The sequence below is a fragment of the Parundibacterium terreum genome, from assembly GCF_014636315.1.
GTDB lineage: Bacteria > Pseudomonadota > Gammaproteobacteria > Burkholderiales > Burkholderiaceae_D > Undibacterium > Undibacterium terreum.
This window is the reverse complement of record NZ_BMED01000004.1, coordinates 461,374-519,044: the sequence shown is the minus strand read 5'-3', so window position 1 is coordinate 519,044 and position 57,671 is coordinate 461,374. Positions and strand designations below refer to the sequence as shown.

48 protein-coding genes, 2 tRNA genes and 1 pseudogene (2 of these 51 only partly in view) are annotated in these 57,671 nt (G+C 56.1%); 28 read left to right on the top strand and 23 right to left on the bottom strand.

The annotated features are described in order from the left end of the window. A protein-coding gene (trpC, locus tag IEW12_RS20770) for an indole-3-glycerol phosphate synthase TrpC (protein ID WP_188568000.1) crosses the window boundary here: on the top strand, positions 1 to 570 show its 3' portion. 231 nt of this gene lie to the left of the window's left edge; the window shows 570 of its 801 coding nt (coding positions 232-801); the start codon falls outside the window, past its left edge; it ends in the stop codon at positions 568 to 570. 92 nt (positions 571 to 662) lie between these two features. Here the strand turns inward: trpC and IEW12_RS20765 are convergent, their stop codons facing one another. Both IEW12_RS20765 and IEW12_RS20760 read right to left on the bottom strand, forming a co-directional pair. Then, positions 663 to 2,510 (bottom strand): M61 family metallopeptidase, encoded by a 1,848-nt coding sequence (locus IEW12_RS20765; RefSeq protein ID WP_188568058.1) that lies wholly within the window; start codon positions 2,508 to 2,510, stop codon positions 663 to 665. Positions 2,511 to 2,644: 134 nt separating this feature from the next. Then, on the bottom strand, positions 2,645 to 3,100 hold the full coding sequence (locus IEW12_RS20760; RefSeq protein ID WP_188567999.1) for a DUF3429 domain-containing protein: 456 nt from the start codon (positions 3,098 to 3,100) through the stop codon (positions 2,645 to 2,647). Between the two features lie 423 nt (positions 3,101 to 3,523). Between IEW12_RS20760 and IEW12_RS20755 the strand changes: the two genes are divergently transcribed. Continuing rightward, positions 3,524 to 7,474: a sensor histidine kinase gene (locus tag IEW12_RS20755; RefSeq protein WP_188567998.1), complete on the top strand. Its 3,951-nt coding sequence runs from the start codon at positions 3,524 to 3,526 to the stop codon at positions 7,472 to 7,474. A 25-nt stretch (positions 7,475 to 7,499) separates the two neighbouring features. Here the strand turns inward: IEW12_RS20755 and IEW12_RS20750 are convergent, their stop codons facing one another. The 3 genes from IEW12_RS20750 to IEW12_RS20740 all read right to left on the bottom strand — a co-directional run bounded on the left by IEW12_RS20750 (position 7,500) and on the right by IEW12_RS20740 (position 10,171). After that, positions 7,500 to 8,075: a nucleotidyltransferase family protein gene (locus IEW12_RS20750; RefSeq protein WP_188567997.1), complete on the bottom strand. Its 576-nt coding sequence runs from the start codon at positions 8,073 to 8,075 to the stop codon at positions 7,500 to 7,502. 42 nt (positions 8,076 to 8,117) lie between these two features. Then, entirely contained in the window at positions 8,118 to 8,837 is a 720-nt protein-coding gene (locus IEW12_RS20745) for a DsbC family protein (protein ID WP_188567996.1), read from the bottom strand. A 137-nt stretch (positions 8,838 to 8,974) separates the two neighbouring features. Further along, the gene (locus IEW12_RS20740; protein WP_188567995.1) at positions 8,975 to 10,171 is read right to left on the bottom strand and encodes a UbiH/UbiF family hydroxylase; all 1,197 of its coding nucleotides are present in this window, start codon (positions 10,169 to 10,171) and stop codon (positions 8,975 to 8,977) included. Positions 10,172 to 10,417: 246 nt separating this feature from the next. On the opposite strand from IEW12_RS20740, the gene IEW12_RS20735 reads away from it, so the two are divergent. After that, positions 10,418 to 10,493, top strand: a tRNA-Phe gene (locus tag IEW12_RS20735). A gap of 210 nt (positions 10,494 to 10,703) precedes the next feature. Here IEW12_RS20735 and IEW12_RS20730 read toward each other — a convergent pair. The 4 genes and pseudogenes from IEW12_RS20730 to IEW12_RS20715 form a co-directional block, all read right to left on the bottom strand. Next, the gene (locus IEW12_RS20730) at positions 10,704 to 12,767 is read right to left on the bottom strand and encodes an AAA family ATPase (protein ID WP_188567994.1); all 2,064 of its coding nucleotides are present in this window, start codon (positions 12,765 to 12,767) and stop codon (positions 10,704 to 10,706) included. 566 nt (positions 12,768 to 13,333) lie between these two features. Next, positions 13,334 to 14,317: pseudogene (locus tag IEW12_RS20725) on the bottom strand (methyl-accepting chemotaxis protein); the annotation flags it as partial. Next, positions 14,293 to 14,985: an SDR family NAD(P)-dependent oxidoreductase gene (locus IEW12_RS20720; protein WP_188567992.1), complete on the bottom strand. Its 693-nt coding sequence runs from the start codon at positions 14,983 to 14,985 to the stop codon at positions 14,293 to 14,295. The pseudogene IEW12_RS20725 and the gene IEW12_RS20720, both read right to left, overlap by 25 nt. Positions 14,986 to 15,106: 121 nt before the next feature. Beyond that, positions 15,107 to 15,529, bottom strand: coding sequence for a hypothetical protein (locus IEW12_RS20715; RefSeq protein ID WP_188567991.1), 423 nt, complete (start codon positions 15,527 to 15,529; stop codon positions 15,107 to 15,109). Positions 15,530 to 15,602: 73 nt separating this feature from the next. Between IEW12_RS20715 and IEW12_RS20710 the strand changes: the two genes are divergently transcribed. After that, positions 15,603 to 17,933 carry a DUF4214 domain-containing protein gene (locus IEW12_RS20710; protein ID WP_188567990.1) on the top strand — a complete coding sequence of 777 codons (2,331 nt, stop codon included), beginning with the start codon at positions 15,603 to 15,605 and terminating at the stop codon, positions 17,931 to 17,933. Positions 17,934 to 18,026: 93 nt separating this feature from the next. Here the strand turns inward: IEW12_RS20710 and IEW12_RS20705 are convergent, their stop codons facing one another. From IEW12_RS20705 to IEW12_RS20690, 4 genes are all read right to left on the bottom strand, one after another. Beyond that, positions 18,027 to 19,091 (bottom strand): MBL fold metallo-hydrolase, encoded by a 1,065-nt coding sequence (locus tag IEW12_RS20705; RefSeq protein WP_188568057.1) that lies wholly within the window; start codon positions 19,089 to 19,091, stop codon positions 18,027 to 18,029. 171 nt (positions 19,092 to 19,262) lie between these two features. Continuing rightward, a complete protein-coding gene (locus tag IEW12_RS20700; protein WP_188567989.1) occupies positions 19,263 to 19,421 on the bottom strand; it encodes a hypothetical protein in 159 nt (52 codons plus the stop codon). Positions 19,422 to 19,550: 129 nt separating this feature from the next. Next, positions 19,551 to 20,102, bottom strand: coding sequence for a 4-hydroxylaminobenzoate lyase (locus IEW12_RS20695; protein ID WP_188567988.1), 552 nt, complete (start codon positions 20,100 to 20,102; stop codon positions 19,551 to 19,553). 550 nt (positions 20,103 to 20,652) lie between these two features. Continuing rightward, positions 20,653 to 22,053: a GntP family permease gene (locus tag IEW12_RS20690; RefSeq protein ID WP_188567987.1), complete on the bottom strand. Its 1,401-nt coding sequence runs from the start codon at positions 22,051 to 22,053 to the stop codon at positions 20,653 to 20,655. A gap of 528 nt (positions 22,054 to 22,581) precedes the next feature. On the opposite strand from IEW12_RS20690, the gene IEW12_RS20685 reads away from it, so the two are divergent. Both IEW12_RS20685 and IEW12_RS20680 read left to right on the top strand, forming a co-directional pair. Further along, positions 22,582 to 23,205 carry a GIN domain-containing protein gene (locus tag IEW12_RS20685; protein WP_188567986.1) on the top strand — a complete coding sequence of 208 codons (624 nt, stop codon included), beginning with the start codon at positions 22,582 to 22,584 and terminating at the stop codon, positions 23,203 to 23,205. A 169-nt stretch (positions 23,206 to 23,374) separates the two neighbouring features. Next, on the top strand, positions 23,375 to 24,193 hold the full coding sequence (locus tag IEW12_RS20680) for an aldo/keto reductase (protein WP_188567985.1): 819 nt from the start codon (positions 23,375 to 23,377) through the stop codon (positions 24,191 to 24,193). A gap of 31 nt (positions 24,194 to 24,224) precedes the next feature. Here the strand turns inward: IEW12_RS20680 and IEW12_RS20675 are convergent, their stop codons facing one another. The 3 genes from IEW12_RS20675 to IEW12_RS20665 all read right to left on the bottom strand — a co-directional run bounded on the left by IEW12_RS20675 (position 24,225) and on the right by IEW12_RS20665 (position 27,229). Beyond that, positions 24,225 to 25,775: a CYTH and CHAD domain-containing protein gene (locus IEW12_RS20675; RefSeq protein WP_188567984.1), complete on the bottom strand. Its 1,551-nt coding sequence runs from the start codon at positions 25,773 to 25,775 to the stop codon at positions 24,225 to 24,227. 350 nt (positions 25,776 to 26,125) lie between these two features. Continuing rightward, a complete protein-coding gene (locus tag IEW12_RS20670; protein WP_188567983.1) occupies positions 26,126 to 26,305 on the bottom strand; it encodes a hypothetical protein in 180 nt (59 codons plus the stop codon). A gap of 309 nt (positions 26,306 to 26,614) precedes the next feature. Next, positions 26,615 to 27,229, bottom strand: coding sequence for a glutathione S-transferase family protein (locus tag IEW12_RS20665; protein ID WP_188567982.1), 615 nt, complete (start codon positions 27,227 to 27,229; stop codon positions 26,615 to 26,617). Between the two features lie 475 nt (positions 27,230 to 27,704). Here IEW12_RS20665 and minC point away from each other — a divergent pair, with 475 nt between their 5' ends. The 10 genes from minC to prmC all read left to right on the top strand — a co-directional run bounded on the left by minC (position 27,705) and on the right by prmC (position 39,089). After that, positions 27,705 to 28,463, top strand: coding sequence for a septum site-determining protein MinC (gene minC, locus IEW12_RS20660; protein ID WP_188567981.1), 759 nt, complete (start codon positions 27,705 to 27,707; stop codon positions 28,461 to 28,463). A gap of 54 nt (positions 28,464 to 28,517) precedes the next feature. Next, a complete protein-coding gene (minD, locus tag IEW12_RS20655) occupies positions 28,518 to 29,333 on the top strand; it encodes a septum site-determining protein MinD (RefSeq protein WP_188567980.1) in 816 nt (271 codons plus the stop codon). A 1-nt stretch (position 29,334) separates the two neighbouring features. Then, positions 29,335 to 29,598, top strand: a complete 264-nt coding sequence (gene minE / locus IEW12_RS20650; protein ID WP_188567979.1) for a cell division topological specificity factor MinE — start codon at positions 29,335 to 29,337, stop codon at positions 29,596 to 29,598. A gap of 342 nt (positions 29,599 to 29,940) precedes the next feature. Beyond that, positions 29,941 to 30,633 (top strand): response regulator transcription factor, encoded by a 693-nt coding sequence (locus IEW12_RS20645; RefSeq protein ID WP_188567978.1) that lies wholly within the window; start codon positions 29,941 to 29,943, stop codon positions 30,631 to 30,633. A gap of 116 nt (positions 30,634 to 30,749) precedes the next feature. Next, positions 30,750 to 32,450 carry a FecR family protein gene (locus IEW12_RS20640; protein WP_188567977.1) on the top strand — a complete coding sequence of 567 codons (1,701 nt, stop codon included), beginning with the start codon at positions 30,750 to 30,752 and terminating at the stop codon, positions 32,448 to 32,450. Between the two features lie 86 nt (positions 32,451 to 32,536). Then, positions 32,537 to 34,978, top strand: coding sequence for a CHASE2 domain-containing protein (locus IEW12_RS20635; protein ID WP_188567976.1), 2,442 nt, complete (start codon positions 32,537 to 32,539; stop codon positions 34,976 to 34,978). A gap of 92 nt (positions 34,979 to 35,070) precedes the next feature. Then, entirely contained in the window at positions 35,071 to 36,345 is a 1,275-nt protein-coding gene (hemA, locus tag IEW12_RS20630) for a glutamyl-tRNA reductase (protein ID WP_188567975.1), read from the top strand. Positions 36,346 to 36,451: 106 nt separating this feature from the next. Next, complete coding sequence (gene prfA, locus IEW12_RS20625; protein ID WP_188567974.1) at positions 36,452 to 37,531, top strand: peptide chain release factor 1; 1,080 nt, start codon at positions 36,452 to 36,454, stop codon at positions 37,529 to 37,531. A gap of 212 nt (positions 37,532 to 37,743) precedes the next feature. After that, on the top strand, positions 37,744 to 38,253 hold the full coding sequence (locus IEW12_RS20620; protein WP_188567973.1) for a disulfide bond formation protein B: 510 nt from the start codon (positions 37,744 to 37,746) through the stop codon (positions 38,251 to 38,253). 5 nt (positions 38,254 to 38,258) lie between these two features. Continuing rightward, positions 38,259 to 39,089 (top strand): peptide chain release factor N(5)-glutamine methyltransferase, encoded by an 831-nt coding sequence (gene prmC, locus IEW12_RS20615; protein WP_188567972.1) that lies wholly within the window; start codon positions 38,259 to 38,261, stop codon positions 39,087 to 39,089. A 20-nt stretch (positions 39,090 to 39,109) separates the two neighbouring features. Here the strand turns inward: prmC and IEW12_RS20610 are convergent, their stop codons facing one another. Both IEW12_RS20610 and IEW12_RS20605 read right to left on the bottom strand, forming a co-directional pair. Then, positions 39,110 to 40,576 (bottom strand): ATP-binding protein, encoded by a 1,467-nt coding sequence (locus IEW12_RS20610; RefSeq protein ID WP_188567971.1) that lies wholly within the window; start codon positions 40,574 to 40,576, stop codon positions 39,110 to 39,112. A 136-nt stretch (positions 40,577 to 40,712) separates the two neighbouring features. Beyond that, entirely contained in the window at positions 40,713 to 41,402 is a 690-nt protein-coding gene (locus tag IEW12_RS20605; protein WP_188567970.1) for a response regulator transcription factor, read from the bottom strand. Between the two features lie 308 nt (positions 41,403 to 41,710). On the opposite strand from IEW12_RS20605, the gene IEW12_RS20600 reads away from it, so the two are divergent. From IEW12_RS20600 to IEW12_RS20545, 12 genes are all read left to right on the top strand, one after another. Further along, complete coding sequence (locus IEW12_RS20600; RefSeq protein WP_229751251.1) at positions 41,711 to 42,310, top strand: Spy/CpxP family protein refolding chaperone; 600 nt, start codon at positions 41,711 to 41,713, stop codon at positions 42,308 to 42,310. A 266-nt stretch (positions 42,311 to 42,576) separates the two neighbouring features. Beyond that, positions 42,577 to 43,293, top strand: coding sequence for a hypothetical protein (locus IEW12_RS20595; RefSeq protein WP_188567969.1), 717 nt, complete (start codon positions 42,577 to 42,579; stop codon positions 43,291 to 43,293). Between the two features lie 93 nt (positions 43,294 to 43,386). Next, entirely contained in the window at positions 43,387 to 44,439 is a 1,053-nt protein-coding gene (locus tag IEW12_RS20590; RefSeq protein ID WP_188567968.1) for a cadherin-like beta sandwich domain-containing protein, read from the top strand. Positions 44,440 to 44,552: 113 nt separating this feature from the next. Next, positions 44,553 to 44,699 carry a hypothetical protein gene (locus IEW12_RS20585; RefSeq protein ID WP_188567967.1) on the top strand — a complete coding sequence of 49 codons (147 nt, stop codon included), beginning with the start codon at positions 44,553 to 44,555 and terminating at the stop codon, positions 44,697 to 44,699. Between the two features lie 400 nt (positions 44,700 to 45,099). After that, entirely contained in the window at positions 45,100 to 45,516 is a 417-nt protein-coding gene (locus tag IEW12_RS20580; protein ID WP_188567966.1) for a GNAT family N-acetyltransferase, read from the top strand. Between the two features lie 259 nt (positions 45,517 to 45,775). Then, positions 45,776 to 48,124: a Tex family protein gene (locus tag IEW12_RS20575; protein ID WP_188567965.1), complete on the top strand. Its 2,349-nt coding sequence runs from the start codon at positions 45,776 to 45,778 to the stop codon at positions 48,122 to 48,124. Between the two features lie 246 nt (positions 48,125 to 48,370). Next, entirely contained in the window at positions 48,371 to 48,688 is a 318-nt protein-coding gene (grxD, locus tag IEW12_RS20570; protein WP_188567964.1) for a Grx4 family monothiol glutaredoxin, read from the top strand. A 10-nt stretch (positions 48,689 to 48,698) separates the two neighbouring features. Then, complete coding sequence (locus IEW12_RS20565; protein ID WP_188567963.1) at positions 48,699 to 49,295, top strand: UbiX family flavin prenyltransferase; 597 nt, start codon at positions 48,699 to 48,701, stop codon at positions 49,293 to 49,295. A gap of 228 nt (positions 49,296 to 49,523) precedes the next feature. Next, positions 49,524 to 51,152 (top strand): HD family phosphohydrolase, encoded by a 1,629-nt coding sequence (locus IEW12_RS20560; RefSeq protein WP_188567962.1) that lies wholly within the window; start codon positions 49,524 to 49,526, stop codon positions 51,150 to 51,152. A gap of 71 nt (positions 51,153 to 51,223) precedes the next feature. Next, complete coding sequence (locus tag IEW12_RS20555) at positions 51,224 to 53,056, top strand: adenylate/guanylate cyclase domain-containing protein (protein ID WP_188567961.1); 1,833 nt, start codon at positions 51,224 to 51,226, stop codon at positions 53,054 to 53,056. Further along, entirely contained in the window at positions 53,053 to 53,571 is a 519-nt protein-coding gene (locus IEW12_RS20550; protein ID WP_188567960.1) for an SH3 domain-containing protein, read from the top strand. The genes IEW12_RS20555 and IEW12_RS20550 overlap by 4 nt, the downstream gene beginning before the upstream one ends. Then, positions 53,568 to 54,452 (top strand): M48 family metallopeptidase, encoded by an 885-nt coding sequence (locus tag IEW12_RS20545; RefSeq protein ID WP_229751250.1) that lies wholly within the window; start codon positions 53,568 to 53,570, stop codon positions 54,450 to 54,452. The genes IEW12_RS20550 and IEW12_RS20545 overlap by 4 nt, the downstream gene beginning before the upstream one ends. An 87-nt stretch (positions 54,453 to 54,539) precedes the next feature. On the opposite strand, the gene IEW12_RS20540 is transcribed toward IEW12_RS20545, so the two are convergent. From IEW12_RS20540 to IEW12_RS20520, 5 genes are all read right to left on the bottom strand, one after another. Then, positions 54,540 to 54,615, bottom strand: a tRNA-Thr gene (locus IEW12_RS20540). Between the two features lie 56 nt (positions 54,616 to 54,671). Further along, positions 54,672 to 55,163 carry a ClpXP protease specificity-enhancing factor gene (locus IEW12_RS20535; RefSeq protein WP_188567959.1) on the bottom strand — a complete coding sequence of 164 codons (492 nt, stop codon included), beginning with the start codon at positions 55,161 to 55,163 and terminating at the stop codon, positions 54,672 to 54,674. Between the two features lie 137 nt (positions 55,164 to 55,300). Further along, positions 55,301 to 55,912 carry a glutathione S-transferase N-terminal domain-containing protein gene (locus tag IEW12_RS20530; RefSeq protein ID WP_188567958.1) on the bottom strand — a complete coding sequence of 204 codons (612 nt, stop codon included), beginning with the start codon at positions 55,910 to 55,912 and terminating at the stop codon, positions 55,301 to 55,303. A 168-nt stretch (positions 55,913 to 56,080) separates the two neighbouring features. Beyond that, on the bottom strand, positions 56,081 to 56,845 hold the full coding sequence (locus IEW12_RS20525; RefSeq protein WP_188567957.1) for a cytochrome c1: 765 nt from the start codon (positions 56,843 to 56,845) through the stop codon (positions 56,081 to 56,083). A gap of 21 nt (positions 56,846 to 56,866) precedes the next feature. Then, on the bottom strand, positions 56,867 to 57,671 hold the 3' portion of the coding sequence (locus IEW12_RS20520) for a cytochrome b (protein WP_188568054.1). It continues 608 nt past the right edge of the window; only the last 805 of its 1,413 coding nucleotides appear in the window; its start codon lies off the right edge, out of view — the gene reads right to left on this strand; it ends in the stop codon at positions 56,867 to 56,869.

Sequence of the window (57,671 nt, the reverse complement as noted above, 5' to 3'; positions counted from 1 at the left end):
TTCCGTCCTGCCGAGATCGCCGCCAGCTATGCAGCGCACGGCGCAGCATGCCTGTCGGTACTGACCGACGTGAACTTCTTCCAGGGCTCGCCGGAATATCTGCAGCAGGCACGCGCCGCCTGCACTATCCCCGCCTTGCGCAAAGACTTCATGATCGATCCCTACCAGGTCTACCAGGCCCGCGACTGGGGTGCGGACTGCATCTTGCTGATCGTTGCGGCGCTGGACCACGGCTTGATGGCAGAGCTGGAAGCCTGCGCACACGAACTGGGCATGGGCGTGCTGGTGGAAGTGCACGGCGGCGAAGAGCTGGATGCCGCGTTGAAACTGAAGACAGCCATGCTGGGCATCAATAACCGTAACCTGCGCACATTTGATGTGTCCCTGGACAATACCTTGGCGCTGCTACCGCGCATCTCCGCTGACAAGCTGGTCATCACTGAATCCGGCATCATGAACAGCGGCGATGTAAAACGCATGCGAGACGCCAATGTACATGGTTTCCTGGTTGGCGAGGCATTCATGCGGGCGGACAATCCGGGGCAGGAATTGCAAAGGCTGTTCGCCTAGGCTCCACCCCACACGCAGTGTAAAAAGTAAAAAGCCGCATCAGCCAGACTGGCGATGCGGCTTTTTCTATGACAGAGCTATATCTTGCGCTCTTAAGCTTTACGTCCCTTCATCAGGCTCGGGCGATATGCCTGCAGAGCATAAGCAGGCTTGCGCTTGCCGCCTGCTTTGACTTCATCGGCGACGGCAAACTGCAAGGCCGGTACGTCATCGGCCTGCAGGCGTGCATCCACGGTAAACAATTCATCGCGGCGGAATGCATGGATCTGCAAAGTCGTGCCCACCGTGTAGCGTGCCAGCGCACTGTTCAAGCCATCAGCCGCATCCGCCGGGCCTACGCGCAAGCCATTGATGGCAATCAGGATATCCCCTGCCGATAAACCGGCCCGGTGCGCCGCACGGCCTTCGTGCACATTGGCGAGTTTCACGTCATTGCCATCACGCACTACCCGTACACCCAGCCCCGGCTTGGCTGCGCTGCGTTTATCCGCCAGCGTCACGCCAAAGTCTGCATACAGAGCATCCAACGGCAAGTCTTCGGTACCACGCACGTAGCGGTCAAAGAAGCGTTTCAGTTTCAAGCCCGTGACCTGTTCGATCAGCGCTTCGATCTGGTTTTCAGGCAAACCCTGCTGTTTACCGGACAAGGCTTTTTGATAGAAGTCGCGGCCATAGGCTACCCACAAGGCACGCATAACATCGTCCAGCGATTTCTTGCCACCGGTTTCCGCGCGTATCGTCAGGTCCAGTCCCAATGCCACCAGCGAACCCTTGGTGTAATAGTTGACGATTGCATTCGGCGAATTTTCATCCTGGCGATAGTATTTGGTCCATGCGTCAAAGCTGGATTCCGCCACGCTCTGCTTGCTGCGACCGGAACCGCGCGTCACCGCGTTGACGGTTTTGGAAATCAATTTCAGATATGCGCTCTCGTCGATCACATTGGCGCGCACCAGCATCAGGTCATCGTAGTAGCTGGTAAAACCTTCAAACAGCCACAACAAGCTGGTGTAATTTTCTTTTTGCAGATCGTAATCTGCAAACGCAGCAGGCTTGATGCGCTTGACGTTCCAGGTATGGAAATATTCGTGGCTGCACAGGCCCAGGAAATTGCGGTAGGCATCGCTCATTTCCGCCTGGTGCTGGACCGGCAGATCGTTGCGCGAGCAGACCAATGCGGTAGATGCCCTGTGTTCCAGACCGCCATAGCCCTCACCGACCACCATCGTCATGAACACGTAACGGTCCATAGGCGCGCGCTTGCTGCGAGGCTCGAAGAAGGCGATCTGGGTTTCGCAGATTTTTTTCAAATCAGCCGTAATGCGTGGCAGGTCCAGGTTAGGCGCCTTGCCGGTAACGACGAAATCGTGCTGTACGCCAAACGCTTCAAAGCTTGCCAGCGCAAACGTGCCCATCTCCACCGGGTGATCAATCAGCGCATCATAGTTCTCGGCGATATAGCTGCCGAAGCCATAGCGCTTGGCCTTCAACTCCGGCAACGACGTGGCAACACGCCATGCCTTGCAGGACTCATCATCGGCCTTCTGGATATCCACGACGTGGGATACTGACTCTTGCCCCAGCACGCGCAGGAAAACGCTGGTGCCGTTGAAGAAGGCATGGCTTTGGTCCAGATGCGCTGCGCGCACCGACAAATCCCAGGCATAGACTTCATATTCCAGCGTCAAGGTGCCGGTGCAAGGCGCGGCCTGCCAGCTATCCTTGTCCAGCTTTTTCAGGGCGACCTTCTTGCCATCGCTGTGCGCACGTATGCTGATGATGTTGCGGGCAAACTCACGCACCATATAACTGCCAGGTATCCATGCCGGCAGAGAGAAACGCTGGCCTTCTGCATCCGGAGTGGCGACGTGTAGAGTCACCTGGAAAATATGCCCGGCCAGATCCTTGGGCACAATTGCATACTGTATCGGGTGAGCTATTGCTTTGCTGCGCTGGCTTGTGGCCGCTGTCTTTGTCTTGTTTTGCAAGATTTTCTTCATGCTGAACATTCTTTCTATCGAGACTGTTTTTATTCGTTTTCTTTGCCTACAAATTGCTTTATATCTTATTTTTCTTACTGCCGCAGATTAGCGGCAAGAAAGGTGATGGCCAGCGCAGTCACAACGACGCAGGTCAGGCGGAACCGCAGGTCAGCAAACCAGTCCGGCAAGTTATAGCCGGCATACAGGCGTTTATCCACGCGATACAGCACGACAAAACCGACGATCTGCACCAGGAAGCCCAGGCCGGCATCCACCGTCATTGCGCACCACGCGATCAGGCTGGGCAATACACCCCACAGCAAGGCCTGGCGTATTTCATCGGAAGCTTTGTTCGGTGACATCAACGCGATACCCCATTGCAGGCCGCCGCGAAACGCCAGGATGGCGATGCCGTAGGCCAACTGCGCCTTGATCAAATACGGTAGCCAGTCGGGATGAAACACCCAGCAAGCCAGACTGAGGATAACAAAAGGGATCAGACCTGAAAAACCTAATTGGTTTGCCAGGCGCTTGTTGAAAAAATCCATAGCTGAAATTGATAGTTAAAGTGGAATGTGTGTTGCATATATTGTTTATTTTTATTGCAACTCAGTGCATCCGGCTGCCGCTTACCTTTGAATCGGCTGAGAAGCCATAACCCCCGGCAATACAAGGCCTCTGCTACGAGCCAATAAATCTTTCACGGCTGCTATTTTATGAGGAAACCTGACTATTAGATATATTCCTGCTGATCAATATCAGAGAAATAAAAAAATTCATGATTGAAAAGTGTGAGCAATCTATAAATGTGCGCTTTTTTCCTTTGCGGAAACATAATAAAAGCGTAATCTGTCGCTTCGGAGACGGGTACTATAGGCAGCATTGGCACTATAACTAAATCAGTGCGATGGAGGCGAAAGGTACGCGAAGATATACGGTTTTTTCCTGCTGTTAGCCGTACTATAAAAAAAATGACATCGAATCCAACACAGCACAAATCCCGGCATACTTTTGCCTGCATGATCAAGGCGTTCTGCTGTGCAGTACTCCTGTTCCTTAGCCTGCCCTCCGCGTATGCACAGCAAACTCAGACTGCGCGCCTGCCGCTCGCGCTGATGCTCGTGTCTTACCATGCCGGACTGCCGTGGAGCGATGACCAGGTAGAGGGTGTCAAGCAGACACTGACCGGTGAAGCGCTGGACCTGCGCATAGAGTATATGGATACGCGGCATGTAGCCCCCAGTGCCGCGTACTACCGGCAACTGGAGCAACTGCTGTTGAGTAAATATGCGGAATCGCCTCCTGCGGTCCTGCTTGCCAGCGATGACAACGCACTCGATTTCGCGCTGCGGCTTCGCCAGGTGCACTATCCGAATATCCCCATCCTGTTTAGCGGCATCGGCAATGAGCGTAGCGAGAGCCTGAAAAAAACTCCGCGCGTGGCAGGCGTCTTCGACAATGTGGACATCAACAAGAACATCGATTTGCTGACCCACCTCAGGCCCAATACCAAAAGACTGGTATTCATCCATGACGATAGCCGCACCAGCCAGATACAACTGGAAGAAGTGCAAAAAATCGCACCACGCTGGCCGCAATTCAAGTTTGAGTATCTGGGCGGCATGTCGGCCCAAGCCATACAGCAAAGACTGGCGAGCCTTGGCGCTGAAGACATGATTTTCATGCTGTCGTTCAGCCGCGACAAGAACGACCGCGTCTTTAGTCACAGCCAGGCGACCGATCTGTGGGCATCGTCTGCGAACGCACCTTTGATAGCACAGCGCGATATCGATATGCGGCCCGGTGTGATGGGCGGCTTTCTGGTTACAGGGAAAAACCAGGGCCAGATACTGGGAGACCTCGCCCGAAAATGGCTGCACGGCACGCCGATAGAGCAACTGCCCATACTGGAAAATGTCACAGCGCCGACCTTTGACTATGCGATGCTGCAGCGCTGGAAGATAGACCACGCCAGCCTGCCGGCTGGCAGTATCGTCATCAACGAACCTGAGCCTCTGCTCAAAGTATCCAGCCCCTTCTTCAGCCTGGCTCTTTCGATACTGATCAGCCTGATCGTGATCATAGCCTTGCTGCTGTTTTTTTTGCAGGCAAAAAAACGCAGCCAGATCGCGCTGCAAACCAGCGAAAAAAATTACCGCGAGCTATTCAACTTCAGCAGCGAAGCCATCTTTATCCATGATGTGCGCAACGGCGCCATTATTGAGGTCAACGAGCGCTTTTCCGTGCTGTATGGTTTCCCACGCACATCTGCGCAAACACTGAGGATAGAAGACGTCAGCGCCGGTGTCCCTCCATATACGAGGGTAGAAGCCTGGGCCTGGCTGCAAAAAGCCAGGGATGAGGGTCCGCAGTTGTTTGAGTGGCACGCCAAACGGTACGATGGACAATTGTTCTGGGCCGAAGTGTCGCTGCACATGGAAGAACTGAATGGCGAGCAAAGAGTGGTTGCATCCGCGCGCGACATCACAGAGCGTAAGCGCGCGGTAGCGCGCGCCAATGCGCTGGAATACCACATCAAGCAGGTGTTCCAGAATCTGCCGGTCGCCTTGTTTGCGATTGACCACGAGCACAGGATCACCCAATGGAATACTTTGCTGAGCACCATTACCGGGATACCGGGAAATGAAGTGGTAGGCAGCACCCATACCTGGCGCGGTTTTTATACCCAGCCACGTCCATCGCTGGCTGATCTGGTATTGGACGGCACCGGCCGTGCAGAACTCGACAAGCTCTATGAAGGAAAAATTTCCGATAGCAGCATCCTGCCCGGCGCCATCGAAGTTGAAGAATTGTGTCACCTGCCAGGCAGCAATACCGATGTATGGCTGCACTGCACCGCGGCACCCTTGCGGGATGAGTCCGGCAAGGTCATCGGTGCGCTGGAAACCATGACCGACATAACTGAGAGAAAGCTGGCCGAGCTGGCCTTGCGCGAGAGCGAATTCCGCCTGCGTGCCTTCATCGATAATACGCCGTCCATCGTGTACATGAAAAACCTGGACGGCAACTATGTCCTGATCAATGACAGGTTCAAGAACGTGTTCGGCCTGTTCGATGGCAAGCTGATAGGCAGGACCGATTACGAAATCCTGTCGAAGGAAACCGCGGACGAGCTGCGCAAGAATGATATGGAGCTGCTGCGCACCAAGGCCCCTATCACGCTGGAAGAGAAAGTCGTGCGCAAGGGCATCACCTACGAATATCTGTCGGTCAAGTTCCCCATTTTCGACTCCCATGGAGAGGTCGCTTACGTCGCGGGTATTTCCACCGATATTACCGATAGAAAAAAAATCGAGGCCGCACTGAAAACCAGTGAGGCGACTTACCGCACGCTGATAGACCACGCTCCTGAAGCGATACTGGTACTGGATGTCGCCCACGATGCGCGCTTTATCGAAGTCAACAAGCATGCGGTACAGCTATTCGGCTATTCGCAGGAAGATCTGCTGGGCAAGACGCCGGTAGAGCTAAGCAAACCCGTACAGCCGGATGGTCGCAGCGCCGAGAGCGCAGCAGCCGACTATATCGCACAAGCGCTGGGCGGCACGGAAACGCGGTTTGAATGGACCTGCCGGCATGCCAGCGGGTACGACATTCCCTGCGAGATTCATTTGGTCCGGTTGCCGGATATAGGCGACAAAATACATTTGCGCAGCAGCATCACCGACATCACCGAGCGCAAGGCAGCACAGGCGGCCATACTACGCGAGCGCAACTTCCTGCAAGCCTTGCTGGAGTCCATTCCCATACCCGTTTTTTACAAAAACCGGGAAGGTGTCTATATGGGATGCAATGAGGCCTTCCTTGGGATCATGAAGATGGAAAGGCAGGACATCATAGGCCGGGAAGTCACCGACTGGCTGCCGCCACACCTAGCTAAAGTCTATCTGGAAAAAGACGACGAGCTGTATTCGGGTGAGGGCCGGCAGGTATTCGAAAAACTGATCAACGAACACCTGGGAGAACCGCGCCACGTAGTATTCCATCGTGCCGTATTCAAGGATCCCGATGGCAATATCGGCGGCGTAATAGGTGTGATGCTGGACGTGACGGAGCTGCAAAAAACCCGTATCGCGCTGGAAGAACTGAACCGCGTGCTGGAGAGCCGCGTCAGTGAACGCACGTCGGAATTGCAGCAGGCGATGAAACACCTGATACAGTCCGAAAAACTGGCGGCCCTGGGCAATCTGGTGGCAGGCATAGCGCATGAGCTGAACACGCCTATAGGCAATATCGTCACCGTCGCATCCACCTTGAAAGATGAAACCTCCAGCTTTCACAAAAGGCTTAGCAGCGGCACCATACGCCGCAGCGAAGCCCTGGCGTCTGCGGCGCTGATGCAGCAGGCCGGTGAAATGATAGAAAACAACGCGGTCCGCGGCGCCAAATTGATTTCCGACTTCAAGCAGGTAGCGGTTGACCAGTCCAGCGCCAGACGCCGCAGCTTCGACCTGCGGGATACGATAGAAGAAGTGATGACGACGCTGCATCCCATGCTGAAGCGGACTACGCACAAGATAGATATCGATATCCCGGAAAAAATTGAGCTGGACAGCTACCCCGGCCCGATAGAGCAAATCATTACCAACCTGATTGCCAATTCACTGATACACGGCCTGGACGACCGCAGCAGCGGCAATATCACGATCTCCGCCCGCTCTGAAAACCAGATCGTGATCCTGGACTATAGCGATGACGGCAGGGGCATGGATGAAGACACGTTGGCGCAGATATTCGACCCCTTTTACACGACCAAGCTGGGCCAGGGGGGCAGCGGCCTGGGCCTGTATATCGTCTATAACCTGGTCACCGGTGTGCTGGGCGGGAAGATCAATGCGATCAGCAGCCCCGGCAGCGGCGCCCGTTTCCATATGCGCCTGCCGCGGGTCGCAGCGTCCTAGGGTTTTATTCCGTCAGTGGAAGTCTCTACGCAAGATCGGTGGGCACATCGATATCCCTGTGTATGCCGGTATCTTCCACCGTCACCTCCATCACAGGATAATTTTTTAGCAGGCTGCGCGCCCCCTGGTCACCACGCAGCTGCAGCAACTGTGGCAAGTGATGACGGGAAAATCCTACCGGGTTGCCCCGCCTGCCCTGGTTTACCGGCACGACAATATCAGCGCCACCATGCAAAGCCTGCTTAATCGCCTGCAATGTCGCAACCTGCACGTAGGGCATATCAGCCAGGGCAATGATCCAGCCAGAGTTTGCCATGGATTGCTGCAGGCCGTGGACCAGCGATGATGCCATGCCCTGCTGCGCACCCTCGCAGATGTGCACACTGCAGCCGGCGGCTTGCAAGGCAGCCGCCAGATCATCTGCGCCGGGCCTGACCACCGCCAGCACATCAGGAAATACGGATAAGAGATTTTTTGCGCTGGCTACTGCGACTGCGTCGCCGGAAGGAAGTAGCTGCATCAGTTTATTTTGCTTGCCGCTGGCATCGAAGCGTGAGCCTATGCCGGCAGCGAGCAATATCCCGGTATAAGAAGCCGGCATGGTGCGGGATTCAGGCAGGTATCTGAATTATTGCAACGAAAATTATTTCAGCGAAGCCAGCTTGGCTTCAAAAGTCTTGACATCGACAGCGCCCGGCATGCGGGTGCCGTCAGTGAAGAAAATCGTTGGCGTGCCTGTCACGCCCAGCTTGCGCCCGAGAGCAAAAACCTTATCGTTGGGCGTGCTGCAGCTTGCAGCGGCAACCGGCGCTGCCTTGCCGTTCAGCATCCAGTCATCCCAGGCCTTGCTCTTGTCACTAGAGCACCAGACATTCTTGGATTTGACTGCAGAGTCTTCTGCCAGGATGTTGTACATGAAAGTATAGACGGTGATATTGTCCACGCCTTGCAAAGTCTGGCGGAAGCGTTTGCAGTAGCCGCAATTAGGATCCTCAAAGATGGCGACGACACGCTTGCCATTGCCCTTGACCATTTTCACTGCAGCGTCCAGCGGCAGGTCCGAGAATTTGATCTTGTTCAGATCGGCAACCCTGGCCTTGGTGTAGTCGGTAGATGTTTGTGCATCGATCACGCTGCCGACAAACAGGTATTGCGCCTTCTCGTCCGTGTACAAAATGTCGGTGCCTATGCGCACTTCAAACAGGCCGGCGTATGGTGTCTTGGTCACCGAATCTACTTTGACGCCCTCTCCCAGACGCGGCTCCACCAGGCGCTTAATCGCGGCTTCCTGCGCCGTTTCGGCAAATACTGCGGTAGACAGCAGCAACATCAATGCAGCAATACTATTCTTCAAATTAATCATGTCATTCCAATAAAATTTTTCAACTACCCGCCAGCATCCATTTGCTCTTAACTTACTTTTATTCAGCCAAGACCCAGGGCCACAGGTGCAAGACTATCAGAAATAGTCTTTCGCTTCATTTGCTCATCATTTGTCCGCTACTTACCCATGGCGTGGCTGATCAGCTTACGCTTTAAGACAGGCAAATGGTCCAGCAAGTTCAATCCTAATTGACGCGCCAGCCGCACCGGCTCCAGATTAGTGCCGAACATGCGGGCCAGGCCATCCGTTGTCACTTGCATCAGCAATACTTCTTCCTTGCGTGCACGCGCATAGCGGCTCAGCACACGCGCATCGCCGCAATCCCGATATTCTTCACGCTGCGCTACGGTGTCCAGCAGGCTGCGCACGTCGGCAAACCCCAGGTTCATGCCATGCCCGGCCAGCGGATGCACTACGTGTGCCGCGTCGCCTATCAAAGCCACACGCGGCGCAGTCATCGCATGCGGACGCATCAAGTTCAGCGGAAAAGCTCTAATTAACTCAGGCTGCAAAGGCGTGAGCGCCCCCAATTGCTGCGCGCAATATGCAGCCAGCCGTTCGGCCAGCGCAGTTGCGGACTGCTGCAGCAACTCTTGCGCCAGCATGTCCGGTGCAGACCACACCAGCGATACTCGTTGCCCCGGCAAAGGCAGCAGCGCAATGATGCCGTGCTCTTCATCAAACCATTGATAAGCCGTGCCCTGATGCGGTTTTTCGCAGGCAAAATTGCTAACGACGCCCTGCTGCCCATAAGGGCGATAGTCGAGGCCGATTTCGCACTGTCCGCGCACCCAGGATTGCGCGCCGTCCGCGCCGACGATCAACGCAGCACTCAGGCTGTCGCCGTTTTCCAGTCGCACGGTGGCTTGCGCCGCATCCGCTTTCAACTCAGTCGCGCGGCCTGTCACGATACTTACATTCTGCGCAAACCGCAGCGCATTATCCAGTGCCTGGTTCAGGTTGCGGTCTTCCACTATCCACGCCAGGCTATCCGTATGCGCGCCATACGCATCAAAGTTCAGCTTGCCGGCCATTCCGGACGCATCGCCATATACCTGCATGGACTCCACCGGCGCGACCCGCTCTGCATCCAGAGCACCCCATACCTTCAAGCCCGACAGCAAACGCTGCGCCACATGGTTCAGCGCATACACCCTCACATCCCAGTCATCGGAACGCGCAGCAGCCTGCATCGGGGCCGGACTCAGCAGGCTGACACTCAGGCCCGCCTGCGAAAATCCCAGCGCCGCAGCCTTGCCGACCGCGCCATTACCAACAATGCAAACATCGCTGTGACTAGTGTGCTTGGACATAGGGGCTCAATAAGTAGATGCAAAAAGAAAGGAAATTCATGCCGCCATTATACGGCAGCGATAAACCCCGCACAGGAGGACAAATCGCCCAAGATTTCTCCCCGCCCCCGAGGGAATGCAATGCCGGCCGGGAGACCAGGAATCCGACAAAAATTAGCCGCATGCCAAGCAATACAGGGCTAGTAGTAAATTATTTTAAGAAAATACTTGCATAATGCTCTTCGCATCGCTATACTTCTTCGTCTTGGCCTGGTAGCTCAGTCGGTAGAGCAGAGGATTGAAAATCCTTGTGTCGGTGGTTCGATTCCGCCCCGGGCCACCAAGAACGTCGTTCACGCAACGCCCACTCATGCAAGTGGGCGTTGTCGTTTCCGGGATTAGCAGTCCTTGTGTCCGGTCCATTTCCGGAACACCTTAGATCCACGCCGATCACTTTTTCGGCGCCATTCATGGTGGCCACCCTCTCTGGATCTGGCGCTGTCAGGAGGATGGAGTCCATCTCATTAGAACAAACCCGCCTGCCCAGACGCTATCAGGTCGCCGCGAATCTGCGAATTTCGAATATCGCCTCACTCAGGTTCATCTCACCAGCTTCCAGAAGCTTGCCAACAAGATGCTCGGTCAGCGGCTTGAACTTGTCCAGCACAGTCTTGGTCTCGCCGTACAGGCGCTCACTCTGCGCTTCCATGATACTGCGCGTTTCCTCGTCAACTTCGCGGCCGCCGCCTTGGTTGTCACGGACCAGCGCACCGAAGTTGAGGCGGGTCTTGCGGTACATCCCCATCTCACCCACAGCGTGGTGCAACAGTTCCGTTACGCGGGTGATGTCGTTGTGCGCCCCGTTGGTCGTGCCTTGCTCGCCAAAGAACAGTTCCTCGTTGGCCATACCGCCCAGCAACACGCGAACGTCGTGTTCGATGTCACCCTTGGTCTTGAGCAGGTTGGCGCCCTGCTTGTGAAAGACGAAGCCCAATGCGCTGTTGCGCGCGTTGGCCTTGAGCGATATCTTGACGGTTTTCATATCGGCCAGGATCTGCTCCCAGTTGCCATTGGCCAGCTTGCGTTCATGCTCGAAGTCCACCAGGAAGTGGCCCCATTCGTGCACGGCAATGATGCGGCGATCACGCGCGCGGTCCTCGGTGGTATTGATATTGACGTTGCCCACCAGTACGCGTTCGGCGGCCTGCATCAATGTATCGGCGCCGATCATCTCGCCCGCTTGCACGGCGCTGATGCCAGCCTGGTTGACGATGGTCTCCAGGTCGGCCGGACTGCGGCTCTCGGTCACTGCCACCAGGTGGCGCAGGTCTAGATCGGGCAGCACCTTTTCGGCGCGCCGGGCCAGATAGTGGCCGATGATAGCCAGCCGCTCTTGCCGGTTGGGCATACGAAAGTCCACCTTCATTTGAAAGCGACGCAGCATCGCCTCGTCCATCTGCATGGTTTCGCTGTTGAAGTTGCTGGCTACGATCCAAATGATCTCGGCTTCGTTCCGGCTGCGCACGCCATCCAGCACGGAGAGCAGCGTATTCGCCGTGTCATCGTCAAACTTTCGCCGGCCCCCGCGTTTCATGAAAAGATCCTGCGCCTCATCCAGAAAGACGATGCAACGCTTGCGGCGCTTGGCCATGGCCATGATTCGACTGAGAGTATTCGAGCCACCGGCCACGTAGCCCGTTTCCAGATTGGCTGCGGAGTGGAACAGTATGGGAAGCTTCAGTTCCTTGGCCAGGTAGCTGGCCAGCTTGGTCTTGCCGGTACCCGCAGGGCCGCTGAACATCACGTTGAAGGGCTTGCTGATGCCATACTCGGCATATGCCGCACGGCGCTGATACTGATCCTTGATCTGTGCCACTTCGGCCTTGATATCATCCATACCGACCAGGTCGTCGATTGATCCGGCCACCTGCGTCGGCTCGACGAACTTGAGCGACTTGAACTGGCCCTTGAACTGGAAGTATAGGAATGCCAGCAGGCCGATGGTAAACGCGGCTGACAGCACGCCGCTGATGCCGGCCTTCCAGCCGTCCTTTTCGGACTGCGGGCGGGCGCCGGCGAAGCGCTGGTCCAGGCGCTCAATCAATTCCTGGCCCCTGTCGCTGAGCTCAGCGCGCGGAATAAAGACAAGCTTGCCTCCCCACAGCGCGGTGACGGCCCTGTCGGCGAATATCTTGGTCTCCAAGTCGCTGGGGTAATACGCGTACTGCTTCCCTTGCGATTCGATCAGGATGATGCGCTCCGATACGTTCCACATCAGTGGCGTGTAGATCACCGTGATGCGTTCGACCGGGTTGGTTTCCAGGAAGTTCAACACCGAGTTGGTGCCGAACACCACAGGGAGCTTGTCGTTGAGCGTCCACACACCCTCGCCCACCTTTCCGGCGACGGTCATGGTCTTGACCTGCTCGGCCACGGCGGCCTGTTTTCGCATGAGCGTGAATGAATAGATGCCGGTGGCCGGGATCAGGATAATTATGGCCAGCACCGCCACCTTGACGAACCCTGACTGAATCACAAACCAGTCCTGCAGGCGGCTGGCGGCCTTCTTGATAGCGAGCCACAGACCCGTGGCGCCGGGTTTCGAAAAATCTGACATGGCAAACTTTCGTGGCTGGCTCTGCGCGATGCTCCGGAACCGAAACACATGATTGACGATCACGCTGTGCTGAGCCTCATTAGGTAGCAACTGGGAGAGGTGTCCTAAAGACGCTTCCGCCAAGAGCTGGAGTCTGACGCAGGCATCACGGTTCCGGATAATTTTCTGCTCATAAAACTATCTGGCGTTATGCGCGCTACCGCACCGAGAGTCACGGCCGAACGAAGTAGGATCAAATCACGTGTTCAGCAGATAGGTTGCCTAGGCACAAGTTTTGACCTTTTACCTCATTCAACCCTCGCGAAAGGGGAAACCTCATGAACCGCATCGTATACCTCGTCGGCGCAGTTGTCATCGTCATAGCCGTTTTGTCGTTTTTCGGGCTTAGATAATCAAGCGTGAAGACCACCTGATCCGAGCTTCATTGCCTAAATACAATGAGAGCTTAATACCGCTTGCCCCGCCATGTCATTCCGAGGTCAAAGTCGGCCTCAAGAATACTTCCCTCGTAAAGCAGTATATCGAGCACATCGCTCATGGCACAATCATCATTGGAGGTGTGCCAGTCAAAATGTCTCCCAGCCATCATTACTGGTGGCATGTGGAAGCTCGCCGCCTTTGATAGCCCGCACCTTGAGCCTGGAGGAAGTGGCCTGAGCCCTCAATCTCGTCACCGCTACGACGTTGCGTGCTGAAATACCCTCAAGCTTCACCGGGGCCGTCTTGCTCAGGTGCGCCAAATTGATCTTGAATGTACTGACCAGATCAGCCAAGCTGACAGCCTGCTCTTGCATCGATGATGCAGCGGCAGCGGCCTCTTCCACTAGCGCGGAATTCTGTTGAGTCACCGTGTCCATCTGGTTGATGGCTACATTGATCTGCTCTATTCCGGATGCCTGCTCCCGGCCAGCGGCGGTAATTTCACCGATGATGCTGCTTACGCGTTTGACGCTTGCCACCACTTCATCCATCGTCGCGCCAGCCTGATTGACCAATTGGCTACCCGCGTCCACCTGCTCAACAGAATTGGTGATGAGCGTCTTGATTTCTTTCGCCGCAGCGGCTGAGCGTTGCGCCAGATTGCGCACCTCGCTTGCCACAACCGCAAATCCGCGCCCTTGTTCACCGGCCCGCGCGGCCTCTACGGCAGCGTTCAGGGCCAGGATATTCGTTTGAAAAGCGATACCATCAATGACAGCAATAATATCTACGATCTTCCTCGCGGACTCATCAATGGAACCCATGGTGTGTATCACCCTGGACACTACGGCGCCGCCCCTGACAGCGACATCTGACGCAGAGGCCGCCAATTCATTGGCCTGTTGGGCGTTGGCAGTATTCTGTTGTACGGTGCCAGTCAGCTCTTCCATTGAAGATGCCGTTTCTTGCAATGAGCTGGCTTGCTGCTCTGTGCGCGATGACAAATCAAGGTTACCGCTGGCAATCTGATTCGAAGCCGCAGCGATGGTATCGGTGCCGGATCGGACTTGGCCAACGATCAAGGCAAGGCTGTCATTCATTTCCTTCAGCGCCTGCAATAGTTGGCCGGTTCTCCCGTGATGAACTCTGCCGCATCCAGGAACACAACGGCGCTGGCAACTTCGCTCGCTTCGCCCATGCGCCCCAGCGGATGGAAGCTGCCCAGCATTTCGTGGTATTCCTCAGCATGCATAGGCGTCTTGGTGACGCCTGGCGCGACGGCATTCACACGGATGCCTTGCTTCGCGTATTCAATTGCCAGCGCCCGGGTGACGGCGTTCAAGCCACCCTTGGTCAGCGCTGCCAGTGCCATATGCGCACCGCTGATGCCGTTGTCGATGCTGGCGGTGACAGTAACTACGTGGCCGCTCGCATGCCTTTCCATTTCGGCGATGGCCAGTTTGGTGATGTGATAGAAGCCGGCCATATTCACGTTCATGACCGCGTTGTAGTCTTCAATGGTGTTCTCGGTGAAAGGCTTGCCGATATAGATGCCGGCGTTATTAACCAGGGTGTCGATGCGGCCAAATCGCGCGATAGCTTCGGCAATGACGCGCTGTGCGGTGGCCGGATCGCCGATATCACCGGCTACCGTCAGAATGCTTGGGTCATCCGATGGCTGGATCGACCGAGAGGTCGCGACGACTTGGTGGCCGAGCTTGCGAAACGCCTGCACGACCTCAGCGCCTATGCCTTGCGACGCGCCGGTAACGACAACAACCTTTTGTGATGCACTCATGCTTTACTCCGAAAATTAAACATTTGGGTCCAACGCCGATCGCGCCGACGGCTTGCGATTACAGCGCTTGTACCCGGCAGTACCGGCAATCTTCCGACTGCCGAAGAGCAAATTTTACGAGTTATGGATTTTCGCTGAAGCGATAGCTGCGACGATTTTGGGACATTTCCTGCGCGTTCTTAGCCACCAGCTCCAACTTCCCAGAATCTGTTGTCTTGGAAATCTCGAACAGGGTCCCATGCAAAGACTGCGATGACTGGGTAACCGCAATACAAACTAAAGTGGCCGCGCCGTGGGCCAGCGGCGACAAGAAGCTTAAACGGATGTGGATGACGAGTTCGTAGCGCTGACCGGCCGGAGCTCCCATTGGAGGCTCACGGCAGGCGCTACACAGCACGAGGCGTTCAATTTCTGACCGGTTCAGATTTCCGCATAGGCACATATGTGCAGAAACGATACAAAAGCGCGCAACTTCACCAAGCTGGCGGCATCTTCTGCTAACATCTTGCGGCAGTATCAAAAATGCAAAAATATAAAAAGCCAACGCATATACCAACTCGCCTGCGGTGAACCCAGGTATAACGCTTAAGAAAATGATTCACCTTCAGGGAGAAGTCATGTCTTGCAAAACACTGTTACTGATTTTGGTATTGGCCGCGTCCTTGCTGGGCTGCGGTGGCGATGATCCAGCTGCCTCGCGCTCCAGAACCATGGCGCAGATCGTCGCAGTCAATGGCGTCGCCACGCTGTCCGGACCACTCGGCAACTACACCATCACCAAAAGCGGCACCGACTACATAGTCAAAGACAATGTGGGCAACGACGGCAGCAATACTTTCTCCAATGTGCAATCGCTTAAATTTTCCGACGTCACAGTCAGCCTGATCATAGGCAGCAAATCCACTACGCTGGAACCGGAAGACTTGAAATCCCTGATCGAACTTTATATCGCCTTCTTCAACCGGGTGCCGGATGCCGACGGCCTGGGCTATTGGATAGATCAGTTCAATGCCGGGCAGAGCCTGATACAAATAGGTAATTCCTTCTATCAGGCGGCGATACAGTTCTCTGCATTGACTGGTTATTCCGCCAATATGAGTGACGCCGATTTTGTGACCGTCGTCTATAAGAACGTACTGGGACGCTCGACACCGGATGCCACCGGACTGGCCTATTGGACCAAAAGCCTGGCCAGCGGAGCGGAAACCCGCGGCTCCCTGGTCAAATCGATTTTGACGTCGGCGCATACCTTCAAGGGCGACCCCACCTATGGCTACGTGGCGGATCTGCTGGATAACAAAGTCACGGTAGCCGACAAGTTTGCCGTGGACCAGGGCCTGAACTACAACACACCGGAGGCCTCGATCACCAACGGCATGGCAATTGCCGCCGCGGTGACGCCTACCTCAACCAGCGCAGCAACCAAGGTGATAGACGCTACCCTGGTCACCACGCCAGTAGTGACCTATGCAGGCGACTATACCGGTACCTATTCCGGCACCGACAGCGGCACATTCAGCATTACCATGAGCGCCAACGGCTCCATCAGCGGGTCCGGGCGCTCCACGCTGGATGCTTCGTATTCATTCAGCATCGCCGGTTCGATCGCCGCTGGCGGCACGGTGCTGCTGCAGGCATCCGGCACCGCCGGCAGCGCCACATTCAAAGGCAGCGTCGATTCGGCCAACGGTAAAATTACCGGCACCTGGACTAACCCCGTATTTGGTGACGTCGGCACATTTACTGCGCAGACCCAGCGCGTCGCCACGACAATTTCGGGCATCGTCTCTATCGGCCCTGTATCGAATGCTACGGTGACGGCCTTCACTGTCGTTAACGGTGTCAAGGCAACCCCACTGGCCAGCGTAACCACAGACGCCAGCGGCAAGTACACGATGCAAATCGGTGCGTATACCGGACCGGTCTTGCTGGAGGCAGTCGGCGGCAGCTATGTCGATCCCTCGTCCGGCCTGGTGTTTTCCCTGACAACCGTACTACGCGCCAGCATTACCACGGTGAAGGGGGCGAATACCGCCAATATCACCCCATTGACCGAAGTGATCGTGCTCAATGCCAGCAGCGGCAGCGGCGGCCTGAGTAGCGCCAACCTGGCTGGAGCCGGCTCCAGCATACAGAATCAACTGGGCTTCGATCCGGTGAACACCACTCCGTGGGACCCGTCGCAGCCAGTCTCTTCCGCAGCGACCTCCAACAGCCTGATGTATGCAGCCAATCTGGGTACGGTGTCACAGTATGTGGCGGAGAATCCGGACAAGACTTTTCCTCTGGTATTGAGCGACTTCGCGGCCTACTTCAAGACTCTGGGCACGGTACAGAGTCAGCAGGTAAGCAATTCAGCCAATAACTATGGAGCCAATTCACGAAACGTCAACGGACTGCTTTCCACTCTGGCTCCCGGAAAATTGGCGACCTGCTCCAACTCTTTGAATTGCTTCGGGCCTGGATACCTGCCGCGCTGTCCTGCCGTGCCGGTGATTTCCTGCCTGGGCTCCAAGGTGCCAGTCAACGGCGTTTGTGTCACCGCGAATACCACGCCGGTCACGCCGAATGCCACGCTCACCAAAACCTGGACTGGGCCATGGGATTGGGCAGGGCCCAGTGCTGCAGGCTGCCCGGTGTCAGACGGCGGGACCTTGACGATGAAACTGACACAAAGCGGAACTACATTTTCCGGATCGCTGATAGCTGCTGGATTACCAGGAATCCAGTCAGCGAACACTTCAACTTGCAAAATTACCGGAACCACAACTCAAACTAGTGGTAATGTCAGCGGCACCGTCAATGGCAACAACATTGACTTCACCATGAATATTGATGGCGATACTCTTGTACTAAAATTCACAGGCAAAGGAACGCTCTCAGGCGGCGTATTAAGCGGCTCGCTGGTGAGATCAACAGGAGGGTCCGGCTCATTCAACCTGCATTAGAGGTGCAGCCGCTCTTCCACCGAACTGGCAGGCCCCAAAAACAAAACGCCAGGCTTTGCGGCCTGGCGTTTTGCATATGGATACCTGTCCGCTCTACGCACTATCCGATGCCACAGGCAAGGCCTCTGCTCTCCAGCGCAGCATGCCGCCGGCCAGATTAGCCACTTTGCCGAAGCCTGCCTTGCTCAATAACACGCTGGCCTGTGCCGAACGCACCCCGGAGCGGCACACTGCAACCACCGGCCGCTCGCGGTCCAGCTCGCCCAGCCTGTCCATCAGTTGCGACAGCGGCACCAGTTGCGCGCCCGGCAGATGGCCGAGACGGTCTATGAACTCCGGCGCTTCGCGCACGTCGACGATCTGCAATGTGGCAGCATGCTCCAGCAGCGCCATCGGTTCTATTTCCCACACTCCGCTAAAACGCAAAGTCAGCGGGGCCCACGCCGGTGTCTCCGGCGGCGGCGCATCGCCTTCCGGCTGGCCGCAGCGCAGGTTGGCGGGCACCGCCACCGCCATCAGCTTTGGATGCGGCAGGTTCAAATTATTCATGTGGCCGGTGAAGTCACCGACATCGACGTCGCCGCCCAGGCGGGGGTTGAAGCGACGCTCCTCAGCCACGCTGGTCACGGTAATGCCGCGATAATCGTGCGCAGGATAAAGCAGGCAGGCGTCTGGCAGCGTCAGTATTTGCTCGCGCACCGAGGCGAATAATTGCTGCGGGCTGCCCTGCTGGAAATCGGTACGGCCGCAGCCGCGTATCAAAAGGCTGTCGCCGGTGAAGGCCATGCTCTGGTCATCCAGCACATAGGTCAGGCAGCCGTTGGTATGGCCGGGGGTGGCGCGCACCGTCAGGTAGCGCGAGCCGAAATCAATGCGATCCCCATGCCGCAACGGGCGGCTCACGCCTGCAGCGCCGGCAGCTTCAGAGAGGGCGATGCCGCTGTCGCAGCGCTGGCTCAGGCGCCACGCGCCCGTTACATGGTCGGCATGCACATGGGTATCCAGCGTGGCTCGCAGCCGCAATCCCAACTCCTGCAGCAAAGCCAGATCACGCGGTACCTGCTCATACACCGGGTCAATCAGCAGCGCCTCGCCGCCGTCGCCCAGCAAATAAGTGTAGGTGGATGAAGTAGGATCGAAAAGCTGGCGAAAAATCATCATTGCTGGGCTCAAAAAGGATGGTATGGCGCCTTTGGCGGTCTCGCCGCCCGTTTCAGGGACTGCCGAGTGGCTGCGCAAATACCGCTGAATCGGCTTAAAACTAGAGAAGCACTGCGCAGCTTCTTAGTAGATAACTGCAGGCGTGATAATAACATTATCACCCCCCTTTCAGTTCACCGGCGTGGTCAGCTTGTGCTGGTTGATGAGTTGCATTGAATCAAGCACATCTTGGATTTTTTCAATGCTACGGCCCGCACCGGATAGGCCTGCAACAGCTTTCTTCAATGTTGGCAGCCATTTGTCATGAATTTCCACTGCGTCGGCCAACGGGTCTGATTGGCTTGGTCGGCCAGAGGGCCACTCTGTAGACATATGCCAATTTTTTTGTCAGCATTTTACGCAGGGCGATCTCCTTGATCTGCATATTTAACGTGCACGCTGGCGCCCCTGCATGCCTCAATCCGCTGGCGGCTTGACATCAAACGCGATCCGCCCTGCAGGCAGAAAAGTAAGCGAGACAACAGCGCCGCCCTTGGTTTCTGGAAAGTGGTGGCTCCCCGGCATCGGTACCGTCCAGCCGCCATAACACCAGCCATTCGGTCCCGCGAGTGCGGCGCCTTCACTGAGCGGCACTACTAAATTGAATTCGCCGTACGGATGTAAATGATAGCCGCCACGGAAGCTGCCCTCGGGATTGTTCTGGGAATTATCCGTGCTGTCCATCAGTACCGCTGTGATGCTGAAGAAAAATGTCTCCGCGCAAGGTTCGGCAACTCGTGAGCGGCGGTAACGCGGGCCAGCAATCTCAGTATCGGCCGCCCAGCCTTCCTCGACGGCAAGGGCAATCAATCCTGATAGTTCGTGGTACGTCTCACTTTCAACACCATATTTTTCATTCAGCCATTGCTCGACCTCGGTGCTCGCTGTCATATCCTTGATTTCTTGAAGAAAAGGGATAAGGCGAGCGACAAGCTTGTCTTTTCTATTTGCAAATTCAGTCTGGGACATTCCAGTTCATCCTTGGATTAAGCGCCATGCGTATCCGACGTCGGAAACGTAGCGCTGATGTGTTGGGAGAAGATGGCTCAATGCAGGCTGTTGGTTCCGACACATTTATATAAGCGGCACCATCCAGGCCGGGTCAGTTTGCGCAAGACCCCGCAGCTCAAGCCGCCGGCACCAGTAATTTTTCAATTGCCGCTGAAAAGAGTGTACGTTTGATGGATTGTTACTGGCGCTCTAGCTGTGATGCTTTAGGGACATTGTCCGCCTATTTTTGGCCACCACACCTTCATTTCCGGCATCCTGTGTGTTTCAAATGTCCGACAGTAACCGCACAAGGATTCAGATAATTAAGCAAGCTTGTGGTCTTAATCTTGAAAAAAAAGGCTTACCGCCTTGCGCTGGTAAGCCCTTATTGATTGACCGAAAATTAGTATTTGCTACATGCAAACAGGGAGAACAATCGCTGCCCTATTTGTCAAAATGTGGTTGACCTTAAGGATGCCCGTCCGCGCGCAACATCTGTCAAGCAGACCGGCATCCGTCAGGCTATGGACTACACCAGACCCGTCAGGTAATACACTGCAATCACAAAGAATACCGCCAGCGTCTTGATAACGGTGACCGCAAAGATGTCGCGATAGGATTCCCTGTGCGTCAGTCCGGTTACCGCCAGCAGGGTGATGACCGCGCCATTATGCGGCAAGGTATCCATGCCGCCGCTAGCCATCGCCACTACACGGTGCAGCACTTCCAGCGGAATATTCGCCATTTGCGCACCCTTGATGAAAAGGTCGGACATCGCGGCCAGTGCGATACTCATGCCGCCGGACGCCGATCCTGTAATCCCTGCCAGCGAGCTGACCGAAACCGCTGCATTGACCAGTGGATTGGGAACGCTTTTCAGCGCTTCGCTAACGACCAGGAAGCCGGGCAATGATGCAATCACGCCACCAAAGCCGTATTCGGAAGCGGTATTCATGGCCGCCAACAGCGCGCCGCCGACTGCAACTTTGGTGCCGCTGGCAAAATTGCTGCGAACGCGCTGGAGCGCAGTCAGCGCAACGAATAATATCCCCAGCAGCAAAGCGCCTTCTACGGCCCAGATGCCGACCACGGTCTTGATTGGCGTATTTACCGGCGCATGCAGGCCGGGCAGCATATCCGCTGTCAGCGAATAGCTTTCCCCATACCAGCCGGGTATCAATTTAGTCAGCGCAAAGTTGGCAACGCCCACCAGTATCAGCGGTGCGACAGACAGCAGCGGATGCGGCAGATTGGTGGAATTGGTACGTTCAGGCTCATTATTGAGCGAAGTTCCATATCCTTCACCCTTTGCCATCGCAGAGCGGCGGCGCCATTCCAGAAACGTCAGTCCGACAACGATAATGAACAGCGATCCTATCGTGCCCAGCCAGGGGGCAGCCCAGCCTGTAGTTTTAAAGAAGGTCGTCGGGATGATGTTTTGAATCTGCGGCGTACCCGGCAAAGAATCCATCGTGAAAGAAAATGCGCCCAAGGCAATCGCCCCCGGCATCAGGCGTTTCGGGATATTGCTTTGGCGGTACAGCTCTGCCGCAAAAGGGTATACCGCAAACACCACAACGAACAGCGATACGCCGCCATAGGTCAGCAAAGCGCAAACGGTAACGATCACAGCATTGGCGCGCGAGCGGCCAATGTAGCGAATCGCGGCCACCACGATGGACTCGGAAAAACCCGATAGCTCAATCAGCTTGCCGAATACCGCACCGAGCAAGAAGACGGGGAAATAGAGTTTAATGAAGCCAACCATCTTCTCCATGAAAATGCCGCTGAAGACAGGCGCAACTGCAGCCGGGTCGGTAAACAAGACAGCACCCAATGCTGCGATGGGCGCGAAGAGAATCACGCTGTAGCCACGGTAGGCGGCCAGCATCAGGAAGACCAGCGCGGCGAGTACAACAATAAAAGACATACTAACTCCGTTTATTCGGTTTTTTATTCAGTGGCTGATCAATATTCCTGCGCCTCCTGTCCATACGCTGCAATTGCAGGCAGCCGGACTGGCAGCGTCAGGTTAAGCCAAGATGGCAAGACTGAAGCAACAATGTGGAACGGCGAGTTCACGCCATCTTCGCAAAAAATATTCTGGCGATCCAAGATGCCGTATTTAATCACAATTGCGTTTTCGAGTTTTTTTGCGTGCGCGAAGATAGCGCGATGCTATCTTGCAGTCAAGGCGAGATTATGTTCGGCAACCGCAATCGCGCAGTTTGCAAAGCCCTGGCCTCATTCAAGCGACAAAAAAAATACGCTCGTCCATATTGAATTATTTAATTTCACTGCAATGCCACACTCATTTAGTTTGTGCTTAAAAATTGCAAAGCATCCCTCCCAGCTTGCAGTTCATCGCAAAATGTATCCTGAGAGCGGCGCAGGATCGTACAATTAATTGGTATTAAAAATAAACGTTCAGAATAATCCAGACCTTGAGGATACTTACATGCACCGCCTATTTGCCCTCCCCGCCCTCCTTTTACTCGCCACGCTGGCCCATGCCGATGAGCAGACCCGGGCAGTACCCGCTTTTAGCGCCATCAATAGTAAAGGTCCGATCAGTGTACTGATCGAGGCCGGCAAGACGCAGTCTGTCGTCGTGAGTGGAAATACCAAGTTCGTCAGCGAAGTGATTACCGAGGTCGTCGGCGACGAACTGCGCATTTCGATGAAAGACAAAAATTCCAAGTCGGCAAGCGGCGATCCTAAAGTGACGATCACCCTGCCTGCACTGCGCCAATTGAAAATAGAAGGCGCCGGCGTCACCGCACTGAATAACATCTCGGGAGATCGCCTGGACGTCAGCTACCAGGGCGCAGGCAGCCTGAAAGCCAACGGCAAAGTAAAATGGCTGCGCCTGAAGGCACAGGGTGTCGGAGAAGTGGACACCAAAGCATTGAACGCAGACCGCGTCGACGTTGAGTTTGAGGGCATAGGAACGGTCAAGGTATTTGCCAATGAATTGCTGAATGCGGTGGTACAAGGCATGGGCACGCTCACTTATTATGGCAACCCGCGCACCGTCAATAAATCCGTGCAGGGCATAGGCAGCGTGAGCTCAGGCAGCTAGGTCGGGCTGCATCTCGTTTGCCGCAGTGGAGCAAGTCTGCGGCAAACGAGACTGATTGCTGACGGCCGGTCACCTATCAAATAACCGGTGTGCTATCGTCAAAGCGGTGCCATCGGCACACAATCCTCCCGTGCGGCACTTGCCGCGTTCCATCTGGAGAATAAACACGATGAACCCTTTACAGACTCAGGGAATCAGCTTGCCCCGTCTGGGCTTAGGCACCTTCCGCATGCAAGGCGACGATTGCCGTGCCGCAGTGGAAAGCGCATTGGATCTTGGCTACCGTCATATCGATACTGCAGCGATGTATGGCAATGAAGATGCGGTCGGCGCGGCGATTGCCGGCTCTACACTGGCGCGCAAAGATATCCACGTCACCACCAAGGTCTGGCATGACCAACTGGCCCCAGCGGCGATCAAGGCATCTTTCGAAACCAGCCTGGCCAAGTTACAACTGGATTATGTCGATCTGCTGATGGTGCATTGGCCAGCCAAAGATATGGATATGTCCGCCATGTTTGACACGTTGCTCAAACTCAAAGAGCAAAAACGCATACGCGCGATAGGAGTCAGTAACTTTAATCTGAGCCTGCTCCGTAGCGCTATCGAAGACATTGGCGCTCCTATTGCCTGTAACCAGATCGAATATCATGTGTTGCTGGATCAGACGCCGGTGCGTTCCTACCTCGCCAGCAAAGGCATACCTGTAGTCGCGTATTGTCCGCTGGCGCAAGGCAAGCTGGCTGAACATCCACAGCTTGCCGCCATCGCTGTCAAACACGGCGCGACACCGGCCCAGGTTGCGCTGAAATGGCTGCTGGACCAGGACGGCGTCGCAGCCATCCCCAAAGCGCAAAGAAGAGCAAGCCAGCAAGCCAATCTGCAAGCACTGCAATTGCAACTGGATGAAGCAGACCGGCGCATCATTGCCAGCCTGCCCAAGGACAGGCGCCTGGTCAATCCTGCGTTTGCTCCTGCATGGGATTAGACCTGGGTACGGCACCTATTCAGCGGTTGATTCATAGCTTTGCCAGCGGCTTCAATTCGGCAAACGCATCCCATGCAGACGACAGGCAGGCACCCGCATATTCTGCACGCGAAGCCAGGTAGCCGCTGACGTAAGCTGCCGCACCGGCCAGCTCTGGATTTGCATTTTGCAGGTTTGTCAGCAGCAAAGGCGCGCTGGCGGCATCGTTGAGTTCACCAAGCCCATCCTGCAGCCGCGCCAAGGCTTCTATGTAAGGCCGGGTGCGCTTCTGCGGATACAGGGAAGCAAAAAATTCTGTCGCATAGCGCAATTTCTTGGCCGCGATACGCACGCGATGTCTGGTGCCGGCATCTTCGTTGTCGATATACCTGCCGCGCTTCCTCAGTTTTCTGTGTGCCAGAGCCATGGCCTGATGCGCAAACTTGCGGACGGCTTGATCTGCGGCCTGCCCATCCAGCAAGCCGGGCACCGGCCAAAGAACGCCATGGGCCCGGGCGCTCAATGCAAGCATCAGCCTGGCGTAGCGCGGCGAAGCGATTGCAGCCGCTGCTGCCGCATGCTGCTGTTCCGCATGCGATAGTGCGGCAGACCTGAGCGTACCCAATTGCGTCTCGTATGCTGCCTGCGCCGCCCTTGCCGCTACGGGCAATATGGAATGCGCCAGCACATCGCTGTCCCGGGCAGCACCCAGCACGACAGCCAGCCAGGCAATATCCTTTTGTACCTGCAAGGGCACAGCCACTATCTCCTTGCAAAGGCCGAGCGCCGAGCGCAAACGGCGCAGGCCCACGCGCATCTGGTGCAGGCACTCGATATCGCCACCCGCGGTAACTCCCGCTTCATTTGCAGCGATCTGCGCAGTGCAATGGGAAAGGATGAGTGCGAATGCGTCTTGTACGCTAAGATCCGCAGGTAACTCCACGGCGGCGGCTTTGACTGCCGCTGGCGGAGGCAGCTCTGGCTGCCGATACAAGGCATAACCTTGCTGGGCCTTGCTGCCATTGCTGATGCGTAAAGGTATCTTGTGCTGCAATTCCAGCGCAAATTCAAACAAACTCTCAGGCCGCCCCGACTTTAGTTCCAGCTCTATTTCGCTGATACTTTCCGGCCGGCCCTGGCTGAGCACTTGTCCCTGATCCAATGCGAACTCCACCTGATCTCCGCCAGGAAGCTGCAAAGCCCAGGTACTTCTGGTGAACCGGGCCGTGAAGACAGGTGCCAAGCCTTGGCGCACCGTTTTGGAATGCAGCAGCTTTCTCCAACGCGGGTGTCCGTCCACCAGTTCATGCAGCACGCCAAGATCCGGCGATGGCGTATCCAGCCTGGACTCCCACTCGTGCCTTTGATGCAGGCCGCCCTCTACTGTACCGCCGCCCTTCAGCGTCTGCACCCAGGCGCCGCGGGCGCGCCTGACCCTGAGGCCCGCTTTATCCCGCCAGAAACGCAAATCGGGTGTATCAAAGTAAGTATCGTCTATCTGCACTTCTTGAGGTTTGCCCACCGCATATTTCTTCAGCAGCGGATGCTTGCGCACCGCATCAGCGTGGCGCGGATGAATCTGCAGTTTGAGTTCGGTCTCCATCGGTTTGTATTCGCTCTATTGAAGTATGTTCCAGGCGATGACGCTGCGCGGGCGGCATCAGTCCACTCTATTTCCAGCTTACTCCATTGCGAGAAATTTGCCGGCTTGAGCATCCAGAACACACATGCATCAGCGTAGAGCAGAAGGAGCGTCAATCACGGCATGGGGGATGTGAAACGATTTGCCGGCAACGCTGCCGCATGCGCGGCTTGGCAAAGTATGAAAAACAAGCCGCTCAAATTTTATCTAGAGTGAGGGTGGCACCGGCACCATCTGATATGGCACCTTTCCAGTATCATCAGGGCTAATGTGGCGCTAGTACAACCAGGCCACGAAACACGCCTTATTGCTTAAGCACCTTGCGCAGATTGTTTTGCCTGTGCGTTTGCCAGGCTGGCGTCGCGGGCGTCTTCAGCTCTCCTGCGGGAATCTGTACGTTTGCGCATAACGATGGCGTATTGCTGCGCGCTCATCGGTGGTGTCGTCATCAATTGCTTCAGTAATGCACTATTTTCTTCTATATATTTCATACTTTTCCTTTCAAGGTAAGGCGAAGCTGATACAGCGAAAGCACGAGCATAGACAAGAATACAAAATACAAATACTCCTGGCGCAACTATCCCATAGTATTACCTGAATCTGCAATAGGCGTACTCATTTCTTTTTTTGCAAACAAGAATGCCGATCACCAGCGCCTGAGCGATAGCCTATTTATATGCGAAAGCCGATAGAGCATGGCAACTCCCGGGCCATGCCCCGCCAAGCAAGTATGTCAATTAGTTAACAAAAATGCTGCGGCATAAGGCATTCGTCAGCCTTCGAACGCCCCGCCCAAGGCCCTATTGGAGTTCAGTCTTCTTCCAGGCATTCAACTGCTGCACCCGGCCAAACCAGGATTGGATATTTGCATACTGCCGCAAAGGCAATTTTGCCTGTTGCATGTACATCAGCGGTGTCGCGATCGCAAAATCAGCAATGCTCACGCCAGAACCGCACACCCATTCACGCCCCTGCAAATGCTCATCCAGCACCTGGGCAAATTGCTCTATCAACAGGGTACCGCGCTCCAGTTCCCGCTTATCGGGCAAACCCACGCCATACATCGCCTTCATCATGTTTTCCCACACATGGATGCCCAGCGCAGGCGCGAAGTGCTGCGAAGCCCAGAACAGCCAGCGGTTGACGTCTACCCGGGCACGCGCCTCAGTCGGGTAGATGGACTGCCCGGGGCTACTGTCGGCCAGGTATTGCATGATGGCGCAAGATTCCCACAGCAGGAAATCGCCGTCTTGCAGCACCGGCACCTTGCTATTGGCATTCATTTTGGTCAGTTGGCGGCGCTGCTGCATATTGGTCAGATCCAGCGTCACCAGTTCGACAGGGAGCCCAAGATGCAAGGCTGTCATGACGGCACGGCGGGCGCTGGCGGAATAGGGATGGTGATACAAGCGCATGATAGGACTCCTGGTTTGTGTTGTTGTAATTTGCTTAAATAATCGACTTATCTGCTGTCTTTGCTCATCGCATGAGGTGCAGCCATTCTGACGGTGTAAAATGACAGAATCTGTCAGTAGTCATTTTTACAACTTGCCAAGCTATCGCCACTCAACTTGAGATAGTTTTGTATTGCGTAGATGTACACCGAATGGACGTTAAAATGCCGGGGTTGAGGCAGACAGGCAATAAGCGGCGAGGTAATCACCTTAAAGCGCCTATTTTTTTGCAATCTTGCGCTTCGCTTGGTACGATGACTGCTTTTTAGGCAAATACAGTTCTTGGCGTTTTTACCTTGCCGTTAAGACAAGAAACCACAAACCGGCTTTGTTACTGGGTTTGTTACTGGGTTTGTTACTGGGTTTGTTACTAGGTTTATTACTTATCTAGTGTTTCAGCTTCTTTCAAGCTTCTTATTTTCAATCACTACCATTTATGCAAAATAGCCTGACGCGCAAGCCCATAGAGATAAAAATATCAACAGTTGTGGCGGTCGCCGTCATTTTGCATGAAGCCTCTACCTCCGCGCTGGAAACAGCATTGAAGGAAATGACGGCAGGTACACCGGATTTTTTTGATGACGAATTCGCAGTCATCGATGTAGAACCCATCAGCGAGCAAAAACTGGACTGGGCCAGCCTGGTCCCTCTGTTCAAGTCTTTCGGACTGAACCCAGTTGCGGTACGCAATGCGCGTGCGGAAGACCACGCGGACATCAGCGCCATTGGCCTGAGCCTGGATGTGGTCAGCAAGCCACGCCAGGAAATAGAGATTCCTGCGCAAGCTGCTGCGGTGGCAGCCCCGGCCGCTGCCCCCCCTGCGCCTGCGCCCGCACCTCAAGCCGCTGGCCATATGCCCGCCATGGTGATCGACACCCCGGTGCGCGCCGGGCAGCGCATCTATGCACGCGGCGCCGACCTGATCATTACCGCATCGGTGAACAACGGCGCTGAAGTGATCGCCGACGGCAGCATCCATATCTATGCGCCTTTGCGCGGCCGCGCGCTGGCCGGCGCCATGGGTAATACCGAAGCGCGCATTTTTGCCATGGGCATGGAAGCCGAACTGGTCTCCATTGCCGGCATCTACAGGACATTTGAAAACGGCCCGCCTGCATTGGCGGCAAATCAACCGGTACAAATCAAGCTGATAGGCGACAGTATTGAAGTATCATCGGTCAAGACAACGGGCTGAGCCGCGATCAATCGCGCTTATCCATACAGCATATATATCTAAAAGGAGCTCTTTGTGGCAAGAATCATCGTTGTGACATCAGGTAAAGGCGGCGTGGGCAAAACCACTTCCAGCGCAAGCTTTGCTTCTGGCCTCGCCTTGAGGGGACATAAAACTGCAGTGCTGGACTTTGACGTCGGCCTGCGCAATCTCGACCTGATCATGGGCTGCGAACGCCGCGTGGTATATGACCTGATCAACGTCATCAGCGGAGAAGCAACCCTGAACCAGGCGCTGATCAAGGACAAGCATTGCGACAACCTGTTCATCCTGCCTGCTTCGCAAACCCGCGACAAGGATGCGCTGACCGAAGAAGGCGTGGAACGCGTACTAAACGATCTGGTCAAGATGGACTTTGAATACATCGTCTGCGATTCTCCGGCGGGTATCGAACGCGGCGCCGTGATGGCGCTGGCTTTTGCCGATGAAGCGATCATCGTCACCAATCCGGAAGTTTCTTCGGTGCGCGATTCAGATCGTATCCTCGGCATCATCCAGGCCAAATCCAAGCGCGCGCAAAATGGCGGCGAACCGGTCAAGGAGCATCTGCTGATCACCCGCTATTCGCCAAAACGGGTAGAAGGCGGCGAGATGCTGTCTTATACCGATGTGCAGGAAATCCTGCGCATCCCTTTGATCGGCATCATCCCTGAATCAGAAACCGTGCTGCATGCTTCCAACCAGGGTAATCCTGCTATCCATATGAAGGGTAGCGATGTTTCCGAAGCCTACGAGGACGTCGTATCGCGCTTCCTCGGCCAGGAAGTGCCTCTGCGTTTTATCGCTTACGAAAAACCAGGCCTGCTTCAGCGCATCTTTGGAGGGAAGTAATATGGCCCTGCTCTCTTTCTTATTCAACACCAAGCCAAAAAGCGCGAACACCGCGAAAGAGCGCCTGCAGATCATCATCGCCCGTGAACGCAGTGGTCGCGACGGCTATGATTTTCTGCCTGCATTGCATGCAGAACTGATTGCCGTCATCTCGAAATACACCAAGGTGAATGCCGACGATATCAAGGTATCGCTGGACCGCCAGGGCAACCTGGAAGTGCTGGACGTGAATGTGGTTTTACCTGAAGCGGAATTGCGCAGCTAATACTGCGCAGGTTTTTTGACGTTTTTGAGGTTTTTTGATTTCAAGCCAAAGCTGGCGCCGTTTGTCGTGGCGCCAGCGACTCTCCTACAAAGATTTCGGAAAAAGCTGCTGTACGCCGTCGATAGCTTTTAACTATCATCTTTTCTTAAGCTCAGATAATTTTCTTCAACTGCGCGGAAAATAGTTCCATGATGCAATATCGAACAGTTTTTTTTCACTTTATTGTTTCATTGTAGAAAACTTCACATATCATTAGGTACAATGGCGCTTTTATCAATATGTAAAATGGCACAATTTGCATTTGTGCATGATCTTATTGCATAACCTTAATCGTGGGTCCCTATGAGAATTGCCGTACTTGACGATGACAACAATCTGCTCGAGTTAGTCTGCACCATACTCAGTGCCGCCGGCCACTCCTGCCATCCCTTCCTGAGCGGAAAAGAGATGCTGCACCATTTGCGGCGCGACAGCTACGACATGCTGATCCTGGATTGGCAAGTTCCCGACCTGAGCGGTACCGAAATTCTGCAATGGGTCAGGGAAAAACTATCCCCTACCCTGCCTGTCTTATTCATGACCAGCCGTTCCGGCGAAGATGATATCGTCGCCGGCCTCGCCGCAGGCGCCGACGATTACATGATCAAACCGATACGCCGCAGCGAACTGGTAGCCCGCGTGCAGGCATTGTTGCGCCGCGCCTACCCGGCACAGGCCATGTCCGAGCACCTGCAGTTCGGCATCTACAAATTCGAAACCCGCGCAGGCCGGGTCAGCATCAATGACGTGCCTGTAGAAATGACGCAGAAAGAGTTTGACCTGGCCTTGCTGCTGTTTCGCAATCTGGGCCGGCCGCTGTCGCGCGCCTACATACTGGAAGCAGTATGGTCACGCGACATCGACATCCCTTCGCGCACGATGGACACCCACATTTCACGGGTGCGCAGCAAGCTGGAATTGCGCCCTGAGAACGGCTATCGCCTGGCTCCCGTGTATAGCTACGGCTACCGCCTGGAGCAAGTCGCCGCTGAATAAGGCCGCCGGATAAGTATAGCCCGGCAATGTCCGGACTATACTGCATCTTGGCTCCCCATCCCATTATCCCCTACAAGCATTGCTAAGACCGCAGCCGGTAAGCCCCTGGAGATCGCATGTACACCGCTTTTCGCTTCACTTTTCTTCTGGCGCTGGGTCTTTCGTTTTCAGTGCTCTCCATGCAGCCGGCTTGTGCCGCCAAGACAGCAGGGGAGCCCGGTACCGTAGTCAATACCCCGCCTGATATGACGTACTACGCGCTGAAGGGCGATACCCTCTCCAGCATCGCGCTACGCTATACAGAAAAGCTCAGCAACTGGAGCATCATCGGCAAGCGCAACAAGATAGGCAATGACCGCACCATCCCTGTCGGCTCCGCCATCCTGATTCCGCTGGAGTTGCTGCCTGAAGAAATGAGCAGCGCCAAGGTCGTTGCGCTGGCAGGACAGGCCACGGCAAAAAATACGGCAGGTGCGGAAACCGCACTGGAGATAGGCGCCACGCTGACCGAAGGCAGCCAGATCAGCACCAGCAGGAACGGTTTCCTGTCGCTGGTATTGCCGGACAATTCCCGCATCTCCATCCCATCCAATAGCCAGGTCAAACTGAGCAAGCTGAGGATGGCAAAATACACGCAAAGCCCACGCACCGAGATCACACTGGTGCAAGGCCGGGTGGAATCAACGGTAACGCCGCTGGAATCCAACAAGGGCCGTTTTGAGGTACGTTCGCCACTGGCCATTGCAGGCGTACGCGGCACGCATTTTCGCGTCGGTGTGAATGACAACGGCATCGCCAGCGAAGTCCTGGGTGGCAAGGTCGCCGTCGGCAAACCGGAAAAACCGGCCACGGTATTACTGCCCGCCGGCCAGGGAAACATCGTCAGCCGCAATGCAGTCGGCAAGCCGGTGGCTTTGCTGAACCCGCCTACGCTGAGCGGCAATTACCAGTTGCAAGAAAAACCGACGGTACAGATCAGCATCGACAAGATGGAGCGCGCCACCGCTTACCGCGCGCAGATCGCCAGCGACTCCCAGGCGCAAAATCTGCTGGCGGAAGGACGCGTCAGCGGCCTTGATACCGACACCCGCTTCAAGTTTGACGGCTTGCCTGACGGCCAGTACTTCGTACGCGCGACTGCCATCGATGGAGTCGGCCTGGAAGGTCTTCCTGTCATACTGCCATTCACACTGAAAGCGCGCCCGGAGCCGCCGTTCAGCGTGCAACCCAAGGCCAAGCTGCGGGCAGACAAGGTGGACTTTGCATGGACCGAGGCGGCAGACGCCAAAACCTACCGCCTGCAGGTCGCCAATGACGCAGCATTCAAGGATATTCTCCTGGACCAAACCGGCATCACCGACATACGCCTGACGGCAGATACGCTGAAACCGGGTACTTATTTCTGGCGCGCCGCCAGCATCTCCCAAAAGAATGGACAGCCGGACCAGGGGCCATTCAGCGATGCCCAGCGCTTTGTATTGATGCCGCCGCAGCAGGCAATGGCGCCATTCACGGATGGCGGAGACAAGGAATTGTCATTCAACTGGCCTTCAGAGCCGGGGCAAAAATTCCTGGTGCAGATAGGCCGCGATGCAGGATTCACTTCGCTGTATCTATCGCAGGAACTGGACAAATCCGAGCTGCGCATCCCGCGCCCGGACGCCGGCCAGTACTTCATCCGCGTGCGTGCGACTGATCCGGATGGCTATATCGGCGCCTTCTCGTCCACGCAAAAGGTCAGTATCTACAGCCGCTGGACCACCAGCAACGGCGAGGCCTTGATGTCGAGTGGCGGCGCAGTCAGGGCTGGCTATTAACACAGCGACCGGATGCACAACTCGGAAAAAGATTCATAACGGATTACCACTAGCAGGCAGACCAGGCCAGCATCACACAGGAAGATATGAAGCACATTGCGGATGCAAAAGCAGGCACTTCTTCCAGCGCAGAGCATATCGCATTGCGCGAGTGGCTGATCATCAGCATTTTGCTGCTTGTCCTGGCAGCCGGACTGAGCCTGTTTAATATCATGGGACGGCTGGATCTGAACCTGTATGACAGGTTCATGCAGGCCAATACCCAGCCAGCCCGCGATGACGTCATCATTGTTGCCATCGATGACTACAGCCTGAACGAACTGGGCAAATGGCCGTGGCCGCGCACTCGCCATGCCGAGCTGATCAGCCGGCTAGCCGCGATGCAGCCGCTGGCGATAGGTATAGATATCAAATTTTCGGAACCCGAAAGCCCGCAGCAAGACAGTGCGGGCAATCCTGTCCATGGCGACACCGTGCTGGCGAATGCGATCACCGCCAGCAACCGGGTCGTATTGCCTTTGAATGCGGAAGAAGCCGGCGCGGGTCTGGTTGCCACGCTGCCGATACCGGTGCTGGCCAATGCCGCCAGGCAGCTCGGGCATATCCATGTGGAACAGGACAGGGATGGCATCGTCCGCAGCGTATTCCTGCGCGAAGGCATCAAGGGAAATTGGTGGTCGCATTTTGGGCTGGCGATGAAAGACCTGGGCAGGCCTGCCGCGGCGACCGCAGAGATTCCCGGAGCCAGGCTCACCGCCGATTTACGCCGCCTCCAGTATACAGCCAAGCCGGACAACCCGAATGCCTGGCAGCGCGATTACCAGATGCACATTCCTTTCTATGGCAGCGCCGGCCATTTCAAATCTGTCCCCTATGTGGCTGTGCTGCGCGGTGAAGTGCCGGCAGAATTTTTCAAAAATAAATATGTGCTGGTCGGACCGACCGCCTTTGGCATGGCCGATTCTTTCCCGACTCCGGTGTCAGGCAATGATGGCGTAATTTCCGGCGTGGAAATCAATGCCAATATCCTGTCCAGCCTGCTGGACGGACGTTCGATCGCCTTCGCCCCATTGTGGCAAACCCTGTTGTTTTGCCTGCTGCCGGTTGCGCTGACGCTCTTGTGCTACTTCCTGCTGTCGCCGCGCATATCGCTGCTGGTCACTGGCCTGGTCTGCATGGGCCTGCTGGCGGGCAGTTATTTTGCGCTGACTGCCGGGTATTGGCTGCCGCCGTCCGCCGCCTTGCTGACCTTGATACTCGCCTATCCCGTCTGGAGCTGGCGCCGGCTGGAGGCCGCGATGCGCTATCTGGCGGCAGAATTTCTGCTGCTGGACAAGGAGCCGCATTTGCTGCCTGAACTGGCTCCAGCAGGCAAAACCAGGCCAGCGCCTTTGCAGGATGCGCTGGAGCAGCGCATCAATGCAATGCAGGTCGCTGCCCGTCGTGTGCGCGACTTGCGCCAGTTCGTCACCGACAGCCTGAGCAGCCTGCCCGATGCGACGCTGGTGACCACGATCGACGGTAATGTATTGCTGTCCAACCAGCCCGCCAAGGATTATTTTGCCAGCATAGGCACGCCCCAAGTGCAGGACGCATTGATGCCCTACCTGTTCGCCGGCATGAGCAATCCCAAGGCGCTGGACCAGACGCCTAACGTGGAATTCAGCTGGTGGAATCTGCTGGACCTGGAACATACTGCAACCATCAGCCAGGGCATAGAAGTCAGCGACACGCAGGGGCGCAATCTGATCATCAAGAGCGCGCCCTGCTACTCAAGCAGCAAGGAGCTGATAGGCTGGATAGTCAGCGTCATCGATATCACGGCAATACGCAGCGCCGAGCGCAGCCGCGATGAATCATTGCATTTCATTTCGCATGACATGCGCTCACCGCAAGCCTCCATCCTGGCCTTGCTGGAATTGCAGCAGGACCAGGCCACAGCCTTGCCGCAGGCTGAATTCATATCCCGCATAGAAAGAGCGGCGACCGCAACGCTCAGCCTGGCCGACGATTTTGTGCAACTGGTGCGCGCCGAATCGCAAAATTACCGGCTGGAAGAGACCGATATGCAGGATATCCTGCTGGATGCGACGGAAGAAATGTGGGCGCTGTCAAAAAACAAAAACATCCGCATTCTCAGCCATACCCCCGGGGACTACTACCCCGTCAATGTCGATCGCAGCCTGATGACACGGGTGCTGACCAATCTGCTGTCCAATGCGATCAAATACAGCCCGGCCGACACCACGATCACTTGCAGCTTGCAATTTGAACAAGGAGCGGACGGGACTGTGGTCATTTGCAGCATCAGCGACCAGGGCTACGGCATTGCCAGGGCTGACCAGGCCCGCCTGTTCCAGCGTTTTCAGCGCTTCAAGCACAGCGACCAGGGCAAAGCGGACGGCATAGGACTGGGCATGGTCTTTGTCAAAACCGTCATCGACCGGCACCGTGGACAGATAGGCTTCCATAGCGTTCTTAATGAAGGAACAACTTTCCACATTAAATTGCCCGCATTTGATGCATAACAAGCCATTTCTGTCTTTTAGCCCGGCAAGCAACGAAACGCGGAACCGGGAGCACGCTATAATAGCGTGCATAATCTCCCGATATTTATTCCATGCAACTGCTAGCCGTCGGCCTCAATCACACGACCGCGCCTGTTTCGCTGCGCGAAAAAGTCGCTTTTGCCCCTGACCAGATCAGTCAGGCAGTGGTTGCCGCGCGCTCGTGGTTTGGCAAGGATGGCACTGAATTCGGCAATGAGGCAGCAATTCTGTCCACTTGCAACCGCACCGAACTGTATGCGGCCAACCAGGTCGACAACCCGATAGATGCCACCGCGCATTTCCTCGCCGACTTCCACAAGCTGCCATACGCAGAATTGCGCCCCCATTTATATACGCTGCCGCAAGACAATGCGGTGCGCCACGCATTCCGGGTTGCTTCCGGCCTGGATTCCATGGTGCTGGGCGAGCCGCAGATCCTGGGCCAGATGAAGGATGCAGTGCGCCAGGCGGATGCCGCCGGTGGCCTCGGCACTTATTTGCACCAGTTGTTCCAGCGCACCTTTGCTGTTGCGAAGGAAGTACGCACTACCACGGAGATCGGCGCGCACAGTGTGTCCATGGCGGCCGCTGCAGTACGCCTGTCGCAACGCATCTTCGACAAAATTTCTGATCAGCATGTGCTGTTCATCGGCGCCGGCGAGATGATAGAACTGTGCGCAACCCACTTTGCCGCGCAAAATCCCAAGAGCCTGACCATCGCCAACCGCACGCTGGAGCGCGGCGAAGCGCTGGCCCACCGCTTCAACGGCAAGGCAATACGCCTGGCTGAATTGCCGCAGCAGTTGGCGCAATTCGACATCATCATTTCCTGTACCGCCTCTTCACTGCCTATCATCGGCCTGGGACTGGTCGAGCGCGTGGTCAAAGCGCGCCGCCATCGCCCTATCTTCATGGTGGATCTGGCGGTGCCGCGCGATATAGAACCTGAAATCGGCGCGCTGGACGACGTTTTCCTGTACACCGTGGATGACCTCGGCAACGTGGTGCAGACCGGACTGGAAAACCGCCAGGCCGCAGTGGCACAGGCAGAAGCCATCATCGAAACCCGCGTGCAATCCTTCATGCACTGGGTGGACGGCCGTGTAGTCGTGCCTGTAATCCAGGACCTGCATGAAAGCAGCGAGGTAGTGCGCATGATGGAGCTGGAACGCGCACGCAAGATGCTGGCCAAGGGTGAAGACATAGACGCGGTACTGGAAGCACTGTCCAAAGGCATTACCGCCAAATTCCTGCACGGCCCGCAACAGGCCCTGCATCAGGCCAAGGGTGACGAACGCGCCCGCCTGGCCACTTTACTGCCACAACTGTTCCGCACCAAGCGTTAGCGGGCACTGCACTTTATGCAGCGCCGTCCCGGCCTGCATCTCCCCACAGAAAAATTCAGACGCCTTGCTGCGCTCTGCCCCCAATAAATACTAAATAGGTCTTACCATGAAACCATCGATGCTCTCCAAGCTCGACCAACTGGCGGAACGCCTGGTTGAAGTCAACCAGTTGCTGAACCAGGAAGGCAGCACCAATGACATGGACAACTACCGCAAGCTAAACCGCGAACACGCAGAGCTGGAACCGCTGGTAGAACTCTATAAGAATTATCAGCAGGCGCAGACCGACATCGCTGCCGCGCAAGAAATGATGGCCGATCCCGACATGAAGGAATTTGCGCAGGAAGAAATCGCCGCCGCCAAGGCCACGATGGAAACGCTGGAAAGTGACCTGCAAAAAATGCTGTTGCCCAAGGACCCGAATGACGAACGCAATATCCTGCTGGAAGTGCGCGCCGGTACCGGCGGTGACGAAGCGGCACTGTTTGCCGGCGACCTGCTGCGCATGTATACGCGCTTTGCCGAACGCAACCGCTGGCAGATAGAAATGATGTCGGAATCTGCGTCAGAACTGGGCGGTTATAAAGAGGTGATCGTGCGTATCGCCGGCCTGGGCGCCTATTCCAAGCTGAAGTTCGAATCCGGCGGCCACCGCGTGCAAAGGGTGCCTGCGACCGAGACCCAGGGCCGTATCCATACCTCGGCCTGCACCGTCGCCGTGATGCCGGAAGCGGATGAACTGGCCGACGTGGTCATCAATAATGCCGATCTGCGTATCGATACCTTCCGCGCCTCCGGCGCCGGCGGCCAGCACATCAACAAGACCGATTCTGCCGTGCGCCTGACGCATATCCCTACCGGTATCGTGGTTGAATGCCAGGATGGCCGCAGCCAGCATCAAAACAAGGCGCAGGCAATGCGTGTGCTGGCAACCCGTATCATGGATGGCCAGTTACGCGAGAAGCAGGCCAAGGAAGCGGCCACCCGCAAGAGCCTGATCGGCTCCGGCGACCGCAGCGAACGCATACGCACCTATAACTACCCGCAAGGGCGCATGACCGACCACCGTATCAACCTGACCTTGTACAAGCTGGATTTCATCATGGACGGTGAGCTGACTGAACTGACCAATGCCCTAATCGCCGAACACCAGGCCGAATTGCTGGCGCAGTTGGGCGACGAATAAGCCTGCATCGCCCCGTCCTAAGCGGCAAAGTATCCCCTGGGACATATTGTGGCAATATGTAAGAACCCGGCAAAATTGTAACCATTCGGAACCAAACGGCGGCCGAGTGCTCATAATTGCCATTTGCACGCGCAGCAACTTATACGAAGTACACTCCGTATTAGTTGCCTCCCAATAGAACAGCCAATCAAAGCCGAATCGATCGCACCACTATGAATATATCCAAGACCCTGCTCATCACGATAGCCGCCACCTGTGTCGCCCTGCTGGGCATAGCGCTGTACCTGCAACTGGGAGAAGGCATGCTGCCATGCCCGCTGTGCGTGGCGCAACGCTATGTGTTCGTCGCTATCGCCGTGATCTGCATCATCTTGCTGATACTGCCGGTGGCTGCACGCAAGGTCGGTTCCTGGATAGGCGCAGTGATTGCGCTGATCGGTGCCGGCATCGCCCTCCGCCACCTGTGGGTCAAGGCCCATCCGGCGCTGTCCTGCGGTATCGATCCTTGGGAAGTCGCGCTGAACAAGATATTTACCGCAGAACTGGTGCCCGTGCTGTTCAAGGCCGACGGCATGTGCAGCACAGAATATGAACCTATCCTCGGCTTGTCCATCCCGCAATGGTCGCTGGTATGGTTTGCCATTTTTGCGCTGAGCTTTGTCGTTATTGCCATGATCAATAAAAGGCCCAACGAACGCAATGTCTTTGGCCGTTCGCGCTGATCGCCATGGAGACCAGCGGCGTCAGCATCGCAGCCTGTGAATCCAGTTCTCCGCTGGGCAAGCTGGAGACCCGCATCCTGCTGATGCACGCACTGGGCCTGACCCGCATACAGTTGATCACCCGCTGCGAGCAGTTGCTGGATGCAGAACAACTGCAGACGATGCAGGATTTGATACAGCGCCGCTACGATGGCGAACCTATCGCCTATCTGGTCGGCGAACGGGAATTCTTCGGACTGCCGTTCCGGGTCAGCCCGGACGTGCTGATCCCGCGCGCCGACACCGAATTACTGGTGGAACTGGCCTTGCAGCATGCGCCGCCGCAAGGCAGCCTGCTGGACATGGGCACGGGCTCGGGCGCCATCGCCATCGCTATCGCCCACAGCCGGCCCGACCTGCAGGTGACTGCACTGGATGTCAGCCCGGCGGCACTGAAAATCGCTGAAGATAATGCGCAAAGGATTTTAGATCCGGGCCGCATGCGCCTGCTGCAAAGCAGCTGGTATGAAGCCTTGCAAGCCGAACTATTCGATACCATCGTCAGCAACCCACCGTATATCGTCAAGGACGATCACCACCTGGGTGAAGGCGACCTGCGCTTTGAACCGGTGATCGCACTGACCGACCACGCCGACGGCCTGAGCAACTACCGCATCATCATAGGCGGAGCCGCCCTGCATCTGAAACAAGGCGGCTGGCTGCTGCTGGAACACGGATATGACCAGGCGGAGGCTGTACGCAGCCTGTTGAGCGAGCACGGCTTCACGCAGGTACAAACCTGGCGCGACCTGTCCGGCATAGAACGGGTCACGGGCGGCATCCTGGCTACCGGCTAAGCCATATTTTCTATTGCAGCTTAGGGAAATTTGCAGGGCAAGACTATTTCAACGCACAAGCCGCCGGAGGCGCGGTTAGAGGCACGTATTACCCCGCCATGCGCCAGCAGCACCCGCTTGGCGATAGTCAGCCCCAGGCCGTAACCATGCTGTGTGCTGGTGATCTGGCTGCCGCGGAAGAAGGGTTCAAAAATAGCCGCCAGTTCCTGATCCGGCACACCGCTGCCCTGATCGAGCACCGTAATGCTGAAGGTCGCATTATCCCGGTCCGGCTTAGTGTTAATCGTCACGGCACTGCCTTCTGCCGTATGCTTGATCGCATTGCGCACCACGTTTTCCACAGCCCGGTACAGCAATTCAAATTTGCCGAATACGATAACCTCAGTATCGCCGGTAAACTCCAGCCTGCGATGATTGGCCTCGGCTTCAAAGCTGGCATTTTCCACCACCTCGGCCATCAGGTCGGCCATGCTGATTTCTTCATTCGCACCGGTGACCCCAGCCTCTATGCGTGACAAGGTCAGCAGCTCGCCGACCAGCTTGTCCATGCGTATGCTCTCGTTCTCCAGCCGCTCCAATGTACCTTCCATTTTTTCCGGTTGCTGACGCGCCAGTCCTATTGCAGCCTGCAACCTCGCCAGAGGTGAACGCAGTTCATGGGAAACGTCATGCATCAATTGACGCTGGCTTTCCACCAATACGTGCAGCTTGTCCGCCATCAGATCGAATTCGCGCCCCAGGTCGGCCAGTTCATCGCGCCTGCGTCCCATGGTCGCTCCCACGCGCGTATCCAGCTTGCCGCTGGCAAGTTCTATGAATGCGCTGCGCAGATTGCGTATAGGTTTGGACATATACCAGGCGAGCAAGGCGGCAAACAGCAGGCTTGCTATCACTGAAGACACTAGCGGGATCAGAGGATAATAAGACCCTGGCGCGTGCATGCCACCAGGATCACCCCCAAAGGGCGGCTGGCCGCGATCAGGGCCTACAGGTCCACGCTCACCGTGCTCACCGTGTTCAAACGGCGGCGGCCTTTCGCCAGGCAGCGGCTCCGGATGGCGGTCCGAAGATTCCCGATCCCAGGCGTCTTCCAGTGCGGAGAAAAATACCAGGTAAGTCTGCTTGTCGGGCCCTGTCACTTTGCGCGCCAGTACGGAAGGAGGTCCTTTTTCTATGCTGGCCTTGAACTTTTCTATACTGGCGAGGCTGACCAGGCGTCCCATTACATCGTGATTATTCTCGTCGATCACGTAGACCTGGTAGCGGCGTAAACTCCCCCCCAGCCTGCGCAGCGCTTGCGGCCCGCCTTGCTGCAAGGCGATCTCGGCAGACTCCACCACCAGCGCAATATGGGCCTGACGATTGGTACTGCGGGTCAGCCTGTCCTCGGTATTGTGCTTGATCCACAGCGTGCCGCTGATACCGACGATAGCCGTCAATTGGGCCAGCAGGATGAAGAAGAAGAATTTCCAGAACAGGCGGCCCATCAGTCATTCACCCCGAAAATGCGCTGCGAGGGCAATGCAGAACTATCCCAGTGCGGAACAATGCTCAGCGCCTGCGCGGGCACACTGCTGGCCGGCATAGCGGCAATGAAGGATGGGTGACAACAGTACACTATGGCTATTCTTTGATGAGCATATAGCCCTGGCGGTACACGGTCTGGATGATGACCCGGTCGCCGGACAAGTTATTCAATTTCTGCCGTATGCTGCTCAGATGCACGTCGATATTGCGGTCGAACCTGGCCAGCGGCCGGCCCAGGCCCTGTTCCGACAATTCATTCTTGCTGACCTTGTGGCCGGCGTTGCGCGCCAGTATGTCCAGCAGGCTGAATTCCGTGCTGGTCAGTTCCAGCGGCTTGCCGTCCCATTCTGCGCGCCTTTGCTCCGACCATACGCTCAATGCACCGATAGTCAGCACGGCATCCGAGATTTTCTCCTGGTCCGGCACCTGGGTGCGGCGCAGGATGGCACGTATCCTGGCCACCAGTTCACGCGGCGTGCAGGGTTTGGGTACATAGTCGTCCGCGCCCAGTTCCAGGCCGATGATGCGGTCTATGTCGTCGCCCTTGGCGGTCAGCATCAGCACCGGCATGCGGCTCTTGCCGCGGATGCGGCGCAGCGCCTCCACGCCGTTCATGCGCGGCATCATCACATCCAGCACCGCGATGGTATGGACTCCGGTCAATGCCTCGGTAACGCCGGCCTCGCCATTATGGGCGACCGTGACCTCGAAGCCTTCGCGCTCCATATATTGCCTGAGCATGTCGACCAGCTCGACGTCATCATCTACCAGCAGCACCTTAGTCATATTTCTTCATCTCATCTTCTTGTCAGAAAATTCATTACAGCAATATTGTGCCTATGAATTTTGCCGATCATAGCGATAAACCGGCTGTGAGCACAGGCTTTCCAGCCCTGATTTACCCAGTTTTACATGATTGAGCTTATGTAAATATTATGCCAAACACAAATAAATTTGGGCAAACGCCCATTACGGCGACTTTACGCAGTTTTACAAGTGATTAACTGAACTTTACAGCAAACCCAAAGACAATCGTCACATCAGTTGCATAGCTGCACTGTAGAAAAAAGAAAAACGACAATCGGAACCCACAGATGAAGTCAGATAAAAACAGGATCAAACATGTATTGCTCGCCGCCGGTCTCGTGTTTGCGGCACAGATGTCTGCCCAGGCCCAAGGGATGCCGGGGCATGGCCCAAGGATGGAGGGGCCAGGCTTTGCGGTCCCGGGTGACGTGCCGCACGGCTTTGAGGCGCCGTTCGATCATCAGCCCGGTCCCGTTTTTTTACATGGCATCAAATTAACAGAAGAACAAGAAGACAAGATCTTCGCCATCATGCATGCGCAAGCGCCGCAATTGCGTGAGCAAATGAAAGCACTGCGCAAAGCGCAAGAGGCCTTGCGGGCAATGCGTTTTTCCGCGCAGTACGACGACAGCAAGGCCAAGGCCTTGACCGAAGCGTCGGCACGCGCGATGGGAGACAGCAGCTTGTTGCGCCTGCGCGGCGAGCAGCAGATCTATGCATTGCTGACGGCAGAACAGCGCAAACAGGTGGAAGAAATGAAAGCGCGCTTCCAAGCGCACGAGGGGCATGAAGGACACGAAGGTCGCGAGGGTCATGACCGTGGCGACGGGCGTGACAACCATCACGGCCCCGGCCTGCCGCCTCCTGGCCCTGCACATACGAATTAAAAGCCGGGCCTGAATACCAGCAAGACATACAAAACATCAACAAGCTTAGAGACAAGCATCCGGCGCCGCCACAAGCACTGCCGGATAGCCGTCGGGCGCTGTGCCGCCTTGCGCAGTCGCTGCCCTGACGGGTACTACCCGATGGGCATTACCGATTTATCAGCGTCAGCAGAAAGTTTGCCTTATTGCCCGCCGGCGGACTTCAAAGAATTCATCAACAGCCGGTATAAAAAATCAGCTCAGTTTCCATCTCAAAGGAGAGCAACATGACTATCAGCGGCATATCCAATAGCTTTTCAATCGCACAACTAACGCAGGTCGGCAGCACCCGGCAAAGCAGCTCCGCCCGCAGCGTGGACGGCAGCTCACCGCCTGAACCGCCCAAGGGCGGTGGCCTGGTCGATGCGATCCCCCAGGCGCTGTCGCAGCTGGGCGTAACCGGTTCCAGCTCCAGTAGCAGCTCCAGTACCAGCACCGATTCCAGCACATCCAGCGATGCGAGCTCAAGCTCCGACACGTCTACCGACAGCAGCTCCAGCACGACGGATGTCAGCCAGGCGCTAACATCCTTCCTGCAAAGCCTGCTGGAAAACCTGCACGCCCAAAGCGACACCAATATCTCGGATAGTTCCGACAGCAGCTCTTCTGCGTCCGGCGTATCGGCAACATCCGGCAATCGCCCGCCCCCACCGCCGCCGGGCGGCAGCGGTGGCCCTGCACAATTGCAATCGGACCTGCAGAGCCTGATCAGCGAGCTGTCCTCCAGCTCCTCCAGCACTTCCACTGCCAGCTCCAGCAACACCGATAGCACGGACACCAGCACCAGCGACGTATCGAACCTGCAGCAAAGCTTCCAGAACCTGCTCAGCGCATTGGGAGAATCCGGCAACAGCGATAAAACCCTGAATAATTTTCTGCAGGCGCTATCGCAAAATCTGAGCGCCAGCAGCAGTTCCGGCAATTTGATCAATACCCAGGCTTAGCTGGATGAGTGCAGGAGCATCCTCCCGGAGGCTCCTGCAGATCGCCGCTTCGCCGGCGTCTGTATTGTCCAGTATCCCATCAGGAGTATCGCAATGACATCCCCTTCCTCCGGCTCTCCACGCCTGCCCGCACGCCGCAAAGCGATGCTGCTTGGGGCATTGAGCACTACCACCCTGATCAGTTGCGGCGGCGGTGGCAGCAGTACAGGCAGCACGACAAACACCTCGGCCACGGTTGTCAGCACAGATGCCAGACTGAGCGCGCTGAGCGTTTCTTCTGCCAGCCTGTCCCCTGCTTTTTCCAGCAGCGTCAACAGCTATACGGTGAGCGTCGCCAATAGCGTCAGCAGCATCAGCGTCACGCCTACAGCAGGCAACGGTGCCACGATCAAGGTCAACGGCATTGCACTTGCAAGCGGTACTGCCTCGGGCGCCATCAGCCTGGCGGTAGGTACGACCGGCATCAGCATCGTCGTCACTGCGGAAGATGGAGCATCGACCAATACGGTCAGCATCGCAGCAACGCGCGCAGCCGCCGGCTCGGGCACCAATTGCGCGATCATTCCACAGGAGACTGAAGGCCCCTATCCTCTGCTGGCTATCCTAAGCAATTCCGCGATAATGCGCAAGGATATACGCGAAAGCAAAACCGGCCTGCCTCTGACACTAAACCTGACGCTGACCAATGTCAATCAGCTCTGCGCACCGATTACCAATGCAGCGGTCTACATCTGGCATTGCGATAAAGACGGCGGATACTCCGGTTACAGCAGCCAGCAAAACGGCAACCACCAGGGAGAAACCTATCTGCGCGGCATACAGATCACGGACGCCAATGGCCAGGTCAGCTTTACTACAGTCTATCCGGGCTGGTATGCAGGCCGCGTGACGCATATACACGCGCAGGTCTACATCAATGACAATCTAAGTGTAACGGCTACCGCAACCACGCAGTTTGCGTTTTCCGAGACGATCAATACTGCCGTGTACAACACCGCGTTGTACACGCACGGCCAGAACACCTCGGTGCCAACCAACGCCTCCGACCAGGTCTTTAGCGACGGCTACAGCACGCAACTACTCAGTCTTTCCGGCGACACTGCCAATGGTTACGTCGCCAGCCTGACGATGAGCATCGCTGCCTGACAAATCATTTTCTGCATGAGTATCACTTACCGGTAAACATGCCGATCTGCTGCCGGCCCGCATGGCGGCGGCAGATCATTTTGAGATAGCACAAAGAAGTAAGAGGAAGCACCATGGATGAATTTCAGCACATAAGGCATGATTTCGACGATCCTCCTGCGCGTGGCAAGAAAAAATACAGCCCCGGCATCAGTTTTTATATCGCCATCAATCTCTGCGCCGCAGGATTGCTGATGTATTTTTATACCAGCGCTGTCTAGGGCGGGTTGACATTTAATTTGGGAGATGCGTTCAAGCCTCGGCGGCCCCACCAAAACGTGGGCTGGCAAGGCGTGCGACGCTTTAAGGCTGGTGCCTTAACAAGGAGCGCAACGCAGTCCAGCACGCGTTTTGGTGGGGCCGCCGAGGATGAACCCGGAGGGAATGGGGCTAAACAGGCGCAGGGCGTTGTTGCACCCCGCTGGCAGTGATCACACTGCGGCGCGTGCTGCGCCTAGCCCTGCGCCTGTTTAGCCCCATTCGCACACCCAAATTAAATGTCAACACGCCCTAGGCCTGCCGCCTCCCGCGCTGCCGTCACCCGAACATACGCAGGCCTTCCGTGACGCTCAGAATTGCCGCATAATCACTGCTCGCTATTTTTCTGCACATTGAGCCGCCATGGAAATCAAGACCGACCAGTCCGCACTGGATATCCCTCTGATCCATCAATTCCTGTCCGAGCAAAGCACCTGGGCCAAGGGCATCTCTTTAGCGCTGGTGCAGCGTTCCATCCAGCACTCGCTATGCTTCGGCGTCTATCTAGAAGGACGGCAGATTGCCTTTGCACGGGTGGTCAGTGACTACGCAACTTTTGCCTATCTGGTCGATGTTTTCGTGATCGCAGAACAGCGCGGTAAGGGCTATAGCAAGGCGCTGATGCAGGCAGTGCTGGATCATCCTGATCTGCAGGGTCTGCGCCGCTTCATGCTCGCCAGTTCGGATGCGCGTGGTCTGTATGCGCAATTTGGCTTCAAGGCGCCCGCCAAGCCCGAAATACTGATGGAAATCAACAAGCCGAATCTGTATCTGCAATAGATTGCTGCGCTGGCATTTTTTACATCATTCCCCGCGCAGGCAACGCTACGCGGTAAAATAATAGCCAAGGCAGATTTGGCTCAATATCTTTACGGCAATCAACAAAATACGCTGAGAAACCGGCAAGATTTACGCGATGTCAAGTTTTCTTTGGCAGGCCCGGCCCCTACCCTTAGTCCTCAAGACTGTCAAGACTGGCGCAATCGCACAGAGTGCGTATCATCACCGACTTGTTTTCTTTTTTCCCATTGAATGATCTATGTTGCCTTCTATTGAACAACGCCTTGCCGTTGAGCTTGCTGCCAAACCGGTACAGGTTGCCGCTGCTGTTACCCTGCTGGATGAAGGCGCGACCGTGCCGTTTATCGCGCGTTACCGTAAAGAGGTCACCGGCGGCCTGGACGACACGCAGTTGCGCTTGCTGGAAGAGCGTCTGCGCTATCTGCGCGAGCTGGAAGACCGCCGTAGCGCAATCCTGTCCTCGATTGAAGAACAAGGCAAGATGACGCCTGCATTACTGGACGCCATCACGCACGCAGAAGACAAGACCCGCCTGGAAGATTTGTATTTGCCGTACAAGCTGAAGCGCCGCACCAAGGCCCAGATCGCGGTGGAAGCCGGCTTGCTGCCTCTGGCGGAAGCATTGCTGGCAGACCCAAGCAAGAATCCGGAAGAAGAAGCTGCGGCCTATCTGAAACCCGCCTTCAAGACCGATAGCGGTGATAACCCCGGTGTTGCCGATGCCAAGGCTGCACTGGACGGCGCGCGCCAGATCTTGATGGAACGCTTCGCCGAAGACGCGGGCTTGCTGCAAACCCTGCGCGAATATCTGCTGGAACACGGCATCGTAGAATCCAAAGTAATCGCCGGCAAGGAAGATGCGGGCGCCAAGTTCTCAGACTACTTTGACTATTCCGAAACACTGGGCACGATTCCTTCGCACCGTGCGCTGGCATTGTTCCGCGGCCGCCGCGAAGAAATGCTGACGGTCGTGCTGCGCCTGGATACCGAAGAAGAAAAACCGAAATGGGATGCGCCGCTGAATCCTTGCGAAAGCCGCATCGCCGGCCGCTTCGGCGTCAGCAACCAGGGCCGTCCTGCCGACAAATGGCTGGCCGATACCGTGCGCTGGAGCTGGCGCGTGAAGGTTTTCATGCATCTGGAAACAGAGCTGATGACCAATCTGCGCGAACGCGCGGAAGTCGAGGCGATCAATGTGTTCGCCCGCAACCTGAAAGATTTGCTGCTGGCAGCACCTGCCGGCCCGCGCGCCACAATGGGCCTGGATCCAGGCCTTCGTACCGGCGTCAAGGTAGCGATCGTGGATGCCACCGGCAAGGTGGTGGAATATGCCACCATCTATCCGCACCAGCCACGCAATGACTGGGATGGCTCGCTGCACGTGCTGGCGCAACTAGCGCAAAAACACCAAGTATCGCTGATCTCCATCGGCAACGGCACCGCCTCGCGTGAAACCGACAAGCTGGCGCAGGACCTGATCAAGATGCGTCCGGAATTGAAGCTGACCAAGATTGTCGTGTCGGAAGCCGGCGCTTCGGTGTATTCCGCATCTGAATTTGCATCGAAAGAATTGCCCGACCTGGACGTGTCGATACGCGGCGCGGTCTCCATCGCCCGTCGCCTGCAGGACCCGCTGGCCGAGCTGGTGAAGATTGATCCTAAATCCATCGGTGTAGGCCAGTATCAGCATGACGTCGGCCAGACCCAGCTCGCGCGTTCGCTGGATGCCGTCGTCGAAGATTGCGTGAATGCGGTCGGCGTTGATGTGAATACCGCGTCTGCGCCTTTGCTGGCGCGCGTATCCGGCCTGTCCGCCAGTGTGGCACAGGCTATCGTAAACTTCCGCGATGCCAAGGGCATGTTCACTTCGCGCGCGGAATTGCGTTCAGTCCCGCGCCTGGGCGACAAGACTTTTGAACAGGCAGCAGGCTTCCTGCGCATCATGGGCGGCAATAATCCGCTGGATGCGTCGGCAGTCCACCCTGAATCCTATCCGCTGGTAGAAAAAATCCTGGCTGACATCAAGAAGGATGTGGCCGGCGTAATCGGCGACGAACGCCTGCTGAAATCCTTGAGCCCTGCCAAGTATGCGGATGACAAGTTCGGCGTGCCTACCATTACCGATATCTTGAAAGAGCTGGAAAAACCCGGCCGCGATCCGCGCCCTGAGTTCACCACAGCGACCTTCAAGGACGGCGTGGAAGAGATCAAGGATCTGCGTCCGGACATGATACTGGAAGGCGTAGTCACCAACGTAGCCGCCTTCGGCGCCTTTGTCGACATCGGTGTGCATCAGGATGGCCTGGTACATATCTCGGCACTGTCCAATACTTTCGTCAAGGACCCGCATACCGTCGTCAAGGCGGGCCAGGTCGTCAAGGTCAAGGTGCTGGAAGTGGATGAAAAGCGCAAGCGTATTGCCTTGACCATGCGCCTGACCGATGCGGCCCCGCAGCCTGGCAGCAAGCCGGAGCAAAAAGGCGACCGCAATGACGCCAAGCGCCTGGCCCAGCATCAGCGGCAACCGCAGGCAGCAGCACCGGCCAACAATGCCATGGCAGCGGCATTCGCCAAGCTGCGTGGCTGATTCACCAGGTCGCCGCATCACCGGCTGAATCATTGCCTATTCCTTCCGGCGCTACCTGCGCTGGAAGGACTTCCCCTGGACTCCTCTTGGACTCCTCTCCCTCCTAAAACATCGTTATCGGCGCAGCCCCCGTTTAGAGGGCAGGCATGAGCTTAACTTCAGTTTCCTTTATAATGCCGGAAACGGGATAATTTACGCCTATGGACGTCAAACAGTTTCCCGAAAATTAATTATCAAGGAAGTATCATGAGCGACGAAGTACAAAGCTGGATCAAAGAAACAGTAAGCCAAAACCCTGTAGTGCTGTTCATGAAGGGCACGGCGCAATTCCCGCAATGCGGCTTCTCCGGCCGTGCGATACAACTGCTGAAAGCCAGCGGCGTATCCAATATGGTGACGGTCAACGTGCTGGAAGACCCAGCCGTACGCCAGGGCATCAAGGATTTCTCCAACTGGCCTACCGTGCCTCAGTTGTATGTCAACGGCGAATTCGTCGGCGGTTCCGACATCATGAACGAGATGTTTGAAAACGGCGAACTACAATCGCTGCTGAAGTCCGAGTAATCCCCGCCGGATGAGCGCAGATACGAGCGTAAATAAGCGCCTGGTCGTCGCCATTACCGGAGCGACCGGCGTGGTGTACGGTGTGCGCCTGCTGCAGGCCCTGCGCAATATTCCCGGCTACCAGACTCATTTGCTGATTTCCGAAGCGGGCGTATTAAACCTGCACCAGGAAATGGATTTGAAGCGCAAGGATGTCGAGGTATTGGCAGACGTCGTGCATAACGTGCGCGATGTCGGCGCATCCATCGCCAGCGGCTCCTTCCAGTCCGACGGCATGGTCATCGCTCCCTGCTCCATGAAGACCTTGGCTGCGGTAGCGCATGGTCTTTCCGACAACCTGATCACCCGCGCCGCCGATGTAGTGCTGAAAGAACGGCGCCGCCTGGTATTGATGGTGCGCGAAACCCCGTTCAACCTGGCCCACCTGCGAAATATGACAGCCGTCACTGAAATGGGCGGCATCATCTTCCCTCCGCTGCCGGGCTTTTATCACCGCCCGCAATCGATAGAGCAGATGGTCGACCATACTGTAGGCCGCGTGCTTGACCTGTTCTCCATCCCGCACAGCCTCGCCCCCCGCTGGGCCGGCCTGAAAGACGCCGAGTAGGCGCAGCCTGTTCTCCGCAATCGCCCTCCCCTCCCGCCATCATTGATGTGTTGCGCAACTGGTATTAACGCAGATTAGATTTGACTTGCGAGACAGAAATTAGTAACTTTGTGTTACAGAATCTGCCCGCATGATTGCGCCGTCTTAGCCCGGGCACGACCAAAACAATGACAAGAATCCACAAGCAGCCGAGCGCTTGTGCCGCTGTCCGGCAGGGGAACGGAAACTATGACCGCGCTTAATCAAAACGAAATTGCCCAGCGCCTGGAGCAATTGACCGAGCTTAGCGTGGCGCTCAGCAGCAGCCACGATATTCCCCTGCTGCTGGAACGCATCCTGGTCACGGCCAAGGCCATGACCCACGCTGACGGCGGTACTCTATACCGCGCCAGCGGCGACAAGCAGAGCCTGGAGTTCCATATCGCGGTCAATGACAGCTTGCGCATGTATCGTGGTGGCCTCAACGAGGGGCCGATAGACATGCCCACCATCGCCCTGCACAACGCGGATGGCAGCCAGAACCTGGATGCCGTCGCCGCCTATGCCGCCAATCTGAAAAAAGCCGTGAACCTACCGGATGTATATCAGACGCCGCTGTTCAATTTCTCCGGTATGCGCAAGTTCGATGCTGCGCATAATTACCACTCGCAGTCGCTGCTGACAGTGCCCATGCTGGACCATGAGGAAGAACTGATAGGCGTGCTGCAATTGATCAATGCGACAGACCCGGACAGCGGGGCGGTACGCCCGTTCACCGATACCGACAAGCGCTTCATCGAGGCGCTGGCTTCGCAGGCTGCCATCGCCGTCAGCAACCAGCAATTGATCTTCCAATTGGAAAACCTGTTCGAGTCGCTGGTCAATCTGATCAACATCGGCATTGATGAAAAATCACCGAATACCGGGCGCCATTGCCAGCACGTGCCGGAACTGACGATGATGCTGGCCGAAGCCCTGCACAGGGCTGAGACCGGGCCGCTGGCCGGCTTCAAGATGAGCGGGCGCGACCGGCGCGAACTGTGGATGGCAGGACTCTTGCATGACTGCGGCAAGATCACGACCCCGGTGCATGTGATAGAAAAATCCACCAAACTGGAAACCCTGTTCGACCGCATACACAGCGTGGACACGCGGTTTGAGGTATTGAAGCGGGATGCAGAGATCCGCATGCTGAAGCAAAAGTGCCTGCCGGGCACTGGCGCACAGCAGGCGGCAGAGCTGGATGCGCAACTGCAGGCAGAGTTAGCCCGGCTGGATGACGACCGCGCTTTCCTCCGCAAGGCCAATATAGGCGGCGAGCGCATGAGCCAGGAAGACCAGCAGCGGGTTGCCGATATCGCGAAATACCGCTGGACCGGGCCGGACGGTACTGAGCGCGATCTGCTGGACCAGGAAGAGCTGGGCAACCTGAACATCCGCGCCGGCACCTTGACCGACGCCGAGCGCAAAATCATCAATAACCACATCTCGGTCACGATACGCATGCTGGAAGCGCTGCCCTGGCCCAAGCACCTGCGCAATGTACCCGAATACGCGGGCGGGCACCATGAGCGCATGGACGGCAAGGGCTATCCGCGCGGCCTGGTCAAAGAACAAATGTCGGTACAGGCAAGGGTGATGGCGATTGCCGACATCTTCGAGGCGCTGACCGCCAAGGACAGGCCTTACAAAGTGGGCAAGACGCTGACAGAATCGCTGGACATCCTGGGCAAGTTCAGCCTGAACGGCCACATAGACCCGGACCTGTTCGACGTCTTCGTACGCGGCAAGGTGTATCTGGAATATGCGCAGCGCTTCATGGATAGCGCACAGATCGACAATGTGGACGAGAGCCTGATTCCCGGCTATCACCCCTGAATTCCTGCCTGTGAAGCAGCGTGGCAGATGTGAGCAGCACTCCACATAGAACGAAAATATAAAAATAATCCATGAAAGAGCCTGCAAAGTATTTACGCGTTCTGGGCCTGCTGTTCCTGCTCGCCGCCGTGGTCGAGATGGGCTGGCTGCATGGCATGCTGCCGCTGGAGAATCGCCTGTCCGATTTTCTCGTCAGGCATCACGCCAGGAATCTCAGTCCGGATCCGGATATCGTACTCGTCAATATCGACGACGCCAGCCTGGCGCAGATGGAAAACATCGCAGGTAGCTGGCCCTGGCCGCGCTCCGTGCATGGCGAACTGGTGGAAGGCATCTCGCGCCAGCAACCGAAGGCCATCGTCTTCGACCTGCCTTTTGTCGAACGCGATGTCTATCGTCCAGAGAGCGATGCCCAGTTCAATCAGGCCTTGCAGGGCAAGCAAAACATCTATTTCCCGCTGGTGCGGCTACCCAAAGAACAGGATGGTGCAGGCCCTTTGCTCGCCCAGGTCGCCGGGCAGCTAGGCATACGGCACAGTGCCGGTGCCAATCCGGACGCGCACGCGGCGCTGATGCCGCCACTGGCAGTCAATCCCCAGTTCTGGCGCACCGGCACCATCAACTTTGCCAATGACAGCGACGGCGTAGGCCGGCGTTATGATTTATATACCGATATCCAGGGCTGGCTGCTCCCTTCGCTACCGGCTCGGATAGCGCAGGACCTGGGCTATCCGGTACCGCAGCAAGCGGATATGTTGCTGAGCTGGCGTGGCGGAAGCAGGGCGTTTACCCGGATTCCGTATGCCGAGCTGTATCAGGATTTCAATCGCGAGCATCCGCTACGCCGGGCAGACGAGTTGCGCGGAAAAATAGTCATCATAGGGACCGATGCATCGGCCTTGCATGATATCCGTGTCACACCGATCGCCAGCCTGTATCCGGGCCAGGCCATACTGGCGACGGCGATCGACAACCTGAAGAATCAGCGCATGATGCACAGGCCCCCGCGCTGGCTGGGAATGGCAGTCTGCCTGGACTTGCTGGCCGCCTTGTATGCGCAACTGTCCCGGCGCCGCTATGTGCTGAGGACAGGGCTTGCTCTTTTCTTGCTCAGCCTAAGCGGCCTTGCCGCCAGCTATCTGGCGTTGGACAGCCTGCTCGTGCTGCAATTGCTGACCCCGCTGACCCTTGCCTGGGCCTTTTACATCCTGTGCGCCTTGCAGGAATACCTGCGCGAGCGCAAATCGCGCCAGCAGGCGGTGCAGTTGTTCAGCCGCTTCGTCAATCCGCATGTGGTCAAGGAACTGGTGGCCAGCGGCGGGCTCAGCCGCGCCGGAGAAAGCCGCCAGATCACCGTGCTATTTTCGGACATACGCGGGTTTACCGGTTTGGCTGAGAACCGCACACCGCAGGAAGTAGTGAGCTTATTAAATCGCTATTTTTCACTGCAGGTGGAAGTCATTTTCCGGCACGGAGGCTCGCTGGATAAATTCATCGGCGACTGCATCATGGCCTTCTGGGGCGCTCCGCTGGATGACGAACAGCATGCGCTGAATGCAGTACAGGCAGCGCTGGAAATGAGCCGGGTGCTGCAGCAGTTCAAACAGGAATTGGGAGAGCAGGACAAGGACTTCGACGTCGGCATAGGCCTGCATTCGGGCCCTGCCGTGGTAGGCCTGATAGGTTCGGAGCAGCGGCGCGAATACACCGCGATAGGCGACACCGTGAACCTGGCCAGCCGCATTGAGGGACTGACCAAAGAGGTGGCCGGCATCCTGCTTTCCAGAGAGACCATGTTGTTATGCGGAGGCGCCCTTGACTTTGCCCTTGCGGGCTCCTATAAGGTGAAGGGAAGAGAACAAGAAGTCGAGCTGTATACGCCGACAGAAAAGAGCGAGAGATGAAGCGACTATTAGCCTTATTTTTACTGGCTTTGGGGTGCATCGCCCATGCCAAGGATGCCGTCATCAAGGAGTATGCATATACGGTACGCTCAACGGAACTGAAATCCACTCCGTTTAACGACTCGACGACCATCTCCCGCCTGGCCGAAAATAATAAAGTGGAAATCATCATGCGCAAGGCCGCCTGGACCCAGGTCAAGGCCGAGACGCTGACAGGCTGGGTAAAAATGCTGAGCCTGCGCTTCGGCGATGCGACGCCACCGCCCAAGAATGAAACCAGCGGTCTGCAATCCATGTACAACCTGGTCACCACCGGCAAAAGCGGCAGCACCGTCACCACCGGCACCCGCGGCCTGGATGAGAAAAAACTGATCGCGCCCAGCCCCAATCCCAAGGCTTTTGACGCGATGCGCACCTACGCGGTCAGCAAACCGGACGCGCAGAAATTTGCGAAGACTGAAAAACTGGATGCCCAGAGCATCGAATATGTCAGCGCCTCGGGAGGAAAAAAATGAAAAATAAATTCCTGCGTCCGCTGGCGGCCGCCATAGGCCTTGCCTGCGCCGGCTGCGTCGCCCCCATGCTAGCTCCGTCACTGGCCCCCGTGCTGGTACAGAATGTGGACATGAACAAGGTCATGAAAAGCGTCGATAGTGCCAGGGACATGGTCAGCGACATCAGCGACGCCCAGGAAGTCGTACTGGGGCAAGGTATCGCCAGCAATTTGCTGGGTGTAGCGCCGCTATTGCAGAACCAGCGGGTGCAGCGTTATGTGAATAGTGTAGGCCGCTGGCTGACACTGCAGACTGATCGCCCCGACCTGCCCTGGACTTTCGCCGTGCTGGATGACGGCGAGATCAACGCCTTTGCCGCGCCAGGTGGCTATATCGTGATTACGCGCGGCCTGCTGATACGGATGAAGAGCGAAGCCGAACTGGCCGGCGTGCTCGCACATGAAATTTCCCACGTACTGAAAAGGCATCACCTGCAAGCGATCAGGAAAGCAGCAGGCGCCAGCCTGGCAACCGACCTGCTGGCTTTCGGCGCGGAGAAAAAAGGAGTCAGCCCGGAACTGATCAAATGGGCCAATGCCGGCACCGAGCTGTATACCCGCGGCCTGGACAAGGACGATGAGCTGGAGGCCGACCGCATGGGCGTCGTGATCGCCGCCAGGGCAGGCTATGACCCGTATGGCTTGCCGGCAGTGCTGCAAGCACTGGAGGCCATCAACCCAGGCGATCCCGGCCTTGCGCTGCTGTTCAGAACCCACCCCACGCCTGCAACCAGGTTGGCAGCTCTGGATACTGCGATGAGTCCGGCCTTTGAGCGTTTTGACAAGCTGCCAACCGTGCCCTCGCGTTTCACCGCATCCATTGCGGCTGTCAGCAGGAAGTGAAGGCTCCCGCGCCCATATCCTCGCGCGCGCGAAAGCAAGGCCTGGGAAAGAAAAAACCCACCGTTATTACTAACGATGGGTCTTTAATGGTGCCGGCTGCCGGAATCGAACTGGCCACCTGATGATTACAAGTCAACTGCTCTACCAAATGAGCTAAGCCGGCGAAACTTTTGAAATTGCGTTGATTTCTCAATCAATCTCGAAGAACAACATTATAGGCTACTTTATTATTTTTAGCGAGGGCTTTCCTGCTTTTTTTTGTGTTTCTGCAGAATTTTTTATTTCTGCCTGATTCTTCTCGCCGCTGTTATCTGTTTGTACAGCAGCTAGGCCTATAGACCGGGCCGGTTGTTCCACGGGAATTTCCTCGGCCAACTCTTGTTCTTCCTCTTCCGTCGGGCCTATGTCAAACGCCATGCCTTGGCCGTTTTCGCTGGCGTATACTGCCTGCACATTCTCGACTGGAACATAAATATCGCGCGACACGCCGCCGAACCGTGCTTTGAAGGTCACGGCTTCGTTATCCATCTTCAGGCCACTGGTCGCGCCAAAGCTGATGTTCAGTACGATTTCGCCATTGCGCACAAACTCCATAGGCACGCGCACGGCGCTGCCATGGACTTTCACCGCCAGATAAGGCGTATAGCCATTATCGGTGCACCATTCATAAATGGCGCGCATGAAATAGGGTTTGGTTGAAATTTCTGACATACCTGGTTTCGGACACCGGCTTATGCCTGTAAATCCGGCTTCCTTTAATTTTTATTGTAGAAGAATAGTCGCTGCTCTAAAAAACACAAGGCTGACGTGATATTCCTGTCAGCCTTGCTCTTTAGTGGGTGCAACAATTAACGGCGCATGACTTTCTCGGAAGGAGTCAGCGCTTCAATATAGGCTGGGCGCGAGAAGATGCGCTCAGCATATTTCATCAATGGTGCAGCAGTCTTGGACAGCTCGATGCCATAGTGATCCAGACGCCACAGCAGCGGTGCAACCGCCACATCCAGCATGGAGAACTCATCGCCCAGCATGTATTTGTTCTTGACGAACAAAGGCGCCAGCGTCGTCAGGCGGTCGCGGATTTCTGCGCGGGCCTTGTCCTGTACTTTGGCGGATGCGGTAGATTTGTCGTTTTCCAGCGTGTGAACGTGGATAAACAATTCTTTTTCAAAATTGAACAGCATCAGGCGGGCGCGCGCGCGCATCAGCGGATCAGCCGGCATCAACTGAGGATGCGGGAAACGCTCATCGATGTATTCATTGATGATGTTGGATTCATACAGGATCAGGTCGCGTTCCACCAGAATAGGCACTTGGCCGTACGGGTTCATGGTGGAAATATCTTCCGGCTTGTTGAACAGATCTACATCACGAATTTCAAAATCCATGCCTTTCTCGAACAAGACGAGGCGGCAACGTTGTGAAAATGGGCAGGTAGTGCCCGAGTAGAGAACCATCATTTTTATAGTTCCTTAGAAACAATTAGGGCGAGGCGCCCACTCTTATGCGCCTCACCCTGGGATAAACATCTGCTTACGAGGATAAAAAGCAGATGACTTGAGAATGGCGTTGACTGACCGAATATTGGGATTTTTTCGTCAAAATCAATGCCGTCAGGCTTACGCCCCTTACTTTACTTCTTTCCAATAGGATGCATTCAGGCGCCATGCCAGAACACTCAGGCCAGCCAGGAACAGCAACACGAAAACGCCCAGACGTTTGCGGTCATTCTGTGCCGGCTCACCCATCCATTGCAAATAAGCGACAAGATCGGTTACTTCACTGTCGAACTCAGCTTCTTTCAGCTTGCCAGGAGTAACAGTTTCAAATCCGGCAAATGTATGCACTGTTTTGCCGTGCTCATGCGGATCTTCCTGCTCTACAAACTTGGCATTGCGAACACCTTGCAATTCCCACAATACGTGCGGCATGCCGACGTTAGGGAATACCAGGTTGTTCCAGCCGGTTGGACGGCTGTCGTCCTTGTAGTAGGTACGCAGGTAAGTATACAGCCAATCTGCACCGGAACCAGCTTCGGATGCCTTGGAACGGGCGATCACGGACAGGTCTGGAGGCACAGCGCCAAACCATGCTTTCGCATCTTTAGGCGCCATTGTGTTTTTCATCAGATCGCCGACTTTTTCGCCGGTGAACAATAAATTGTCCTTGATCTGCTCATTGGTCAGGCCGATGTCGCGCAAGCGGTTGTAACGCATTGCCGATGCCGAGTGGCAGTTCAGGCAATAGTTGACGAACAGCTTGGCGCCATTTTGCAGGGCAGCCAGATCAGTGGTGCGGTTTTCTGCGTGATCCAGCGGATACCCACCTTCATTGGCCAGCGCAAACACTGGAACAAAGGCAAGCACAGCGATCATTTTTTTAATTAATTTCATGCTTATCATTCCTTTTGATGCTTAGTGTGCAGAAAATGTCACGCGCTTAGGCACAGGCTTGAACGTGCCCATTGTGCTCCACCATGGCATTAACAGGAAGAAACTGAAGTAGATCACCGTGCACACCTGCGAGATACGTTCAAACAGTGGGGACGGTGGTTGAATACCGAGGTAACCCAGAGTAATGAAGGAAATACCAAACACGATAAGCAGGTATTTGTGCCAGTCCGGGCGATAGCGGATCGACTTCGCCGGGGATTGGTCCAGCCAAGGCAAGGCGCCCAAGATCACCACGGAAGAGCCGAACAGTACCACGCCCCAGAATTTTGCTTCCAGGCCGAAAGGCATCATGCCGATGATCATCAGCAGGCCCAAGACCGCGATACCTGCCTTAACGATGCCTGGCAGCTTGGACTTCAGGTAAACCAGACTGACATAGGCAACGATACCGGCCATCACTACATACAGGAACTCGGAAGTGGTCGCACGCAGGATCGAATAGAAAGGCGTGAAGTACCAGGTAGGAGCGATGTGCGGAGGTGTTTTCAGCGAATCGGCAGGGATGAAGTTGTTATATTCCAGGAAATAACCGCCCATTTCAGGAGCAAAGAAAACCACTGCGCTGAAGATGACCAGGAACACTGTCACGCCAAAGATGTCGTGTACAGAGTAGTAAGGATGAGAAGGAATCGAATCCACAGGATGTCCGTCCGGGCCGAGGTTTTCTTTCACTTCGATACCGTCAGGATTGTTGGAGCCGACTTCATGCAAAGCGATCAAGTGAGCAGCCACCAGACCCAGCAGGATCAGAGGAATCGCGATCACG

Bases quoted from the DNA above. Each gene is read 5' to 3' on its own strand.
- IEW12_RS20675 (WP_188567984.1), bottom strand. From the start codon at position 25,775: ATGGAGACCGAACTCAAACTGCAGATTCATCCGCGCCACGCTGATGCG.
- IEW12_RS20535 (WP_188567959.1), bottom strand. From the start codon at position 55,163: ATGTCAGAAATTTCAACCAAACCCTATTTCATGCGCGCCATTTATGAA.
- IEW12_RS20565 (WP_188567963.1), top strand. From the start codon at position 48,699: ATGAGCGCAGATACGAGCGTAAATAAGCGCCTGGTCGTCGCCATTACC.
- IEW12_RS20755 (WP_188567998.1), top strand. From the start codon at position 3,524: ATGACATCGAATCCAACACAGCACAAATCCCGGCATACTTTTGCCTGC.
- IEW12_RS20595 (WP_188567969.1), top strand. From the start codon at position 42,577: ATGACTATCAGCGGCATATCCAATAGCTTTTCAATCGCACAACTAACG.
- IEW12_RS20560 (WP_188567962.1), top strand. From the start codon at position 49,524: ATGACCGCGCTTAATCAAAACGAAATTGCCCAGCGCCTGGAGCAATTG.
- IEW12_RS20645 (WP_188567978.1), top strand. From the start codon at position 29,941: ATGAGAATTGCCGTACTTGACGATGACAACAATCTGCTCGAGTTAGTC.
- IEW12_RS20760 (WP_188567999.1), bottom strand. From the start codon at position 3,100: ATGGATTTTTTCAACAAGCGCCTGGCAAACCAATTAGGTTTTTCAGGT.
- IEW12_RS20680 (WP_188567985.1), top strand. From the start codon at position 23,375: ATGAACCCTTTACAGACTCAGGGAATCAGCTTGCCCCGTCTGGGCTTA.
- IEW12_RS20530 (WP_188567958.1), bottom strand. From the start codon at position 55,912: ATGATGGTTCTCTACTCGGGCACTACCTGCCCATTTTCACAACGTTGC.
- grxD (WP_188567964.1), top strand. From the start codon at position 48,371: ATGAGCGACGAAGTACAAAGCTGGATCAAAGAAACAGTAAGCCAAAAC.
- IEW12_RS20710 (WP_188567990.1), top strand. From the start codon at position 15,603: ATGTCTTGCAAAACACTGTTACTGATTTTGGTATTGGCCGCGTCCTTG.
- IEW12_RS20580 (WP_188567966.1), top strand. From the start codon at position 45,100: ATGGAAATCAAGACCGACCAGTCCGCACTGGATATCCCTCTGATCCAT.
- IEW12_RS20705 (WP_188568057.1), bottom strand. From the start codon at position 19,091: ATGATTTTTCGCCAGCTTTTCGATCCTACTTCATCCACCTACACTTAT.
- IEW12_RS20605 (WP_188567970.1), bottom strand. From the start codon at position 41,402: ATGACTAAGGTGCTGCTGGTAGATGATGACGTCGAGCTGGTCGACATG.
- IEW12_RS20610 (WP_188567971.1), bottom strand. From the start codon at position 40,576: ATGGGCCGCCTGTTCTGGAAATTCTTCTTCTTCATCCTGCTGGCCCAA.
- IEW12_RS20525 (WP_188567957.1), bottom strand. From the start codon at position 56,845: ATGAAATTAATTAAAAAAATGATCGCTGTGCTTGCCTTTGTTCCAGTG.
- IEW12_RS20750 (WP_188567997.1), bottom strand. From the start codon at position 8,075: ATGCCGGCTTCTTATACCGGGATATTGCTCGCTGCCGGCATAGGCTCA.
- minC (WP_188567981.1), top strand. From the start codon at position 27,705: ATGCAAAATAGCCTGACGCGCAAGCCCATAGAGATAAAAATATCAACA.
- IEW12_RS20730 (WP_188567994.1), bottom strand. From the start codon at position 12,767: ATGTCAGATTTTTCGAAACCCGGCGCCACGGGTCTGTGGCTCGCTATC.
- IEW12_RS20575 (WP_188567965.1), top strand. From the start codon at position 45,776: ATGTTGCCTTCTATTGAACAACGCCTTGCCGTTGAGCTTGCTGCCAAA.
- IEW12_RS20695 (WP_188567988.1), bottom strand. From the start codon at position 20,102: ATGTCCCAGACTGAATTTGCAAATAGAAAAGACAAGCTTGTCGCTCGC.
- IEW12_RS20600 (WP_229751251.1), top strand. From the start codon at position 41,711: ATGAAGTCAGATAAAAACAGGATCAAACATGTATTGCTCGCCGCCGGT.
- prmC (WP_188567972.1), top strand. From the start codon at position 38,259: ATGGAGACCAGCGGCGTCAGCATCGCAGCCTGTGAATCCAGTTCTCCG.
- IEW12_RS20545 (WP_229751250.1), top strand. From the start codon at position 53,568: ATGAAAAATAAATTCCTGCGTCCGCTGGCGGCCGCCATAGGCCTTGCC.
- IEW12_RS20665 (WP_188567982.1), bottom strand. From the start codon at position 27,229: ATGCGCTTGTATCACCATCCCTATTCCGCCAGCGCCCGCCGTGCCGTC.
- IEW12_RS20555 (WP_188567961.1), top strand. From the start codon at position 51,224: ATGAAAGAGCCTGCAAAGTATTTACGCGTTCTGGGCCTGCTGTTCCTG.
- IEW12_RS20635 (WP_188567976.1), top strand. From the start codon at position 32,537: ATGAAGCACATTGCGGATGCAAAAGCAGGCACTTCTTCCAGCGCAGAG.
- minE (WP_188567979.1), top strand. From the start codon at position 29,335: ATGGCCCTGCTCTCTTTCTTATTCAACACCAAGCCAAAAAGCGCGAAC.
- IEW12_RS20720 (WP_188567992.1), bottom strand. From the start codon at position 14,985: ATGAGTGCATCACAAAAGGTTGTTGTCGTTACCGGCGCGTCGCAAGGC.
- IEW12_RS20690 (WP_188567987.1), bottom strand. From the start codon at position 22,053: ATGTCTTTTATTGTTGTACTCGCCGCGCTGGTCTTCCTGATGCTGGCC.
- IEW12_RS20670 (WP_188567983.1), bottom strand. From the start codon at position 26,305: ATGAAATATATAGAAGAAAATAGTGCATTACTGAAGCAATTGATGACG.
- IEW12_RS20550 (WP_188567960.1), top strand. From the start codon at position 53,053: ATGAAGCGACTATTAGCCTTATTTTTACTGGCTTTGGGGTGCATCGCC.
- IEW12_RS20640 (WP_188567977.1), top strand. From the start codon at position 30,750: ATGTACACCGCTTTTCGCTTCACTTTTCTTCTGGCGCTGGGTCTTTCG.
- IEW12_RS20590 (WP_188567968.1), top strand. From the start codon at position 43,387: ATGACATCCCCTTCCTCCGGCTCTCCACGCCTGCCCGCACGCCGCAAA.
- IEW12_RS20620 (WP_188567973.1), top strand. From the start codon at position 37,744: ATGAATATATCCAAGACCCTGCTCATCACGATAGCCGCCACCTGTGTC.
- hemA (WP_188567975.1), top strand. From the start codon at position 35,071: ATGCAACTGCTAGCCGTCGGCCTCAATCACACGACCGCGCCTGTTTCG.
- IEW12_RS20685 (WP_188567986.1), top strand. From the start codon at position 22,582: ATGCACCGCCTATTTGCCCTCCCCGCCCTCCTTTTACTCGCCACGCTG.
- IEW12_RS20745 (WP_188567996.1), bottom strand. From the start codon at position 8,837: ATGATTAATTTGAAGAATAGTATTGCTGCATTGATGTTGCTGCTGTCT.
- IEW12_RS20585 (WP_188567967.1), top strand. From the start codon at position 44,553: ATGGATGAATTTCAGCACATAAGGCATGATTTCGACGATCCTCCTGCG.
- IEW12_RS20740 (WP_188567995.1), bottom strand. From the start codon at position 10,171: ATGTCCAAGCACACTAGTCACAGCGATGTTTGCATTGTTGGTAATGGC.
- prfA (WP_188567974.1), top strand. From the start codon at position 36,452: ATGAAACCATCGATGCTCTCCAAGCTCGACCAACTGGCGGAACGCCTG.